General features: G+C 68.9%; 53 protein-coding genes and 1 pseudogene. 20 read left to right on the top strand and 34 right to left on the bottom strand.

What is annotated here, in order from left to right; translation table 11 throughout:
* Positions 1 to 21: 21 nt before the first annotated feature.
* From F7Q96_RS12175 to argS, 5 genes are all read right to left on the bottom strand, one after another.
* Positions 22 to 864 (bottom strand): helical backbone metal receptor, encoded by an 843-nt coding sequence (locus tag F7Q96_RS12175; RefSeq protein WP_151022715.1) that lies wholly within the window; start codon positions 862 to 864, stop codon positions 22 to 24.
* The gene (locus F7Q96_RS12170) at positions 864 to 1775 is read right to left on the bottom strand and encodes an SDR family oxidoreductase (RefSeq protein WP_151022712.1); all 912 of its coding nucleotides are present in this window, start codon (positions 1773 to 1775) and stop codon (positions 864 to 866) included. Before F7Q96_RS12170 ends, F7Q96_RS12175 begins: the two co-directional genes overlap by 1 nt.
* Before the next feature lie 88 nt (positions 1776 to 1863).
* Positions 1864 to 2499 carry a thiol:disulfide interchange protein DsbA/DsbL gene (locus tag F7Q96_RS12165; RefSeq protein ID WP_053820872.1) on the bottom strand — a complete coding sequence of 212 codons (636 nt, stop codon included), beginning with the start codon at positions 2497 to 2499 and terminating at the stop codon, positions 1864 to 1866.
* Between the two features lie 85 nt (positions 2500 to 2584).
* A complete protein-coding gene (locus F7Q96_RS12160; RefSeq protein ID WP_053820871.1) occupies positions 2585 to 3283 on the bottom strand; it encodes an SPOR domain-containing protein in 699 nt (232 codons plus the stop codon).
* Positions 3284 to 3399: 116 nt separating this feature from the next.
* Positions 3400 to 5187 (bottom strand): arginine--tRNA ligase, encoded by a 1788-nt coding sequence (gene argS / locus F7Q96_RS12155; RefSeq protein WP_151022710.1) that lies wholly within the window; start codon positions 5185 to 5187, stop codon positions 3400 to 3402.
* A gap of 226 nt (positions 5188 to 5413) precedes the next feature.
* Between argS and F7Q96_RS12150 the strand changes: the two genes are divergently transcribed.
* Positions 5414 to 5746, top strand: coding sequence for a DUF1840 domain-containing protein (locus F7Q96_RS12150; protein WP_053820870.1), 333 nt, complete (start codon positions 5414 to 5416; stop codon positions 5744 to 5746).
* Positions 5747 to 5971: 225 nt separating this feature from the next.
* On the opposite strand, the gene F7Q96_RS12145 is transcribed toward F7Q96_RS12150, so the two are convergent.
* The 4 genes from F7Q96_RS12145 to F7Q96_RS12130 all read right to left on the bottom strand — a co-directional run bounded on the left by F7Q96_RS12145 (position 5972) and on the right by F7Q96_RS12130 (position 7701).
* The gene (locus F7Q96_RS12145) at positions 5972 to 6565 is read right to left on the bottom strand and encodes a ferritin-like domain-containing protein (protein ID WP_053820869.1); all 594 of its coding nucleotides are present in this window, start codon (positions 6563 to 6565) and stop codon (positions 5972 to 5974) included.
* A gap of 109 nt (positions 6566 to 6674) precedes the next feature.
* Positions 6675 to 7136 carry a glycine zipper domain-containing protein gene (locus tag F7Q96_RS12140; protein WP_053820868.1) on the bottom strand — a complete coding sequence of 154 codons (462 nt, stop codon included), beginning with the start codon at positions 7134 to 7136 and terminating at the stop codon, positions 6675 to 6677.
* Between the two features lie 143 nt (positions 7137 to 7279).
* Positions 7280 to 7447 carry a DUF1328 domain-containing protein gene (locus F7Q96_RS12135; RefSeq protein ID WP_006579618.1) on the bottom strand — a complete coding sequence of 56 codons (168 nt, stop codon included), beginning with the start codon at positions 7445 to 7447 and terminating at the stop codon, positions 7280 to 7282.
* A gap of 80 nt (positions 7448 to 7527) precedes the next feature.
* Positions 7528 to 7701, bottom strand: a complete 174-nt coding sequence (locus tag F7Q96_RS12130; protein WP_006579617.1) for a DUF1328 family protein — start codon at positions 7699 to 7701, stop codon at positions 7528 to 7530.
* A gap of 273 nt (positions 7702 to 7974) precedes the next feature.
* On the opposite strand from F7Q96_RS12130, the pseudogene F7Q96_RS12125 reads away from it, so the two are divergent.
* A pseudogene (locus F7Q96_RS12125) lies at positions 7975 to 9363 on the top strand (CHASE3 domain-containing protein); the annotation flags it as partial.
* A gap of 180 nt (positions 9364 to 9543) precedes the next feature.
* Here the strand turns inward: F7Q96_RS12125 and F7Q96_RS12120 are convergent.
* The 3 genes from F7Q96_RS12120 to F7Q96_RS12110 form a co-directional block, all read right to left on the bottom strand.
* Positions 9544 to 9687, bottom strand: a complete 144-nt coding sequence (locus F7Q96_RS12120) for an entericidin A/B family lipoprotein (protein WP_053820867.1) — start codon at positions 9685 to 9687, stop codon at positions 9544 to 9546.
* A 133-nt stretch (positions 9688 to 9820) separates the two neighbouring features.
* A complete protein-coding gene (locus F7Q96_RS12115) occupies positions 9821 to 10228 on the bottom strand; it encodes a response regulator (RefSeq protein ID WP_053820866.1) in 408 nt (135 codons plus the stop codon).
* Between the two features lie 97 nt (positions 10229 to 10325).
* Entirely contained in the window at positions 10326 to 10958 is a 633-nt protein-coding gene (locus tag F7Q96_RS12110; RefSeq protein WP_006579377.1) for a response regulator, read from the bottom strand.
* A 253-nt stretch (positions 10959 to 11211) separates the two neighbouring features.
* Between F7Q96_RS12110 and F7Q96_RS12105 the strand changes: the two genes are divergently transcribed.
* Entirely contained in the window at positions 11212 to 14151 is a 2940-nt protein-coding gene (locus F7Q96_RS12105; RefSeq protein WP_151022707.1) for a pentapeptide repeat-containing protein, read from the top strand.
* A 112-nt stretch (positions 14152 to 14263) separates the two neighbouring features.
* Here F7Q96_RS12105 and F7Q96_RS12100 read toward each other — a convergent pair whose 3' ends face one another.
* The 3 genes from F7Q96_RS12100 to F7Q96_RS12090 form a co-directional block, all read right to left on the bottom strand.
* Positions 14264 to 14767, bottom strand: coding sequence for a hypothetical protein (locus F7Q96_RS12100; protein ID WP_023263509.1), 504 nt, complete (start codon positions 14765 to 14767; stop codon positions 14264 to 14266).
* 251 nt (positions 14768 to 15018) lie between these two features.
* Entirely contained in the window at positions 15019 to 17766 is a 2748-nt protein-coding gene (gene metH, locus F7Q96_RS12095) for a methionine synthase (RefSeq protein WP_082371361.1), read from the bottom strand.
* Positions 17767 to 17866: 100 nt separating this feature from the next.
* Positions 17867 to 18973 (bottom strand): homocysteine S-methyltransferase family protein, encoded by a 1107-nt coding sequence (locus F7Q96_RS12090; protein ID WP_082371589.1) that lies wholly within the window; start codon positions 18971 to 18973, stop codon positions 17867 to 17869.
* 202 nt (positions 18974 to 19175) lie between these two features.
* Between F7Q96_RS12090 and F7Q96_RS12085 the strand changes: the two genes are divergently transcribed.
* Complete coding sequence (locus F7Q96_RS12085) at positions 19176 to 19568, top strand: rhodanese-like domain-containing protein (RefSeq protein WP_053820864.1); 393 nt, start codon at positions 19176 to 19178, stop codon at positions 19566 to 19568.
* Positions 19569 to 19667: 99 nt separating this feature from the next.
* On the opposite strand, the gene F7Q96_RS12080 is transcribed toward F7Q96_RS12085, so the two are convergent.
* The 4 genes from F7Q96_RS12080 to F7Q96_RS12065 form a co-directional block, all read right to left on the bottom strand.
* On the bottom strand, positions 19668 to 19925 hold the full coding sequence (locus tag F7Q96_RS12080) for a BTH_I0359 family protein (protein WP_006579976.1): 258 nt from the start codon (positions 19923 to 19925) through the stop codon (positions 19668 to 19670).
* Positions 19926 to 20225: 300 nt separating this feature from the next.
* Positions 20226 to 21032: a 3-oxoadipate enol-lactonase gene (pcaD, locus tag F7Q96_RS12075; protein WP_053820863.1), complete on the bottom strand. Its 807-nt coding sequence runs from the start codon at positions 21030 to 21032 to the stop codon at positions 20226 to 20228.
* Between the two features lie 203 nt (positions 21033 to 21235).
* Positions 21236 to 22324 (bottom strand): DUF3108 domain-containing protein, encoded by a 1089-nt coding sequence (locus F7Q96_RS12070; protein WP_249041673.1) that lies wholly within the window; start codon positions 22322 to 22324, stop codon positions 21236 to 21238.
* Positions 22281 to 23114 (bottom strand): IclR family transcriptional regulator, encoded by an 834-nt coding sequence (locus F7Q96_RS12065; protein WP_151022703.1) that lies wholly within the window; start codon positions 23112 to 23114, stop codon positions 22281 to 22283. Before F7Q96_RS12065 ends, F7Q96_RS12070 begins: the two co-directional genes overlap by 44 nt.
* A gap of 297 nt (positions 23115 to 23411) precedes the next feature.
* Here F7Q96_RS12065 and F7Q96_RS12060 point away from each other — a divergent pair, with 297 nt between their 5' ends.
* From F7Q96_RS12060 to rfaE2, 7 genes are all read left to right on the top strand, one after another.
* Positions 23412 to 24410 carry a Bug family tripartite tricarboxylate transporter substrate binding protein gene (locus tag F7Q96_RS12060; protein ID WP_053820862.1) on the top strand — a complete coding sequence of 333 codons (999 nt, stop codon included), beginning with the start codon at positions 23412 to 23414 and terminating at the stop codon, positions 24408 to 24410.
* An 89-nt stretch (positions 24411 to 24499) separates the two neighbouring features.
* Entirely contained in the window at positions 24500 to 25483 is a 984-nt protein-coding gene (locus F7Q96_RS12055) for a fumarylacetoacetate hydrolase family protein (protein ID WP_151022701.1), read from the top strand.
* Between the two features lie 158 nt (positions 25484 to 25641).
* On the top strand, positions 25642 to 26565 hold the full coding sequence (locus tag F7Q96_RS12050; protein ID WP_151022699.1) for an enoyl-CoA hydratase/isomerase family protein: 924 nt from the start codon (positions 25642 to 25644) through the stop codon (positions 26563 to 26565).
* Between the two features lie 52 nt (positions 26566 to 26617).
* Entirely contained in the window at positions 26618 to 27664 is a 1047-nt protein-coding gene (locus F7Q96_RS12045) for a PhaM family polyhydroxyalkanoate granule multifunctional regulatory protein (protein ID WP_249041671.1), read from the top strand.
* Positions 27665 to 27711: 47 nt separating this feature from the next.
* Positions 27712 to 28914, top strand: coding sequence for a patatin-like phospholipase family protein (locus tag F7Q96_RS12040; RefSeq protein ID WP_053822937.1), 1203 nt, complete (start codon positions 27712 to 27714; stop codon positions 28912 to 28914).
* Between the two features lie 174 nt (positions 28915 to 29088).
* Positions 29089 to 29952 carry a ferritin family protein gene (locus F7Q96_RS12035; RefSeq protein ID WP_053820860.1) on the top strand — a complete coding sequence of 288 codons (864 nt, stop codon included), beginning with the start codon at positions 29089 to 29091 and terminating at the stop codon, positions 29950 to 29952.
* A 25-nt stretch (positions 29953 to 29977) separates the two neighbouring features.
* A complete protein-coding gene (gene rfaE2 / locus F7Q96_RS12030) occupies positions 29978 to 30472 on the top strand; it encodes a D-glycero-beta-D-manno-heptose 1-phosphate adenylyltransferase (protein WP_151022784.1) in 495 nt (164 codons plus the stop codon).
* A 44-nt stretch (positions 30473 to 30516) separates the two neighbouring features.
* On the opposite strand, the gene F7Q96_RS12025 is transcribed toward rfaE2, so the two are convergent.
* Together F7Q96_RS12025 and F7Q96_RS12020 are read right to left on the bottom strand one after the other, a co-directional pair.
* The gene (locus tag F7Q96_RS12025; protein WP_082371360.1) at positions 30517 to 31410 is read right to left on the bottom strand and encodes a type III pantothenate kinase; all 894 of its coding nucleotides are present in this window, start codon (positions 31408 to 31410) and stop codon (positions 30517 to 30519) included.
* The gene (locus F7Q96_RS12020) at positions 31407 to 32321 is read right to left on the bottom strand and encodes a biotin--[acetyl-CoA-carboxylase] ligase (RefSeq protein ID WP_053820859.1); all 915 of its coding nucleotides are present in this window, start codon (positions 32319 to 32321) and stop codon (positions 31407 to 31409) included. Before F7Q96_RS12020 ends, F7Q96_RS12025 begins: the two co-directional genes overlap by 4 nt.
* Positions 32322 to 32450: 129 nt before the next feature.
* On the opposite strand from F7Q96_RS12020, the gene F7Q96_RS12015 reads away from it, so the two are divergent.
* The 5 genes from F7Q96_RS12015 to F7Q96_RS11995 all read left to right on the top strand — a co-directional run bounded on the left by F7Q96_RS12015 (position 32451) and on the right by F7Q96_RS11995 (position 37406).
* The gene (locus tag F7Q96_RS12015) at positions 32451 to 33575 is read left to right on the top strand and encodes an MlaE family ABC transporter permease (RefSeq protein ID WP_053820858.1); all 1125 of its coding nucleotides are present in this window, start codon (positions 32451 to 32453) and stop codon (positions 33573 to 33575) included.
* Positions 33572 to 34438 (top strand): ABC transporter ATP-binding protein, encoded by an 867-nt coding sequence (locus tag F7Q96_RS12010; protein ID WP_053820857.1) that lies wholly within the window; start codon positions 33572 to 33574, stop codon positions 34436 to 34438. Before F7Q96_RS12015 ends, F7Q96_RS12010 begins: the two co-directional genes overlap by 4 nt.
* The gene (locus F7Q96_RS12005; protein ID WP_170265965.1) at positions 34438 to 35397 is read left to right on the top strand and encodes an MlaD family protein; all 960 of its coding nucleotides are present in this window, start codon (positions 34438 to 34440) and stop codon (positions 35395 to 35397) included. Before F7Q96_RS12010 ends, F7Q96_RS12005 begins: the two co-directional genes overlap by 1 nt.
* Before the next feature lie 28 nt (positions 35398 to 35425).
* Positions 35426 to 36079, top strand: a complete 654-nt coding sequence (locus tag F7Q96_RS12000) for an ABC-type transport auxiliary lipoprotein family protein (RefSeq protein ID WP_390885718.1) — start codon at positions 35426 to 35428, stop codon at positions 36077 to 36079.
* A gap of 139 nt (positions 36080 to 36218) precedes the next feature.
* A complete protein-coding gene (locus tag F7Q96_RS11995) occupies positions 36219 to 37406 on the top strand; it encodes a VanZ family protein (protein ID WP_390885721.1) in 1188 nt (395 codons plus the stop codon).
* Here the strand turns inward: F7Q96_RS11995 and pxpA are convergent.
* The 3 genes from pxpA to pxpB form a co-directional block, all read right to left on the bottom strand.
* Entirely contained in the window at positions 37403 to 38137 is a 735-nt protein-coding gene (pxpA, locus tag F7Q96_RS11990; RefSeq protein ID WP_053820854.1) for a 5-oxoprolinase subunit PxpA, read from the bottom strand. The genes F7Q96_RS11995 and pxpA overlap by 4 nt on opposite strands.
* Before the next feature lie 73 nt (positions 38138 to 38210).
* Complete coding sequence (locus F7Q96_RS11985; protein ID WP_151022694.1) at positions 38211 to 39290, bottom strand: 5-oxoprolinase subunit C family protein; 1080 nt, start codon at positions 39288 to 39290, stop codon at positions 38211 to 38213.
* Positions 39287 to 39961, bottom strand: coding sequence for a 5-oxoprolinase subunit PxpB (pxpB, locus tag F7Q96_RS11980; protein WP_151022692.1), 675 nt, complete (start codon positions 39959 to 39961; stop codon positions 39287 to 39289). Before pxpB ends, F7Q96_RS11985 begins: the two co-directional genes overlap by 4 nt.
* A 263-nt stretch (positions 39962 to 40224) precedes the next feature.
* Between pxpB and F7Q96_RS11975 the strand changes: the two genes are divergently transcribed.
* A complete protein-coding gene (locus F7Q96_RS11975) occupies positions 40225 to 41214 on the top strand; it encodes a tripartite tricarboxylate transporter substrate-binding protein (protein WP_082371358.1) in 990 nt (329 codons plus the stop codon).
* A gap of 95 nt (positions 41215 to 41309) precedes the next feature.
* Positions 41310 to 42956 carry an alkaline phosphatase family protein gene (locus F7Q96_RS11970; protein WP_053820852.1) on the top strand — a complete coding sequence of 549 codons (1647 nt, stop codon included), beginning with the start codon at positions 41310 to 41312 and terminating at the stop codon, positions 42954 to 42956.
* On the opposite strand, the gene F7Q96_RS11965 is transcribed toward F7Q96_RS11970, so the two are convergent.
* The 4 genes from F7Q96_RS11965 to F7Q96_RS11950 all read right to left on the bottom strand — a co-directional run bounded on the left by F7Q96_RS11965 (position 42953) and on the right by F7Q96_RS11950 (position 46016).
* The gene (locus F7Q96_RS11965; protein WP_158507234.1) at positions 42953 to 43594 is read right to left on the bottom strand and encodes a MarR family winged helix-turn-helix transcriptional regulator; all 642 of its coding nucleotides are present in this window, start codon (positions 43592 to 43594) and stop codon (positions 42953 to 42955) included. The two genes, F7Q96_RS11970 and F7Q96_RS11965, sit on opposite strands and share 4 nt — an antisense overlap.
* Positions 43595 to 43649: 55 nt before the next feature.
* Positions 43650 to 44648 (bottom strand): lipoyl synthase, encoded by a 999-nt coding sequence (gene lipA, locus F7Q96_RS11960; RefSeq protein WP_006577815.1) that lies wholly within the window; start codon positions 44646 to 44648, stop codon positions 43650 to 43652.
* A gap of 36 nt (positions 44649 to 44684) precedes the next feature.
* Positions 44685 to 45476 carry a lipoyl(octanoyl) transferase LipB gene (gene lipB, locus F7Q96_RS11955; RefSeq protein WP_053820850.1) on the bottom strand — a complete coding sequence of 264 codons (792 nt, stop codon included), beginning with the start codon at positions 45474 to 45476 and terminating at the stop codon, positions 44685 to 44687.
* A gap of 177 nt (positions 45477 to 45653) precedes the next feature.
* Entirely contained in the window at positions 45654 to 46016 is a 363-nt protein-coding gene (locus tag F7Q96_RS11950; RefSeq protein WP_053820849.1) for a DUF2917 domain-containing protein, read from the bottom strand.
* A gap of 207 nt (positions 46017 to 46223) precedes the next feature.
* On the opposite strand from F7Q96_RS11950, the gene F7Q96_RS11945 reads away from it, so the two are divergent.
* Positions 46224 to 47177, top strand: a complete 954-nt coding sequence (locus F7Q96_RS11945) for a transcriptional regulator GcvA (RefSeq protein ID WP_151022690.1) — start codon at positions 46224 to 46226, stop codon at positions 47175 to 47177.
* A 27-nt stretch (positions 47178 to 47204) separates the two neighbouring features.
* Here F7Q96_RS11945 and F7Q96_RS11940 read toward each other — a convergent pair whose 3' ends face one another.
* From F7Q96_RS11940 to gatC, 6 genes are all read right to left on the bottom strand, one after another.
* Positions 47205 to 48266 (bottom strand): tyrosine recombinase XerC, encoded by a 1062-nt coding sequence (locus F7Q96_RS11940; protein WP_053820848.1) that lies wholly within the window; start codon positions 48264 to 48266, stop codon positions 47205 to 47207.
* A 22-nt stretch (positions 48267 to 48288) separates the two neighbouring features.
* A complete protein-coding gene (locus tag F7Q96_RS11935; protein ID WP_053820847.1) occupies positions 48289 to 49047 on the bottom strand; it encodes a DUF484 family protein in 759 nt (252 codons plus the stop codon).
* Between the two features lie 151 nt (positions 49048 to 49198).
* A complete protein-coding gene (gene gatB, locus F7Q96_RS11930) occupies positions 49199 to 50656 on the bottom strand; it encodes an Asp-tRNA(Asn)/Glu-tRNA(Gln) amidotransferase subunit GatB (protein WP_053822933.1) in 1458 nt (485 codons plus the stop codon).
* A 110-nt stretch (positions 50657 to 50766) separates the two neighbouring features.
* Positions 50767 to 51252 carry a hypothetical protein gene (locus F7Q96_RS11925; protein ID WP_053822932.1) on the bottom strand — a complete coding sequence of 162 codons (486 nt, stop codon included), beginning with the start codon at positions 51250 to 51252 and terminating at the stop codon, positions 50767 to 50769.
* Positions 51253 to 51254: 2 nt separating this feature from the next.
* Entirely contained in the window at positions 51255 to 52778 is a 1524-nt protein-coding gene (gene gatA / locus F7Q96_RS11920; RefSeq protein WP_053820846.1) for an Asp-tRNA(Asn)/Glu-tRNA(Gln) amidotransferase subunit GatA, read from the bottom strand.
* 142 nt (positions 52779 to 52920) lie between these two features.
* Positions 52921 to 53220, bottom strand: a complete 300-nt coding sequence (gatC, locus tag F7Q96_RS11915) for an Asp-tRNA(Asn)/Glu-tRNA(Gln) amidotransferase subunit GatC (RefSeq protein ID WP_053820845.1) — start codon at positions 53218 to 53220, stop codon at positions 52921 to 52923.
* A 723-nt stretch (positions 53221 to 53943) separates the two neighbouring features.
* On the opposite strand from gatC, the gene F7Q96_RS11910 reads away from it, so the two are divergent.
* Positions 53944 to 54987 carry a rod shape-determining protein gene (locus tag F7Q96_RS11910; protein WP_023264573.1) on the top strand — a complete coding sequence of 348 codons (1044 nt, stop codon included), beginning with the start codon at positions 53944 to 53946 and terminating at the stop codon, positions 54985 to 54987.
* The last annotated feature ends 151 nt before the right edge of the window (positions 54988 to 55138 follow it).

Here is a 55138-nt window from a genome sequence, read left to right as displayed (position 1 = left end):
CCGCGGATCCTGGCGGGAACCTCAAGCCTGGCGCGCCAGCGTCTCCAGGTACGCCAGCCCGTCGATCGCACGGCTGCCGTACCACGACACCATCTCCCCATCGACCAGCAGCACCGGCAGGCCGAGCTGGCGCTCCAGCGCATCGGCGTGGTCCTCGGTGAAGCGATAGGGCTCGGTCGACAGCAGCACCAGGTCGAGCTCGCGCACCAGCGCCTCGCTCCAGCGAAAGCTCGGATAGCGTTGCCCCGGCGCATTGGGCCGCGCGCAATCGCCGCCGACGCAGGCCTGCAGCGCGGCGCCGGCATCCTGGACATCGGGCCAGGTCCGCCAGCCGATCAGCGCCAGCATGCGGCTGATATAGGTGTCGCGCGACACCGTCATCCATGGGTCTTGCCAGATCGCGTACAGCACGCTGCGAGTCGGCCAGGTCCGCGCCTCGAGCCGCGCCAGCCCCTGCTCCAGCCGTGCGCATAGCGCCTGCGCCTGTGCTTCGCGATCGAAGATGCCGCCCAGCAGCCGGTACAGCTCGAGGTTGTCGCACGGCGCGCACGGATGGGTGACGATCACGTTCGGCACGAAGCCGCGGATCTCGTCGACGGTCTCGCGCCGGTTTTCGTCGATATTGACGACCACGTGGGTCGGGGCCAGCGCGCGCAGCCTGTCCAGCCGGACGTCCTTGGTGCCGCCGACCTTGGCAACGGCGCGCACCTGCGGTTCGGGATGGATGCAGAAGCCGGTGCGCGCCACCATCCGGTCGCCGAGTCCCAGCGCAAACAGCAGTTCGGTGACCGATGGCACCAGCGAGGCGATGCGCGCATCAGGCGCGGCGCGCGGGTGCGGCTGGCCCAGCGCGTCTTGCCACATCACACGCTCCCGCTGCCGTCGCCGGCCGGATCCGCGGGGCGCTGCCGCTGGCCCTGCTGGTTGTGCTGGCCCTGCTGGCCCTGCTGGTTGTGCTGGCCCTGCGGATCCTGCGTGTCGCGATGATCCGGCTGGCGCGGCTTGCGCGGCGCGCGCGTGAACAGCGCGTCGTAGAGCCAGCGCGGCAGCACGTGCAGCACCGAGGCGACCACTCCCATCTGCCACGGCACCACGGCAAAGCGCCGGCCCGCGGCGATCGCCCGCACGGCCTTGCGCGCGAAGGCGTCGGCATCCATCAGGAAGGGCATCGGATACGGATTGCGCGCGGTCATCGGCGTGCGGATATAGCCCGGCGCGATGGTGACCACGCGGATCCGGTGCGGCCGCTGCTCCAGCCGCAGGCTCTCGAGCAGCTTGATCACCGCCGACTTCGAGGCACTGTACGCGCCCGCGCCCGGCAGGCCGCGCACGCCAGCCACGCTGGCAATGCCGACCAGCGTGCCGCGCCACTCGCGCGGCCCCACCTCTCTCGCCTGCATCGGCGCCAGGAACGGCTGGAAGGTGGTCAGCACGCCAAACCAGTTGGTGTCCATCACCGCGCGGAAGGCTTCGAGGTCCTCGCGTTCGCTGGCCACCGTGCCGACCGACACGCCGGCATTGGCGATCACGACATCGGGACAGCCGAAATGGTCGAGGAAGTCCTGCGCGGCGCCGAGCATCGCATCGGCATCGCGCACGTCCGCCGCATAGACGCGGGCGGCATTGGGATTGGGCAGGGTGGCGACGAACGCGCGCAGCGCATCGTCGCGGCGGCCGACCAGGCCGAGAATCGCGCCCTGCCGGGCGTATTCACGCGCCAGGGCCTGGCCGATTCCGCTCGATGCGCCGGTGAGAAAGACTTTGACGGGTCGCATCGGGCGGCGGGGAGGTGAAAGTCGAAGCGGAAGCGCGCTCAGCCGCTGGGCAGCCGTGCCTGGGCGGCAACGGCGGCGCGCAAGGCCATCACAGCTTCTTGTCGCGGACCTGCGTGACCAGGTAGTCCATCGTCTGCAGCGCGGCGCCCTTGCTGCCCGCGATGGACGGCGAGGTCACGTACTTGCCCTGGATCACGATGGTCGGCACGCCGTCGATCTTGTAGGCGTCGGCGATCTTGTTGGCGCGCGTGGTGTTGGTCGACACCGAGAACGAGTTGTAGGCCTCCAGGAAGGCCTTGCGGTCGATGCCGTTCTTGGCCATCAGATCGGCGATCTCGTTCGGGTCCAGCAGGCGCTTGCGCTCGGCGTGGATCGCGCTGAAGACCTTGCCGTGCATGGCCTCGAGCTTGCCCATCGATTCGAGCGCGTAATAGATGCGGGTATGCGGCAGCAGGTCGTCGCGGAAGGCCACCGGCACGCGCTTGAAGACCACGTCCTTGCCCTGCTTCTTGACCCAGCCTTCGATCTCGGGCTCGAAGTCGTAGCAGTGCGGGCAGCCGTACCAGAAGAATTCAGTGACTTCGATCTTGCCCGCGGTGACGGGCTGGGCCGCCTTCAGGACCTGGTATTCCTTGCCTTCGGCCGGCGCGGCCTGGGCGGGCGATGCCATCATCAGTCCCGCGGCGGCGGCGAGCGTGGCGAACAAGGCGGCGATTTTCTTCATGGCGCGAGAGAAAAGTGAAACGGTGTGCGTATGACAGCGATGCGCCGCGCGGGTTCAGCCCGCCCCGGCGCCGCCGCCTCCTGGCTTACTGCTTGGTGAAGCGGATCACCGACGCCTCGAAACCCGCCGATTGCAGGCGGTCGCGCGCGCGGTTCATGTCTTCGATCTTGTTGTATGGGCCGAGCCGTACGCGGTACAGCTTGACGCCATTGACCTCGCGGTCGGTCACCTTGGCCTCGAAACCCTGCATCGCCAGGTTGGCCTTCTGCCGGTTGGCGTCGTCCTGCGAGCGGAAGGCGCCAACCTGCAGCAGATAGCCGACCTTGTTGGCGTCGGCCTGGGCAATCTCGGCGATCGGGTCGGCCACCGGACGCTCGGCGGGCTTTTCGGCCGGCTTCTCCGCGGTCTTCGGCGCGGGCTTGACCGCTTCCTCCGGGGCCGGGGTCGGCTTGGTGGCGGGCGCGGCCGGAGCGGTCGGCTCGCGATGCGCCGGCTCCGCGGGCGGGCCGACCGGCTTGGGCGGGGTCTTGCTCCACAGCGGCTTGTTCGGGTCCGATGGCGGCTCCTGCACCGGCGACGGCAGCGTACCGACCACGTTGCCGGACTCGGCCGGCTTGGGCGTGCCCTTGCGCTGGAACGGCGTCGGCGCCTTGGTGATATACAGCGCCACCACCACCGCGATCGCCAGGCCGATGATCAGGCCGAGCACCAGGCCGAGAAACGTACCCCCGCGCTGCTGGGCGCGGCTGGCCTTGCGCGGGGCACGCTTGCGTTGCTGTTGCATGGAGTCCTCTTGGATATTGCCGGAAGATTATAGAGCCAGTGCCCGGCCGGGCGGCCGGGCGGCGCGGTCACCGCGGACCGCGGACGGCAGGCCGTCGACAGGGCCGCGCTGCCGCCTCACATGCGCTGCGGCGCGGACACGCCGATCACCGCGAGGCCGTTGCGCAGCACCTGGCGGGTCGCCGCCAGCAGCGCGAGCCGCGCCAGCTTGACCGGCTCGTCGTCGACCAGCACGCGGTCGGCGTTGTAGAAGGCGTGGAAATCGCCGGCCAGGTCGCGCAGATAGAAGGCCACCGCATGCGGCGCCAGCTCGTTGGCGGCCTGGGCCAGCATCTCGGGGAATTCGGCCAGGCGCTGCCCCAGCGCCAGCGCCTGCGGGCTCGCCGCGGCGCCGGTCACCGGCTCCAAGTCGGCGCCGGCCAGCTCGGCCAGGCGCTGCTGCCAGCCCTCGCCGCCCCACGACTCGAAGATCGAGCAGATGCGGGCGTGCGCGTACTGGACGTAGTACACCGGGTTCTCGTCGTTCTGCTTGAGCGCCAGGTCGACGTCGAAGACGAACTCGGTATCGGCCTTGCGCGACAGCAGGAAGAAGCGGACGGCGTCGCGGCCGCGCGTGAAATGGGCCGGCCAGTCGGCCACGCCCGCCTCCAGGCAGCCGCGGATGGTCTCGTCGCCGCCATTGCTCCATTCGATCAGGTCGCGCACCGTGACATACGAACCGGCGCGCTTGGAGATCTTGACCTCCTCGCCGTTCTTCATCACGGTGACCATCTTGTGCAGCACGTAGTCGGGATAGCCGGCCGGGATGCCGATTTCCAGCCCTTGCAGGCCGGCCCGCACGCGCGCGATGGTGCCGTGGTGGTCGCTGCCCTGCACGTTGATGACCTTGTGGAAGCCGCGCTCCCACTTGGTCGTGTGATAGGCGACGTCCGGCACGAAGTAGGTGTAGCTGCCATCGCCCTTGCGCATCACCCGGTCCTTGTCGTCGCCGTCGTCGGTGGTGCGCAGCCACAGCGCGCCTTCGCTCTCGTAGGTCTTGCCCTTGGCGATCAGCGTGCGCACGGCCTCCTCGACCTTGCCGTCGGTGTACAGCGACGATTCCAGGTAGTAGCGGTCGAACTTGACGCCGAACGCCTGCAGGTCGATGTCCTGCTCGTTGCGCAGGTAGGTGACGGCGAACTTGCGGATCGAGTCCAGATCCTCGACGTCGCCGGAGGCGGTCACCGGCTCGCCGTCGGAGGCGCGCACGGTCTTGCCGGCGAGGAAATCGGCGGCGATGTCGGCGATGTAGTCGCCGTTGTAGGCGGCCTCGGGCCAGCCGGCCTCGCCGGGCTTCAGGCCGCGGGCGCGCGCCTGCACCGAGATCGCCAGGTTCTGGATCTGCACGCCGGCGTCGTTGTAGTAGAACTCGCGGTGCACGGCATAGCCCTGCCACGACAGCAGGTTGGCCAGCGCGTCGCCCAGCGCGGCCTGGCGGCCGTGGCCGACGTGCAGCGGGCCGGTCGGGTTGGCCGACACGAACTCGACCAGTACCTGGCCGCGCGCGCCCTGCTGCTGGGCGCCATAGCCATCGCCCTGCTGCAGCACCGCGCGCAGCGTCTCGGCCTTGGCCGCCGGGGTCAGCCGCAGGTTGATGAAGCCGGGGCCGGCGATCTCCAGGCTGGCCACCAGCGGGGCGGTACGCGCATCGGCCTTCACCGCGTCGACGATCTGCTGCGCCAGTTCGCGCGGATTGCGCTTGAGCGTGCGGGCCACCTGCATCGCCAGATTGCAGGCGAGATCGCCGTGGGCGGCCACCTTGGGCCGTTCGAAGGCGACAGCGGGCAGCACGGCATCGGCCGGCGCCAGCGCGCGGACCGCATCGGTGAACGCGGCGGCAAGTTTGGAGGTCTGAACAGGCAGCATGAATGTCTGGGCCCGGCGCCACGTCCAGGACCGCGATGGCTTCGGCCATAGTGGCGGTGCCGTCACCGGCAGCGTAGCGATGCCGCAGCGCGGCACGGGCAATCGATTGCAGAACGCGGATTTTATCAGGTGCTATGCTGACATCATCCGCAGGAGCCAGTCGGCCGGCTCCCGGCACGCCGGAGCAGGACGGCTACCATCCCAACATGGCTGACAAGGAACCACCATGCTGATCACCTTCAAATCCCACGCGGCGCAAGACCTGATCATGATGAACGATCTCGCCGTCACGTTGCTCGGCATCATCGGCAAGCACGTCGGCGAACGCGGGGTGATCACCAAGGAAGAGCTGCCGCGCGCGATCCACCGGCTCGAGGCCGCGGTGATGCAGGCAAGGCAGTCCCCGGCGCAGAGCCAGCTGCCCGAGGAACAGCGCGGCAAGGGTGACGACTACGACGACGAAGAGGAGCCGCTGCACCTGGGGCAGCGCGCCTATCCCTTCCTCGACATGCTGCGGGCCTCGCAGCGCGAGGGCTGCGACGTATTGTGGGGCGTCTGACGCAAGTCAGGCGTTCCCCCCTCCAAAAAAACAGCCCGGCCGCTGGGGGCGGACCGGGCACCGGACCAGGGGGATCCGAAGGGGGGTACTGCGATATTGCGGCGTCGGGGGAGGCACCGCAATTCCTTGTCCGGCGCAGCCGATGGCTCGATCGGCAGCGCCGGCGACATTCCTGATCGCCGCGTTCCCGGCGGCGGCAAGCGCCGCCGCCACTGACCGGGTCCGCTACTCCTTGCTCAGCATGTCGGCCAGTTCGTCGGCGTGTTCCTCCTCGACTGCCAGGATCTCTTCGAGGATGCGCCGTGTGGTCGGGTCCCGCTCGCCCATGTACTGGATCATCTCGCGATAGCTCTCGATCGCGATCCGCTCGGCGATCAGGTTCTCGCGGATCATGTCGGTCAGCCCGTTGGGCGCGACATATTCCGAATGGCTGCGCGCCGACAGACCGTCGGGCGAGAAATCCGGCTCCCCGCCCAGCTGCACGATGCGTGCGGCGATGCGGTCGGCGTGCGCCTGCTCTTCATCGGCATGGACCTTGAACTCGGCCGCGATCGGCTCGGCGTGGATGCCCTTGGCCATGAAGTGGTGGCGCCGATAGCGCAGCACGCAGACCAGCTCGGTGGCCAGCGCCTCGTTCAGCAGCTTGAGCACGGTGGCGCGGTCCGCGTCGTAGTTTTCGGTAACCGCGCCGTCCTCGATATGTTTGCGGGCACGTGCGCGGATGGTGGCGACATCCGACAGAAAGCCCTGGGTCGGCCCCTTGCCGGCGGAGGAGGCATCGGTGCGGGAAAAGGCGGCGCCCGTGGTCTGGGTGTCCATGTATGCGGTTCTCCTGTCAGGTTGCTTTGTGGGGTTCGCGGCCGGAGGTGCGTTGCCTCCGTTACCGTCGCTGGTTGCCGTGGCTCGGCTTGCGTCGCCGGCCTGGCCCTCAGTTGCCGTCGTATTGGCCGTCCTCGCTGCGCCGGCGGCTGCTGCCGCCCACCAGCAGCAGCGCGGCGATTGCGCCGACCGCCGCGGCGATCGCGATGGCGCGGAACGGCGACTCGGCGACGCGATGCTGCACGCCGACGACGGCCTGGTCGACACGCTCGCGCGCACGTCCCGCGCTCTGCATCGTGGCCTCGCGCGCCTGGTCCGCCAGCATGCGCGCCCGCGTCTGCAGCCGGCGGCTGGCCTGCGCGGCCTCGGACGAACCTTCGCGCGCCAGCACCTCGATTGTGTGTTCGAGCGCCGAGATCAGTCCCCTCACCTCGTCCACCACCGGCGAGGCGGCCTCGCGCGCGGCACCGCTGGTATCGCGGGCGGCATGGCGCAGCTGGCGCACCGTATCGCTGGCGCAATCGGCAAGATGGCGGACTTCCTTCTTCACCTTCGGATTGTGGGTCAGCATGGGACTCTCCTTAAGACGCGCGTCGGCCAACGCGCGACGCGACGCGCCGCGCTTGGCCGACGCAATGCAGGCGACCTGGCGCAGGGCCGGCCGACGATCAGCCGGCCAGCGCCGGCCCGTTCATCGGCCCATTCGACGACCGTTCATCGGCCTTTGCGGACCAGGCTCATGACGAAGGTCACCAGCGCCACTACCAGGAAGATGAAGAACAGGATCTTCGCGATCTCGACCGCGCCGGCAGCGATGCCGCCAAAGCCGAACACGGCGGCGACCAGGGCGATGATGAAAAAGACCAGTGCGTAGTAAAGCATGGTGAAACTCCCCTAGATGGATCGAACTGCCTCAGCACAACGGCGCGCAACAGCGCGAGCGGTGGATCGTCGGTAGGCCGTCATTTGACCGACTTGAAGATCGTTACCCCAAGCACCAGGAACAGCACGAACAGAATCAGGAACAGGAAGAACAGCACCTTGGCGATGCCCGCCGCGCCCGCCGCGATGCCGGTGAAACCGAGCAGTCCCGCGACGATGGAAATCACGGCAAAGATCAGCGCCCATTTCAGCATGGTGTTTCTCCTGTTCTCGCGGCTCGGGTGCTTCGGTGCGCCAGGCCATGCAAGCATGGTAGGAATCGCCACTTCGGCGAGGCACCGACCTTGCACCGATTCCCCTGTCAGCGGTTTCCTACAGGTCCGGCGCGGCGCCAGGTCTCGTGCGGAGCACCGCCTTCCGATGCCTGCGAGCGGGCCGGCGGATCGGTTGACCGGGCGCAACCGTTGTGATTCCATCGGCGCAGTCACCGCGCGCGACCGCGAGCGCGCAATCCAGGAACTTCCATCATGTTGAAGCTATCGTCGTTGCGGTCCACCGTGCTGCTCGCGGGTGGCATCCTGCTCACGGTGGTCGTGCTGATCGCCTCGGAGGCCGGCAATATCCGGCTGCGCCAGGGGTATTCGCAAGTCATCCGCTCGCAGAACGTGCAGAGCGACATCAGCGCGCTGCTGGCCGAACTGGTCAACGCCGAAGCGGGACAGCGCGGCTACCTGCTGACCGGCAAGGAAAGCTATCTGGAGCCGTACCATCGCGCCATCCCGCGCATCAACACGCTGATGAACGACATCCGCAACCGCTTCGCCGACGACCCGGAGGCGTTGAAGCAGTTCGGCGAGGCATCGCTGCTGATCAGCCGCAAGCTGACGGAAATGGAACTGACGCTGATCTACGGCAAGCGCGATGTCGAAGTGGCGCTGGACCTGATCCGCACCGATTTCGGCAAGCAGACGATGGAGAAGGCGCGGCTCGGCCTGGAGACGCTGCGCGCGCGCTCGGCCGCGTCGGTATCGCGCAATCTCGAGAACGCCGACCGCGACATCAACCTGTCGCGCTACGGCATCGGCCTGCTGACCGCGATCAACATCGTGCTGCTGGTCATCGTCGGCTTCCAGCATTCGCGCCGGCTGGCAGTGTCCGAGGCCGCGCGCAGCGAGCTCGAGGAGGAAAGCGCGCGGCTGGACCGCATGGTGCGCGCGCGCACGCGCCAGCTGTCGGCGCTGGCCTCGCACCTGCAGCGCGTCACCGAGGACGAGAAGACGCGGCTGGCGCGCGAGCTGCACGACGAACTCGGCGCGATCCTGACCGCGACCAAGCTCGACATGCACTGGATCCGCCGGCGCCTGCAGAACGACTATCCCGAGATCCAGGAAAAGATCACGCGCGTGATGCTGCATGTGGACCAGGGCATCCAGATCAAGCGCCGGCTGATCGAGGACCTGCGCCCCACCGTGCTGCTGAACCTCGGCCTGAAGGAGGCCATTGCCCAGCTGGTCGAGGAAGTCGGCACGCGCAACCACTGGCAGACCGAGGTCGAGCTCGACCCGTCGGTGCCGCCGCTGCGCGATGCCGCCGCCATCGCGCTGTACCGCATCGTGCAGGAGTCGCTGACCAACGCGACCAAGTACGCCGAGGCGAGCCGCGTGTCGGTCGCGCTGACGCGCACCGACGATCATCTGCTGCTGAAGGTCAGCGACAACGGGCGCGGCCTGCCGGCCGATATCGAAACGCGCCGCACCTCGGGCCACCATGGGCTGCTCGGCATGGAGCAGCGCGTGATCGCGCTGGGCGGCACGCTGCAGATCGATTCGACGCCCGGGGCGGGGGTCACGATCCGCGTCGAGGTGCCGCTGACCGACGCGGTGGTCGCCCCGCCGCCGTCGCTGGACGAGGGCGACGAGCCGCTGCCGCACGAACTGCCCGCCGCGCCGGCGCAGGTGGAACCGCCGCCGCGGCCGGCCGCGGATGCCGGCACCGGCCCGTCTCCCGCCGGCCCCGCCGGGGCGCCGCAGCACGGCCAAGGGGCATGAAAAAAGGAGCCTGGAAAGGCTCCTTCTCGATGGCCGTGCCGGGACGCATTACATCCTGCGTTTCGTTTCCTCCGCCGAGCCCTGCATCTTCTCGCCGCCCCTTTCGATGTCCTTGCCGGCACCGGCGATGGTGTTGCAACCCGTAATCAGCGTGACACCGGCAAGAGCGAACAGCGCGATCAGCTTTTTCATGACGATCTCCTTTGCTTGGCGAAGGGTGCGGCGCGTTGCCGCGACGGAAAAAATTTGCTGCTCAAGGATCGGTCGATGGAGCTCGGCACGAGTCGTCGTCGCCGGCCGCCAGCCACAAGCCGCTCGGCGGAACTCAGGTCGGTGCCTGCGCGTATTCCTCGATCACGCGGAATACCTGTTCGAGCTCGAGCGACTTGTCGAAAAAATAGTCGGCTCCCGCCTCGGCGCACTGACGCCGGTAGGTGGGCACCTGCGCATGATTGGTGTAGACGATCCGGATGCCCGGCGCCTGCGCCTTCTGGATCGCCCGCAGCACGTTGATGCCGTTGCCCTGACGCAATTGCAGGTCGACGATGACGACCTCATACCTGCCGCTTTCGAACAGGCGGATGGCGGTGCTTTCGGTATCCGCCCAATCGACGGTCTCGACGAAGGAGAATGCGTTCAAGTACTCCAGCAACATGCTCCGCAGGACCGCCGAGTCCTCGATCAGTAAGACCCGCAGCGTACGGTAGGGAGTTGCCGCGGCTTGATCCAACATGGTTCGATGGTAGCAATGGGGCCAGGGGCCAGGTATCCGGGTCCGTCCTACAGCACCGCCGCCGGCCCCATTGACGCCGGGACGCACGGCGTGCCGTCTATTCGACCAGGCCGTTCTTGATCGCGTAATAGGTCAGATCGGCATTGGTCTTCATGCCCATCTTTTCCAGAATGCGCGAGCGGTAGGTGCTGACCGTCTTGACGCTGAGGAACAGCTCGTCGGCGATCACCGAAACGGACTGCCCGCGCGAGAGCTTGCAGAAGATCTGGAATTCGCGCTTCGACAGGGTCTGGTGCAGCGGCTGGTCGGTCGGCTTCTCCAGCCCGCCGATCAGCAGCTCGGCCACGGTCGGGCTGACATAGCGCCGCCCCTGGGCGACGGTGCGGATCGCCTTGACCAGATCGTCGGGCGCGCTTTCCTTGGTCAGATAGCCGGACGCGCCGGCGCGGATCAGATTGATCGCGTACTGGTCCTCGGGATAGGTGGACAGGATCAGCACCGGCAGGTCGGGATGGCGCTGGCGGATCAGCTTGAGCACGTCGATGCCGTTGCGGTCCGGCATCGAGATGTCGAGCACCACCACGTCGAACTCGGTTTCGCGCAGCCGCGCCATCACTTCGTCGCCGCTGGCCGCTTCGCCTTCGACGCGAATATCCGGTTCGTCGGAAATGAACTGGCGCAGACCGGCACGGACGATCTGGTGATCGTCGGCGATCAGGACGCGAATCATGAAGTTTCCCCCCTGCGATGGTATTGCCCGGACGCCGGGGCCAGGCTGTGTTTGGCCTGTTGCATTGTAGTCATTACAAAGCACCGGGAATGTCGGTGTCAGGCTGACAATGTGGCGTGCCAATGGCGCGCGGCACGACGGCGCTTCTTTCCAACGACAACCCGCAGCCAACGGCATGACGGGCCCGGCATATCTCGCGGAACGGAGTCGGCAAGTGTTCAAACCCGGGATTTTTTGATATCGGTGCCGCGTTTTGCGATGGCAATCTCGCAGCCTCCCGGGGGGTGCCCCTCCGCAATCCCTCCTCCCGCAATCCTCCCCGGCAATCCCACTCCATTACGACATGCCAGCCCAGACCGTTTCCATGGCAGTGCCCGCCCACCAGCCGGCACCTGCCGCGCCCTCGCCCCGCCTCGCGCCCACGGCCGCGACCCTGCGCTGCAAGCGTGTGCGCGACGTCAGCCATCTCGATGCGACGACGATGAGTGCGCTGCGCCTCGGTGGAAAGCTGATGATAGGCAAGCAGGCGTTCAGCGTTCGACTGGACAACGCAGCGGACAAGCCGCGCTACGTCGTGCAGGCGCTGGCGCGATCGGGGAGCGGCGAGCGCGCCATGACCCCGGCAGCGGAAGCGAGCCGGCAGGCCCAGGCCGCCATGCTGGCGACGCGGCTGGCCAATCGCCACGTGCAACTGGCGGACCGCGTGCACCGATTCACCAGCGATCGCCATCTGGTCGAACTGTGCCGCGCCTTCGCCATCAGCCGCGATCTGAACGTGCTGCCGTTCCAGGAGTTCCTGGCGAAATGCAAGGACGGCGCGAAGCTGCGCTTTCACGGCCAGGACTACTACGTGCACGTGGAGCCCGGCAAGCGGGGCATGGCCGATGCCGCCGCAAGCCTGGTGCCGGTCGGGCAGCCGACCACGCCGCTGGCGCGGCTGCTGCAGGCGCTGCGCAACCTGCTGCGCTTCCCGTCGTCCCGGCCGCCGCTTCGTACGGTCGAACAGCTGTTGACGCGCGCCGTACGCGCCTACCATGCGGGCGACAGCGTACCGGCCGAATCGCCGTCTCCGGCCGCGGGCCGTGCGCGGGTCGAGGCCGCGCTGCGGGCGACCGAGGTCGCCAGGCGCGTCGCACCGAGCACGGTCCCCGATCTGCGAGGCGCAAGACTGGCCGGCGCCGACCTGAAAAAACTGGATCTGAGCGGCGCGATCCTGGCTGACGCCGACCTGCAGGGCGCGCTGCTATGCGGTGCCACGCTCGTGTCCGCCGACCTGTCCGGCGCCAATCTGGCGAACGCCGATCTGGAGGATGCGCGCATGGCCCGCGCCAACCTGCGCCACGCCAATCTGGCGAAGGCACGCCTGTCCAGGGCCGCGCTGCCCGGGGCGGACCTGTCGCAGGCGAACATGACCGAAGCCAGTCTGATCGGCACGACCCTGCGCGAGGCGCGGCTCGAACACGCCAATCTGTCGAGGGCCATCGTGTCGTTCGCGCTTTTTGCGGGGGCGCAGATGGATGGCGCGGTGCTGACGGCCTGCTACGGCACCGCGCCGATGTTCGTCCGTGCCAGGGTGACCAACGCGGAGTTCGGCTATGCCTATCTGCCGGATGCGCGCTTCGACAATGTCGAGCTCGCGGGCACGACCTTTCACCACGCCACCTTGCACAATGCGCACTTCAATGAAGCCGGTATTGGCGGCGCCGACTTCGGCGAAGCCGCCGTCGAGGGGGCACGATTCAGTCGCGTCGACGTCGGCGATGGCAAGTGTCTCCTGACGCTGTCGCTGCAGGCGGGCAGCGACTTTTCCATCCGGATCCGCGACGTCGACGAAGCGTTGGCGCAATTGACAACGGGCGTGCCGTTGCGGGATCTGCCGCCGTCCCCGCGCGCCCGGCGGACAATTTCGGAGTATCTGTTCCAGCTCGCTTGCGCCTGCCGGGACGACGTGCGGCGTTGCGCCGCGCTGCGCAACTGGCTGCTGGAGCATCCGCAGTACGAAGCCGAGGCGGCGCGGCAGGTCCTGCGGCGCCTCTATTGGGAAGCCGAACGATCGGCCGACTCCCGCCCGCTGGCATGGCCGGAAACCGCCCCATTGCTGCCGGGGTTGATGCACGACGCCATCGCCTCGCTGGGCGAGGGCAACAGGGCTGCCTGGGCGCGCAAGCACGCGGGGCTGGTGATGCAGCTCGCATTTCTCGCCGCGCGGCCCGATGCGCCGGCAGCGGCGGCGCAACGAACGACCGCGCTGATGGACGCGTACCGCTCAACATTGCCGCCCGCCCTCGCCGATACGGTGGCCAGGCTCGAGAACAACGAGGGCGAAACGTTCTTCCCGATCGTCGCCGATGCAGGCCAATATGCACTGCTGGTGGCGCCGGAATACTATGGCTGCCTGATTCGCGGCGAGTCGCTCGAGCAGAGTGGCGTGTCGTCAAGTCACGGGGCGCTGCCGCCGGCCTGGCAGTCGATGCTCCGGCTGACCGCGGTTGCCGATCCGGGGAACACCGGCGCGCAACGCTATGACGTTGGCGGCCTTGCGGACATCGGGAAGGATCTGGCCGCCTGCCCATTGCTGCACAACGCCTATGTCGGAGCGAATCGGTCGCAACAATGGCACGACGGGCTTCTTACCGTCCTGCCGTTTGGCAGTGAATACCTGACCGATTTCCGGTCGGCAATCGCGGACAACCATGCCGTCCGACGGCTTGTCGATCATGAACATCAGCAGGCGTTGGCGTACCGCTCCAACGAGGTGCTGATCGGCGAGGGAAAGGATGTCCAGCCGACCCCCGCCCATCTGGAGGCGCTGCTCGACACCATGCCGTCCCATCGCGAGGACCCGGCATGCCAATCGCATTTCCTGTGGTGTGTTGCCGCCGTGCTGGCCCGGCTGTCTTCCGACGCATTCCTGGGCACCAGCAATGATGGCCCGTTTGCGCTGAGGCGCTATGCGGCGGCGTTGGGCAATGCGGCCATCTGCATCGACGCGTCGATGGCCTCCGTGCGCCGGAACTACATCGAGCGGCTGCTTTCGGACAGATGTACCGACGAGCTGTCCACGCACATGCTGCTCGACTTGTCCTTGAAACGGACCAACAACACGCGCCAGATGGACATCTTCGATACCGTCTGGCCATCGAAATGGCGCCCTCATCTGCGCAACGTGTTGGCACGGGCAAGGCAACAATAAAAAAGGGCGGAGATCCTCGATCCTCCGCCCCTGGCAGCGCGGCGATTCGACGCCGCGCTGGCCCGCTTGCTCGCGGGCGATCCCTCTACCGAATCTACTGGATCCAGCGAACTTACTGAACCTTGGCCGACGCGCCCGCGCCGACCGTGGCCGAGGTGCCGCCAGTCGCGCCACCCACGAGGCCGCCCACCTTGCCGGCGGTGCCGCTGACCGTATCGCCAACGGCGCCGACCGTCTTGTCGGCGGTGCCTTCCACCGCGCCGACCGTGTCCTTGGCCTTGCTCTTTGTCTTGCCGTGCGCGTCGTGGGCCTTCGACTTGGCCTTGCTGCCGGCGGTGGCCGCACGGTCCTTGGCGCTCTTGCGGGTGTCGTCGATTTCGCCGGCCTTGTCGTTCAGGCCCGCCTTGACGCCGGTATCCATGTTCGCGCGGCTTCCTGCGACTTCAGCGCCCGCGTTCACGCCGGCGTTGGCGCCGGCCGACGGAGCCGTTGCCGTCGGCGCGGTCAGCGAGCCGGCGGCGCCGCCGGTCGCACCGGCTTGCGTACCTTGCGCCATGGCCAGCGACGAGGCGGCGGCGATCGACAGGGCGGACAGCGAGATCAGCAGTTTCTTCATGGAGTACTCCTTTCGAATGACTGTGCGGCGAGGCTTTCGCCGCGGGTTGTCGCCTGGAGAGCGAGACCTCAGTCTAGGGAGCACCCCACCGCGATGCTGTGAGGAGATGTAATGCGCTGTAAGGAGTCGTGAGCAGGCACACCGGCCGCGGCAGCACTCGCGATGGCAGCTTTCGCCAGTCCCGTCAACGACTTGCGGCGTGGCGCCGCGCGCCGACCGCGCCTGCCGTGGCCGCGCGGCTTCGCACACCGTTACAGGTTCGGCGCGAGCGCGCGCTCGAGCGCGGTCCGGTCTTCGTGCCGGCGCGCCACCATGTCTTCCAGCTGGTCCTGCCCGATCTTGCCGACCGAGAAGTAGGTCGCTTCGGGATGTGCCAGATAGAAGCCGCTGACCGAGGCCGCCGGCGTCATCGCCAGCGCGTCGGTCAAGCCCATGCCGATCTCGCCGGCATCGAGGACCTGGAACATCGGGCCCTTGACCGTGTGCTCCGGGCAGGCGGGATAACCGGGCGCGGGCCGGATGCCGCGATAGGCTTCCGCGATCAGCTGTTCGTTGTCGAGCGATTCATCGGCGGCGTAGCCCCACAGGTCGCGGCGAACGCGCGCGTGCAGGCATTCGGCGAATGCCTCGGCGAGACGATCGGCCAGCGCCTTCAGCATGATCGCGCTGTAGTCGTCATGGTCGGCCTCGAACTGGGCTTCCTTCTTGTCGACGCCGATGCCGGCGGTCACCGCGAACAGACCGACATAGTCCGCGATGCCGCTGTCCTTCGGCGCGACGAAGTCGGCCAGGCACCGGTTCGGCCGGCGCACGCCGTCGACCACCGGCCGTTCGCTCTGCTGGCGCAGGTTGTGCCAGGTCAGCGCGACCTGGCTGCGGCTCTCGTCGGTGTAGATCTCGATGTCGTCGTCGTTGACGGTATTGGCCGGCAGCAGCGCGATCACGCCGTTGGCGGTCAGCCAGCGGCCCTGGATCAGCCGCGCCAGCATCGCCTTGCCGTCGGAGAACACGCGGCGCGCCGATTCGCCGACGATCTCGTCGTTCAGGATCGCCGGGAATTTGCCCGCGAGATCCCAAGTCTGGAAGAACGGGGCCCAGTCGATGTAGTTGGCCAGCTCCGCCAGGTCGTAGTTGCGGAACACGCGCCGGCCGATGAATTTCGGTTTCGGCGGCACGTAGCCGCTCCAGTCGATCGGCGTCTTGTTCTTGCGCGCCTCGGCCAGCGTCACCATCGGCACGGCCTTCTTGTTCGCGTGCTGCGTGCGGATGCGCTCGTAGTCGGCGCGCAGCTCGTCCAGATAGCGCGTCGCGCCCTCGTCGGACAACAGGCTCGAGGCCACGCTGACCGAGCGCGAGGCATCGGGCACGTAGACCACCGGCCCTTCGTAGTTCGGCGCGATCTTGACGGCGGTGTGCACGCGCGAGGTGGTCGCGCCGCCGATCAGCAGCGGAATCTTCTTGACGCGGAAATAGTCGTCGCGCTGCATCTCGGAGGCGACGTAGGCCATTTCCTCGAGCGACGGCGTGATCAGGCCGGACAGGCCGATGATGTCGGCGCCCTCGACCTTGGCCTTGGCCAGGATCTCGTTGCACGGGACCATCACGCCCATGTTGACGACCTCGAAGTTGTTGCACTGGAGCACCACCGACACGATGTTCTTGCCGATGTCGTGCACGTCGCCCTTGACCGTGGCGATCACGATCTTGCCGCGCGCGCGCACGTCGCCGCCGGCCTCGGCCAGCAGGCGCTTCTCCTCTTCGATGAAGGGCAGCAGATGCGCCACCGCCTGCTTCATCACGCGCGCGCTCTTGACGACCTGCGGCAGGAACATCTTGCCGGCGCCGAACAGGTCGCCGACGATGTTCATGCCGTCCATCAGCGGGCCCTCGATCACCTCGATCGGGCGGCCGCCGCGCGCAGCGATCTGCTGGCGCGCTTCCTCGGTGTCCTCGACGATGAAGGTCGTGATGCCGTGCACCAGCGCATGCGCCAGGCGGTCGGCCACCGGCACCGGCTTCTCCGGCGTGCCGCGCCATTCGAGGTTCTCCTCGCGCTTCGCGCCGCCGCCCTTGTAGCGGTCCGCGATCTCGAGCAGGCGGTCGGTCGCGTCGGCACGGCGGTTCAGCACCACGTCCTCGACGCGCTCGCGCAGTTCGGCATCGAGCTGGTCGTAGACGCCGAGCTGGCCGGCATTGACGATGCCCATGTCCATGCCCGCGGCGATCGCGTGATAGAGGAACACCGTGTGGATGGCCTCGCGCACCACGTCGTTGCCGCGGAACGAGAACGAGACGTTGGACACGCCGCCGCTGACCTTGGCGTACGGCAGGTTCTGCTTGATCCAGCGGGTCGCCTCGATGAAGTCGACCGCGTAGTTGTTGTGTTCCTCGATGCCGGTCGCGACCGCGAAGATGTTCGGGTCGAAGATGATGTCCTCGGGCGGGAAGCCGACTTCGTTGACCAGGATGTCGTAGCTGCGCTTGCAGATCTCGGTCTTGCGCGCGAACGTGTCGGCCTGGCCCTGCTCGTCGAAGGCCATCACCACGGCGGCCGCGCCGTAGCGGCGGATCAGCGCGGCATGGTGGCGGAATTGCTCCTCGCCTTCCTTCAGCGAGATCGAGTTGACCACGGCCTTGCCCTGCACGCATTGCAGGCCGGCCTCGATCACCTCCCACTTGGACGAGTCGATCATGATCGGCACGCGCGCGATATCGGGCTCAGACGCAATCAGATTCAGGAAGCGCACCATCGCGGCCCTGGAGTCGAGCATCGCCTCGTCCATGTTGACGTCGATGATCTGCGCGCCGTTCTCGACCTGCTGGCGCGCGACCGCCAGCGCCTCGTCGAACTGGCCGTTCAGGATCATCCGGGCGAAGGCCTTGGAGCCGGTGACGTTGGTGCGTTCCCCGACGTTGACGAACAGGCTGCCCTCGCCAAGCGTGAACGGCTCCAGGCCGGACAGGCGCATCGGACGAGCGGGACGGGTATCGGTAGACATGGCGGACTCAGGTTCGGGATCGGATGCGCGGCACGCCGGGAACGGATGCGTTCGGCGGCGCGCCGGTAGGGCGTGGGCGGCGGGACGGCGGGGCTGCCGGTCAGGCCGCGGGCGCTTCGTCGCGATACTGGCCGGGCCAGGCGCGCGGCTTGCGGTTGGCGACCCGCTGCGCGATCGCGGCGATATGCTCCGGCGTGGTGCCGCAGCAGCCGCCGACCAGGTTGACGAGCCCCGATGCGGCAAACTCGTCGACCAGCGACGAGGTGACGTCCGGCGTCTCGTCGAAACCGGTATCGCTCATCGGGTTCGGCAGCCCCGCGTTCGGGTAGCACGAGATCGCGGTATCGCACAGCTTGGCCAGCTCGGCGATGTACGGCCGCATCAGCGTCGCGCCCAGCGCGCAGTTCAGGCCGAAGGTGATCGGGCGCGCGTGGCGCAGGCTGTTCCAGAAGGCTTCGACGGTCTGGCCCGACAGGATGCGGCCCGAGGCGTCGGTGACGGTGCCGGAGATCATCACCGGCAGGCGTTCGCCGGTGTCCTCGAACAGCTGATCGATCGCGAACAGCGCGGCCTTGGCGTTCAGCGTGTCGAAGATGGTCTCGACCAGAAACACGTCGGCGCCGCCTTCGAGCAGGCCCTTGCCCTGCTCGTAATACGATTCGCGCAACTCCTCGAAGCTGACGTTGCGCGCGCCCGGATCGTTGACGTCCGGCGAGATGCTGGCGGTCTTCGGCGTCGGGCCGAAGGCGCCGGCGACAAAGCGCGGCTTGTCGGGCGTGCTGTAGCGATCGCAGGCCTCGCGCGCCAGCCTTGCGGCGGCCACGTTCATCTCGTAGGCCAGGTCCGCCATCTTGTAGTCCTCCTGCGCGACACGGGTCGCGCCGAAGGTATTGGTCTCGATGATGTCGGCGCCGGCGGCCAGGTATTGCTCGTGGATTTCGCGGATCACCGCCGGGCGGGTCAGCAGCAGCAGTTCGTTGTTGCCCTTGACGTCGACCGGATGCGAGGCGAAACGCTCGCCGCGGTATTCGGCCTCGCCCAGCTTGTAGCGCTGGATCATCGTGCCCATCGCGCCGTCGAGGATCAGGATGCGCTCGCGCAGCAGCCGCGGCAGCTGCGCGGCGCGGGTGTACGGCCGAGCCCGGGGACCGGCCTGCGGGCCTGCCTGCGGACCTGCCTGCGAGAGCGGCGCATTGGGGGACGCCATGCCGGGCGATTCGATGGTTGCAGCGCTCATGGCTTCACTGGCCTCGGTGATGCTGGAAAAGTGCACGATTTTATCAGTTACGGCCCCTTGCCGCCCCTTGCCGGCCTTCCTTGCCCGCGCCTACACTCGGGCAGACCGACCCGTCGAACCGGCCCACCCCGGGGCCGCCGACGGGCCCATCGACCGACACCGACGACTCCGCATGCAACACCTTGCCCCGCGCGAGGCCCAGACCCTGCTGGCCGAGCATCCCGACGCCCTGTTCATCGACTGCCGCAGCGAGATGGAGTACCTCTTCGTCGGTCATCCGACCGGCGCGCTCAACGTGCCGTGGAACGACGGTCCGGACTGGGAGGTCAATCCGCACTTCGTGCAGGCGGTCAAGAAGCTGGCCGGACAGGCGTCGGCGCGGCCGGTGCTGCTGATCTGCCGCAGCGGCAACCGCTCTACCGCGGCGGCACAGGCGCTCGAAGGCGCCGGCTTCACCACCGTCTATAACGTGCTGCACGGCTTCGAAGGCGATCTGGACGCGCAGCGGCACCGCAATACCGTCAACGGCTGGCGCTTCGAAGGGCTGCCGTGGGAGCAATACTGATGTCGTCGACGCCTTGAGCGCGCACAAAAAAACCCGCGCCGTGGCGCGGGTTCTTGTTGCAGCGGGACGCCGCTGTGTCAGGGCATCGGCGGTGCGTCGTCAGTGCATCGCCAGCGAGTGCGTCATCACCGTATCGAACTTGCCAAGAAATTCGTCCACCTCTTCCACGGACGGTTCGCTCTCGATCAGACGTTGCACATCGGCGCGGAAATGTTCGGCCAGCTGGCCGCCAAGGAAGATCTCGCGCTTCATGTTCTTGTCGACGATCTCGTAACCGCCGGAGGCAAGAGGGGCATGCTCGACGTCGGCACCGAACTCGACGATGCAGTAGTTGTCGCTGTTGTAGATCATTTGCATGGCGCACCTCCGGGCTATGGGACGGGCGGAAGGTTTGTTGATTGTTGCGTCAGCCGGTGGGAGCGCCGGCTTCCTTCCGCGATTTCACCTCCAAGCTGAGGGCATGAAGACGCTTTTCAAGCGCATGCCTCGCTGGGCGCTGGCGTGGTGCCCGTTGCCGTTGCGCCCGCTCGTCAGGTTGGAGCCGCGCCGGAGGCGGCAAGTTCGGTCCGCCAACCGAAAAGAGGGTTTGTCCTACGAAGCGTGTACGCGACGCCTACCATGGCCGCCTGGCGGAATCATGCACACGGCCGGTGAGGCTCACGGCGTGTCGCACTGTGCCCCGCATGCGGCCTTGCACAGAAAAGCGTCGAGAACGGCATGAAACCGCTCCGCCTGCTCGATCGGCGACAGATGAGCCGCGTCAGGGAGCACCTCGAACTGGGCGGCCGGGATGCCGTCGGCAATGGCCCTGGAGTCGGCCACGGGGCAGCCCTGATCCTTGTCGCCAACCACGACGAGCGTGGGGCAATGAATGCGCGCCAGGGCATCGGCCTGGTCGAAGCCGAGAATCGCCAGGCAGGCACCAACATAGCCGCGGACCGGCGTGGCGAGCACCAGCTGCCGGATCCGCTCGACCTGATTGGGGTGCGCGGCCCGGTACGGGGCAGTCAGCCAGCGTTGAAGCGTCGCATCAAGCACTCCAGCCATCCCGTGCGCCTCCACATGGCCGATGCGCTCGTGCCACATCGGATGCGCCTGGCGCGGGGTGCGGCAGACCGTGTCGACCAGCGTCAGCGAGTGCAGCCGCTCCGGATAGCGCACGGCCAGCGTCTGGCCGATCATGCCGCCCAGCGAAATGCCGACGAAATGCGCCTGCGGCACGTCCAGTCCGTCCATCAGCGCGGCCACGTCGTCGGCCATGCGCAGCATCGAATAGGGCCCGACCGGCGCGTCGCTGCGGCCGTGTCCGCGCAGGTCGTAGCGCAACACCCGATAGCGCGGTGCCAGATGGGCCGCGGTGGCGTCCCACAGCGTGTGGTCGCAGGCCAGGCCATGGCACAGCACGACCCACGGGCCTTCGGAGCCGTCGATGCGGGCATGCAATGTCACGTCGCCGACGATCACGCGATGGGTTTCGGAGGCAGGGGGGCGGGCGGCGGGGGTTGAGCCGGCGCTCGATCCCGCGCTTGAGCCCGAGGCGGTGGCGGGCGTGGCGGTGGGCGGCAAGGTGTCGGTCATCGGTGTCCTCCTGTCGGGGTAGGTCGGCGGCGACGCATCGCGCGGGGAGCGTCGCGGCAGGCACGCCGGTCGGCTCCGATCCTTCCAGACTAGGGCCCGGCGCCGCGCAGTACCAGATCGATCTGCGTGCCGTCGGGCTCCGTCTGCCGCAGTTTGACAGGCATCCAGCCGACCGATTCCGCCAGCCAGACCTCGACGCGGCGGCGGTCGTCGGCGCGGCGCGGCAGGCGGATGAAGTGCTTGGCGCGCACGAAGCCCGCCCCCGTCTCGATGTCCTCCTCGCCGACATACTGGACGCGCATCGGCTCGACATCGCTGGTGTCGGCGACCTGGAAGGTCTCGGTTGCGCCCGGCGCGGCATAGCGCTGCGGGTTGCCCCGCACCAGGCCGACCAGCTGCAGGAAGACGCTGAAGCGGTCCTGCGCCCCCTCGGGCAGCGGCGCCTGGCCGCCGCGCGACTCGAACACGATCGCGTTGGCGGCGCGGTCGAAGCGTGTCACCTGGCTGCGCTTGCGGCGCTCCTCGACGTAGCGCTCGGGCGCCAGCCCCTGCTCGCCCAGCGCGCCGGTGCTGTGGAAGGCGAAGCGGAACCACAGCATGCGGGTTTCGACCGACAGCTGATAGCGCCCGCCCGCGTGCTGCCAGCGGATGGTGCCGTCGGGGTTCTCGACGCCGTTGACGAAGCTGGCGTAGCGCAGCGTCGCCGACGGGGGCGCGGCGTAGCGCAGCGCATCGGCCGAGGCCGGGGCCGGCGCCGGGGCCGAACCCGGACCCGTACCGCCCGCCCCGCCTCCGGCGGCGACGGTGCCGGCACCGCCCGGCGAGGTCGCCAGCGGCGGGCCTTCGGCCGGCGCAGGCGGTCCGGGCGCCGGTTCGGGAGCGGGCGCCGGTTCCGGCGTGGCAGCCGGCGCGGGAGCGGGTTTGGGTGGGGGACGGCGGGGACGCGGCGGCGGGGTCGGTGCCACGGCGACGGGCTTGGGCGGAAGCAGGATCGCCTCGAGCGCCGGCGTGTCGACCGCGTCCAGCGGAATCAACGGACCGGGCATGCGCACCAGGCCGATCAGCACCACCGCATGGGCGATCAGCACGACCGCCAGCGCGACCGCCCAGCGCAGGCGGCGCGCGCGTTTTGCATCAGGCGTGACCGGCGGTTCCGGTCGGCGGGGTCCCGCCAAGATATCCAAGCTCCGTCGAGATCCGGTGTGCGATCTCGCGCACCTGGCGGTCGATCGCTCCGCCCCATTCTGCATCGAATACCGTCTGCGCGCCCAGCACGATCAGCGCCATCGAGACATGGCCGCTGGCGTCGAAGACCGGAAACGAGATCGCGTTGATGCCGGGCAGCACGCCGCCCAGCGTGCGCGCCGCGCCGTGCGCGCGCACGTCGGCGCAGACCGCGTCGTAGTCCGCCAGCGAGCGCGGCAAGTCCGGCAGGTTGTCGTCGCGGCGCTCCTTGAGTTCACGCTCGATCAGCGGCAGCGTCTGCTGGCGCGGCAGATAGGCGCCGAACAGCCGTCCGGTGGCCGAATTGAGCATCGGCATCACGTCGCCCAGGCGCAGGCTGACGGTGACCGGATGGCTGGACTCCTCCCAGTGCACCACGGTCGGGCCGTGATTGCCCCAGACCGCGATGCCGACGGTCTGGTCGATGTCGTCGCGCAGTTGCGACAGGATCGGCCGCGCCTTCTTGACCGGATCGAGCCGGTTCAGCCCCGCCAGCCCCAGCTGCAGCGCGAAGGGGCCGAGGTCATAGCGGCCGCTGACCGGGTCCTGCGCGACCATGCCCAGACGCTGGAAGCTGACCAGATAGCGGTGCGCCTTGGCCGGATTCATGTCGGCCGCGGCGGCGAGGTCGCGCAGCATCATCGCGCGCGGCGAGGCGGCCAGCGCCTTGAGCAGCTGGAAGCCCACTTCGATGGACTGGATGCCGGTGCGCAGCTTGGCGTCGTCTTCTTCTGGTTCGGTCATGCGTCGGAACAGGACGGGGCGGTGGATGGCGAGTGGGGCGGTTGGCCGCGCCGCATGCGGCGCCTTGCCGAACAAGCGGCCGGCAAGCGCGGCAATATAGTTCGATTCCGTCACGTCGCGCTACGCCTCGATCCGTAAATTTACTATAGCGAAATCGATTTACCAGTTTTTAATCCGTCGCTAGACTGCGCAAAGGCGTGCCCGGCCACGCTCGAACTGCCACCACGCCCGTACAACAACATCCCGGAGACCCGCATGCCAGCCCCGCTCGCCGCTGCGCCCGCCGCGCCCCTTTCCATGCCGAACCTGCGTCGCCTGCTGAACGCCGCCGTGCTCGGTGCCGGCGCGCTGGCGGCGCTGGCCGCCGCCCTGCCCCGCCCAGCCGCGGCGCAGCCCGCCTGGCCGAGCCAGCCGGTGCGCTGGGTCGTGCCGTATCCGGCCGGCGGCGGCACCGACGTGGTGGCGCGCACGCTGGCCCAGGCGATCTCGCCCGCGCTGGGCAAGCAGGTGGTGATCGACAACCGGCCGGGCGCGGCGACGATCGTGGGCGCCGACACCGTCGCGCACAGCAAGCCGGACGGCCACACGATCCTGACCGCCGACACCGCGACGCTGGCAGCCAACCCCTCGCTGTACCGCAAGCTGCCGTACGACCCGGCCAGGGACTTTGTCCATGTCGGCATGATCGCCCGCTTCCCGCTGATCCTGGTCGCCAACCCGAACTTCCCGGCGCGCACGCTGAAGGAGGCGGTCGACTACGCGCGCAAGAACCCGGACAAGGTCAATTTCGCCTCGCCGGGCGCCGGCAGCCCGCACCATCTGGCGATGGAGCTGTTCATGGAGCAGACCGGCATCCGGATGACCCACGTGCCGTACAAGGGCGCGGCGCCCGCGGTGCAGGATCTGCTGGCGGGCCAGGTGGACCTGATGTTCCTCGATCTGGCGGCCGGCCAGCAGAACGTGCTCGGCGGCAAGCTGCGCGCGCTCGGCAGCGCGACGCCGAAGCGGCTGGCCGCGTTGCCGCAGGTACCGACGGTGGCCGAGGGCGGCGTCGCCGGATTCGAGGCCTATGCCTGGCAAGGCGTGGTCGCGCCGGCCGGCACGCCGCAGCCGGTGGTGGCCCGTCTGAACGCCGAGCTGGTCAAGGCGCTGAAGCAGCCCGAGGTCCAGAAGCGCTTCGAGGGCATCGGCGTCGAGCCGGTCGCCAGCACGCCGGACGAGTTCGCCCAGTACGCGCGCAGCGAGGCCGAGCGCTGGGGCAAATTGATCAGGGCCAAGGGCATCACGGTAGACTGACGCCCTCGCGGCGGCCGGCACAGCCGGCGCCATATCAGCCATCCGGACGCCGGCGCCATGCCGGCGTCGTTCTTGATGCAGGAATCCCGATGAAACTGGCCACCCTGAAGGACGGCTCGCGCGACGGACAGCTCGTGGTCGTGTCGCGCGACCTGAAGACCGCGCACTATGCCACCGACATCGCCGGCAAGCTGCAGACCGCGCTGGACGACTGGCATTTCCTCGCGCCGCAGCTGCAGGATCTGTACGACGCACTGAACGCCGGCCGCGCCCGGCATCCGTTCGCATTCGACCCGCGCCAATGCATGGCGCCGCTGCCGCGCGCCTACCAGTGGGCCGACGGCTCCGCCTACGTCAACCACGTCGAGCTGGTGCGCCGCGCACGCGGCGCCGAGATGCCGCCGGAGTTCTGGACCGACCCGCTGATGTACCAGGGGGGCGCCGACGATCTGCTCGGCCCCTGCGACGACATCGTCTGCGCCAGCGAGGCCTGGGGCATCGACTTCGAGGCCGAAGTCGCGGTGATCACCGGCGACGTGCGCATGGGCGCCACGCCCGAGCAGGCGGCCGAGGGCATCCGGCTGCTGGTGCTGGCCAACGACGTGTCGCTGCGCAACCTGATCCCGGCCGAACTGGCCAAGGGCTTCGGCTTCTTCCAGAGCAAGCCGGCCACGGCGTTCTCGCCGGTCGCGGTGACGCCCGACGAGTTGGGCGACGCCTGGCGCGAACGCAAGGTCCATCTGCCGCTGACGGTCTGGTGGAACAGCAGGAAGGTCGGCTCGCCCGACTGCGGCACCGACATGGTGTTCGACTTCGGCCAGCTGATCGCCCATATCTGCAAGACGCGCAATGTGCGGGCCGGCAGCATCGTCGGCTCCGGCACGATCTCCAACGTCGACCGCAGCAAGGGCTACTGCTGCATCGCCGAGAAGCGCACGCTGGAGACCATCGAGAGCGGCGCGCCGGTGACGCCATTCATGCAGTACGGCGACGCGGTCAAGATCGAGATGTTCGACGCCCAAGGCCGCTCGATCTTCGGCGCGATCGACCAGGTGGTGGCGGCCCCCGCCTGACGCGGCGATCGCGGCGGCGATGCGCCTATAATTCCCCGACCGCCCGGTTGGGGAATGGCCGCGGGGCCCGCCTCCGGTCCCCGTGCTCCCTTTCCTGTCGGGCGCCGCCGCGGCAGCCTGCCGCGCCCTCAACCCGTCCGCCACGAGTCCGCGCCGCCATGAACGCCCCTTCCGCCGCCACTCCCGCCGCCACTCCATCCGCCACTGCTGCCGCCACTGCTGCCACCACTCCAGCCGCTGCCTCGGCCGCCACCGTCGGCACCAACGGCACCGGGCCTTCCGAACGCTACGCCCGCTATCAGGCGCTGACGCTGCGCCAGCACGGCCCCATCCTCGAGATCGTGATGGGCGCCCAACAGTCGGCCAACCGCAAGCTGGCCACCGCCGACGCCAACATGCACCGCGAGCTGGCCGAGATCTGGCGCGATGTGTCGGCCGATCCCGAGATCCGGGTCGCGCTGATCCGCGGCGAGGGCAAGGGCTTCTCGGCCGGCGGCGACCTGGCGCTGGTCGAGGACATGGCCAACGATTTCGAGACCCGTTCGCGCGTCTGGCACGAGGCGCGCGACCTCGTCTACAACGTGATCAACTGCGACAAGCCGGTGGTCTCGGCGATGCACGGTCCCGCGGTCGGCGCCGGACTGGTGGCGGGGCTGCTGGCCGATATCTCGATCGCGGCGCGCACCGCGCGCATCGTCGACGGCCATACACGGCTGGGCGTCGCCGCCGGCGACCACGCCGCGATCGTCTGGCCGTTGCTGTGCGGCATGGCCAAGGCCAAGTACTATCTGATGCTGTGCGAGTCGGTCAGCGGCGAGGAAGCCGAGCGCATCGGCCTGGTCTCGCTGGCGGTCGACGAGAGCGAGCTGGTCGCCAAGGCCTTCGAGATCGCCAACCGGCTCGCCGAAGGGTCGCAGAGCGCGATCCGCTGGACCAAGTACGCGCTGAACAACTGGCTGCGCATGGCCGGGCCCGCCTTCGATACCTCGCTGGCGCTCGAGTTCATGGGCTTCGCCGGACCCGATGTCCGGGAAGGCGTGGCCAGCCTGCGCGAGAAGCGGCCGCCGCGCTTTGGCGACTAAGTCTGCGCGTGCCGCCCACCGATGACGATCGCCCCACCGCGGAGCACAGACCATGTTTGGACAGATACCCGATTTCAACGACGGCTTCGAATTTCTGCGCAAGATGTGGGGCAACGCGGCCGGCATGCCGACCGGGCTGATGCCGGGCCTGCAGGCGATGACGCCGCCGATGGATCTGGACGAGGTCGACAAGCGCATCCACGACCTGAAGGCAGTCGAAAGCTGGCTGCAGCTGAACGCCAATCTGCTGCGAACGACGATCCAGGGCCTCGAGGTCCAGCGCGCGACGCTGGTCGCGCTGAAGACGGTCGGCGAGGCGCTGTCGCCGGAGGCCTTGCAGAGCGCGATGGAAAACGTCGCACGGGCGGCCAACGCCCCCAGCGCGGCACCGCCGCGGCGTCCGGCTTCACCGCCGCCAGCACAGCCCGCCGCCGGCGCCGAAGGCATCGATCCCAGCGATCTGGCCGACATGGCCGAGATGGAGGCCACGCCGGACCAGGATGACGATGATGACGGCGACCAGAGCCCGCCGGACCATGAGGCGCCCCCCGCGGGCGGCGGGCAGCAGGCCGCGCAAGCAGGCCGGACATCGCAGTCGACCGGCGCCGCGCCGCCGCCACAGGCCAATCTGTGGTGGGACATGCTGCAGCAGCAGTTCAATCAGATCGCCAGCAGCGCCGCCGCCGCGAGCCTCGCGTCGCTGAACAATCTGGGCGCCTTCGGCGCCGGCCAGCCGGGCACCGGCGCGGCGGCCCAGGGCAGCGGCCAGGCGGGTACCGCGGGCGCGAGCGAACCGGAACAGCCGGCGCAGTCCGGCAAGGGCTCCGCGAAGCCGACGGCCAAGGGCCGCACCAGGACGGCGGCGAAGGCCGCGGGCAGCAGGGCGACCCGCGCGGCAAACGACGGCACCACGGGCGGGACAGGCCGCGGTGCGAAGGCCGGCGCGAATGCCGGCACGAATGCCGGCACGAATGGCGCCACCAATGCCGCCACCAACGGCGCCACCAATGGCCCCTCGAATGGCCCCTCGAATGGCGCGGCGCCGGCCGGCAAGAGCGCGAAGCCCGCGCGCCGTGGCAAGGCCAACAACGGACACTGACACCCGGAGGCGCCTTGGCAGCGAGCAAGACCACCGCGGTGATCCTGATGGGCGGCGGCGCGCGCGCCGCCTACCAGGCCGGCGTGCTGCGCGGCATCGCACGCATCGCCGCCCGCCATGGCGTGGGGACGCACAATCCCTTCGACGTGGTCTGCGGCACCTCGGCCGGCGCGATCAACGGCGCGGGCCTGGCGATCGATGCCGGCGACTTCGATCGCGCCACCGAAACGCTGGCCGGGCTGTGGTCCAGCATCCATGCCGAGGACGTCTACCGCACCGACGTGCTGCGCGTCGGCATCTCGGGCGCGCGCTGGATGTCGGCGCTGGCGGTCGGCTGGGCGCTGCAGCACGCGCCGCGCGCGCTGTTCGACAACAAGCCGCTGGACAGCCTGCTGAGCGAGCTGTTCGATCCCGAGCGCGTGCAGACCAGCCTCGACGCCGGACACCTGCAGGCGCTGGCGATCACCGCGCTGTCGTATTCGACCGGCCGGCACGTGACCTTCTACCAGTCGCACCGCCGTATCCAGCCCTGGCGCCGCAGCCAGCGCGTCGCCGTGGAGGCGCGCATCGGCGTCGATCATCTGCTGGCCTCGTCGTCGATTCCCTTCCTGTTTCCCGCCACGCCGCTGGAACTCGACGGCCATCACGAGTGGTTCGGCGACGGCACCATGCGGCAGATGTCGCCGCTGTCGCCGGCCATCCATCTCGGCGCCTCGCGCATCCTGGCGATCGGCGCGGCCTCGGCGCCGCGCGCCGGCTGGTACGACACCGTGCCGGCGGGCGGCTATCCGTCGCTGGCGCAGGTCGGCGGCCAGGCACTGGCCAGCATCTTCCTGGACGGGCTGTCGACGGATCTCGAGCGGCTGCAGCACATCAACACGCTGCTCTCGCGGATGCCGGAGATCGCCAACGATCGCGAGGGCTGGCGCCCGGTGCAGGTGATGACGATCGCGCCGAGCGAGCCGATCGAGGCGCTGGCGATCGAGCACGTCAAGCGGCTTCCCCGCACCGTGCGCGCGCTGCTCGCGCCGCTGGGCGGCACCGAGGCGAAAGGCGCGGCATTTGCTAGCTACCTGCTGTTCGAGCCCGAGTTCACGCAGGCGCTGATCGCACTCGGCGAGCGCGATGCGCAGGCGCAGGGCGACGAACTGGCCGCTTTTCTCTATGGCGTGATCCCCGGCACGCCGGCCGCGGGCAGCACGCCGGCGATCAGCGAGGCCGGCTCTCCGCCCGCCTCGGCGCTGGCCTGACGCGTTTTCCGCGGTTTTCACAGTGGCGACAGCTGACTGTGGCAGGCTGCTGCCCGGTCCGCCATTGGCGGGCGGCATCGAACCGTTCGCAGGGCAACTTGCGAACGGGCAGCAAAAGGTCTATAGGAATGATTCGCATCTGGTAGAATCTGCCCGTAATTTCAAAGGCTTACCATGCTCTACCCCGAACTGTTCAAATCGCTGGAAGCGGTCCGCTGGCATATGGACAAGGACATCCCCTGGGATTCCTTCGATGCCAGCCTGCTGACGGACGATCAGGCGAAAACCATCCGCATGAACGCGATCACCGAGTGGTCCGCCCTGCCGGCCACCGAAATGTTCCTGCGCGACAACCGCCACGACTCCGACTTTTCGGCGTTCATGAGCGTGTGGTTCTTTGAGGAGCAGAAGCATTCGCTGGTGCTGATGGAATACCTGCGCCGCTTCCGCCCGGATCTGGTCCCGACCGAGGAAGAACTGCACGCCGTGCGCTTCGAATTCGATCCGGCGCCGCCGCTGGAAACGCTGATGCTGCATTTCTGCGGCGAAATCCGCCTGAACCACTGGTATCGCCGTGCCGCCGAATGGCACACCGAGCCGGTGATCAAGCATATCTACCGCACGCTGTCGCAGGACGAGGCCCGCCATGGCGGCGCCTACCTGCGCTACATGAAGAAATACCTGAACCAGTTCGGCGACAACGCGCGCTCGGCCTTCGCCAAGATCGGCGTGCTGATGGCATCGGCGCGCCGCACCGAGAAGCCGCTGCACCCGACCAATCTGCACGTCAACAAGGCGCTGTTCCCGAACGACACCGTGCAGTCGCGCCTGCCCGATCCGGACTGGCTCGAGCACTGGCTGGACAAGCAGATCCGCTTCGACGAAGGCTGGGAGAAGAAGGTCATCGACCGCATCCTGCACAACATGTCGCTGCTGTTCGAGCGCACCTTCGAGACCGTGCAGGACCTGAACCGCTATCGCAAGGAACTGAACGCGCGGCTGCAGGCCAATGGCGGCACCAAGCCCGCCGAAGCCTGACACCGGCGCCGTCCTTGCGATGACGCTGTCCCCTCCGGCCTTCGAGGCCAAGCTCGCTTCGACCGACGATCCCCAGGCGCTGCAACGGCGCCTGGCGGCCTTGCCGCGCCCGATGGTGTTTACCAACGGCGTGTTCGACATCCTGCATCGCGGCCATGCCACCTATCTGGCCCAGGCACGCGAGCTGGGCGCCTGCCTGGTGGTCGGCGTCAACAGCGACGCCTCGGTGCGGATGCTGGGCAAGGGCGACGACCGCCCGCTCAATGGCGAGGCCGACCGCATGGCGCTGCTGGCCGCGCTCGAGTCGGTCGACCTGGTGCTGATGTTCGGCGAGAAGACACCGGTCGAGCTGATCCGGCTGGTACGCCCCGACATCTACGTCAAGGGCGGCGACTACGACATCGATACGCTCGAAGAGACCCGGCTGGTGCGCAGCTGGGGCGGCCAGGCCCGCGCGATCCCCTTCCTGCACGACCGTTCGACCACCAAGCTGCTGCACAAGGTCAGGCAAGGCGGCTGAAGCCGCCGGCGGTCCGCCACCCGCCCATCGAGCGGCGCGGGTCTTCAGCTCGCGCGCTGCTGCGCGGCCATCACCGACAACCCCAGCAACACCAGGTTCTCGTGCCGCTCGAACGGCAGCGTCAGCGCGCCGGCCAGCGCCTCGCGCGCGCCGCCCGACAGCAGGCAGCGGGCCGGACCGCGCCGCGTCAGCGCGCTCCAGGCCCGTTCGATCGCGCCGGCCTGCGCCGCCAGGCAGCCCGCGGCGATCGCGTCGCGGGTGTTGTCCGCCCACGCCGCCATGGCCTGGGCCTCGGCAATCTCGACCGCCGGCAACTGCGCGGTATTGCGCGCCAGCGATCCCATCATCAACGCCAGCCCCGGCAGGATCATGCCGCCGGCGAAGCGGGAGCGCGCCGGCGTGCCGGCGCCGGCGCTGCCCGGCGCCAGCACCACGTCGATCGTCGTCGCGGTGCCCGCCGTGACGATCAGCAGATGGCCCTCGGGCAGATGGCGGCGCGCGCCAATCGCGCCGACCCAGCGGTCGACGCCCAACTGGCTCGGTTCGCGATAGCCGTTGTCCAGCGTGCCGTGCGACGCGGTGGCGCGGGCCCAGTGCACCGCCGGCGGAGCGCCGAAGGCATCGGCCAGCAAGGCGTCGACCTCGGCCGCGATGACGGGCCCGGCCACGTTGCTGATCCAGACACCGCGCGGTGCGCCTTCGGCATCGGCCAAGGCGCGCCAGTCCGCGGCGAGGGTGGGCAGGGCTTCGTGCCCGCAGGCGCCGGCGGCGCGCCACGGCACCGGCAACGCACCGGAGGGCGCGGCGCCTGGCGAATGCGCGCCGCACCAGGCCCACTTCAAGCGGGTATTGCCGATATCGATCAGCAGCACGGTGCCGCCCGCCTTGGCATCGGCATCGGCATCCGCACTCGCATTCGCATTGGCGAGCGCGCTCATCGCGCCCCCTCGCTGGCGGGCCGCAGCGACAGTTCGCCCGACGCGATCCGCTGCAACCCGCTTGCCGTCTCCAGCAGCAGATGGCCTTCGCCATCGACGCCGCGCGCCATGCCCTCGGCCTGCACCGCGCCGTCGTGCAGCAGCCGCACCGGCTGGTCGCGATAGGCGTCGCGCGCCGACCAGCGCCGCGCCATCGGCGCGAAGCCGTCGGCGAGAAAGGCGTTGCGCATCGCCGCCAGCCGGTTCAGCACCGCCGCCAGCAGATCGGTCGGCCCATGCCGCGGACCGAATCGGTCCGTGCATTCGGTGACGCCGGCCAGAGAGCGGCCGAGCGCGGCCTCCATCGCGGCATCGCGCACCAGGTTCAGGCCGATGCCGACCACCGCCCATACCCGCTGCGGACCCGCGGGCACCGACTCGATCAGGATGCCCGCCAGCTTGCGGCCGTCGATCTGCAGATCGTTCGGCCACTTGAGGCCGACCGCCTTGCCCAGCCGGGCATCGACGTCGTTCAGCGCCTCGGCCAGCGCCAGCCCGACCGCCAAACTGAGACCGGCCAGCCGCGCCGGCGGCAGCGCCAGCGGCAGCGCGACGGAGAACGTCATGCCCGCCTGGCCCTGCCAGGGCCGTCCCTGGCGCCCGCGTCCGGCGGTCTGCCGGTAGGCGAGCCGCAGCATGCCGGCCGGCAGCATGTCTGCCTCGGCCCACGGCGTGCGCCGGCAGGCCTGAACCAGGTCGGCGTTGGTCGAGCCGGTCTCGTCGACGATCTCGAGTTGCCACTGCGCCGCGTCCTCGACCAGTGCCGCCCGCAGGCGTACCGGATCGATGCGCCAGGCAGGCGGCAACGAGAGGGAAGGCGTGGGGAGATCGGCGGAGGAATCGGCCGAAAAATCGGTGGGGGCGGTGGTCATGCGGGCGGAGGAGGCAGGAAATCGGCGGCGGCCGACGATATCGGGCCATGCGCATTGTAGCCGCGTCCACTTTGGCGCCTGCCGGCGCGTGGCTTAAAATCGGCTTTCGCACCTTACATCGGTCAGCCATTGGAACGCTATACGAAGCCGGACATCGCTGTCACGCAACAGGACGGCACTGCCGCCGTGCAGTTGCAGGGAGACTGGACCGCGCTGTCGCTGGCGCAGGAGCGCTGCGCCCATGACCTGCGCCGGCAGCTGCAGGCCCTCGTTCCCGGCACGTCGCGCTGGCAGCTGGGCGGCATCGGCCGGCTCGACCATATCGGCGCGCAGTTGTTGTGGCAGGCCTGGGGCGAAAGGTTTCCGGCCCATCTCGAGGCCACCGACGGCCAGCGCCGCGCGTTCGAGCGGATCGCCGCGGTGCGGCGGCACGGCTGGAAAAAACGGATGGTCGACCGCTTCAACCCGATCACGCTGCTGGGCGCGTCGATGCTGTCGCTGTTCTCGCAGCTCGGCAACGGCGTCGCGATGCTGGGCCAGCTGTCGCTGGACCTGCTGCGCTTCGCCGCCGCGCCGCGGCGCGGCCCGTGGCGCGAGATCTCGGCCAACGTCTACAGCATCGGCTACAAGGCGCTGGGCATCACCGCGCTGGTGGGGTTCCTGATCGGCGTGGTGCTGGCCTATCTGCTGGCCAACCAGCTGCGGACCTACGGCGCCAGCGTCTTCATCGTCAATATCCTCGGCCTGTCGGTGATCCGCGAGCTCGGGCCCGTGCTGGCCGCGATCCTGGTCGCCGGCCGCTCGGGCTCGGCGATCACCGCGCAGATCGGCGTGATGCGCGTCACCGAAGAGCTCGACGCGATGCGGGTGATGGGCATCTCGCACAGTTTCCGGCTGATCATGCCGCGCGCGATCGCGTTGGCCGTGGCGATGCCGCTGCTGGTCGCCTGGACCGCGCTGCTGGCGCTGGTCGGCGGCATGGTGGCCTCGAACATGCAGCTGGGCCTGAGCCCGGTGTTCTTCCTGCGCGAACTGCCCAACGCGGTGCCGGTCGCGAACCTGTGGCTGGGCCTGGGCAAGGGCGTGGCCTTCGGCATGCTGATCGCGCTGACCGCCTGCCATTTCGGCCTGCGCATCAAACCCAATACCCAGAGCCTGGGCGAGGGGACGACCGCGTCGGTGGTTACCGCGATCACCGTGGTGATCGTGGCCGATGCGATCTTCGCGATCCTGTTCAAGGATGTCGGCATATGACGGCGATCGTCGATACCGGCCGGGACACCGCGCAACGCGGACGCACGCCGATCATCGAGGTACGCGGCCTGGTCAAGCGCTTCGGCGATACCGTCGTCCATGATGGCCTGGACCTGGAGGTCTATCGCGACGAGGTGCTGTCGATCGTCGGCGGCTCGGGTACCGGCAAGACCGTGCTGCTGCGCCAGATCGTCGGCCTGGAGCGCCCCACCGCCGGCACCATCCGGCTGTTCGGCGAAGACCTCGCCGGGCTCGATCCGGCGCGGCTGCAATGGATGCGCAACCGCTGGGGCATGCAGTTCCAGCGCGGCGCGCTGTTCTCGTCGCTGTCGGTGATCGACAATATCGCGCTGCCGCTGCGTGAACTTCGCTGCCTTCCCGACAATCTGATCTGCGAGGCGTCGCTGCTCAAGCTCGAACTGGTCGGCCTGTCGGCGCGCGACGCCGACAAGATGCCGGCCGATCTGTCCGGCGGCATGATCAAGCGCGTGGCGCTGGCCCGCGCGCTGGCACTGGAGCCGGAACTGGTGTTCCTGGACGAGCCCACCGCGGGCCTGGACCCGATGGCGTCGGACGACTATGTCGCGCTGATCCGCGAACTGCGGCGCGAACTGAAGCTGACGGTGGTGATGGTCACGCACGATCTGGACACGCTGGTCGCGCTGTCCGACCGCGTCGCGGTGCTGGCCGACCGCAAGGTGCTGGCCGCGCTGCCGATCCCGCAGCTGGTGAAGATCGACCATCCCTTCATCCGCGAATATTTCCTCGGCGAACGCGGCCAGCGTGCGCTGAGCGCGCTGCCTGCCAGCGCCAACCCTGCATCGGACGTGGCGGCGGTGTCCGGCCACGCTGGAGAGTCGTGATGGAAAACAAGTCGAACGCCTTTCTCGCCGGCGTGTTCACCATCGGCCTGGCCGTGCTGGTGCTGTTTGCGCTGTTCTGGTTCGGCACCGACCACACCGAACGCGTGCCCTACGATCTGGTCACGCGCTCGACCGTGACGGGGCTCGGCCCCCAGGCCGACGTCAAGTACCGCGGCCTGACGGTGGGCCGGGTCGAGTCGATCCGCTTCGATGCGTCGGTGCCGGGCCAGATCATCGTGCGCATCAGCGTCGACAAGGAGGCGCCGATCACGCGCACGACCTATGCCACGCTGGGCCTGCAGGGTGTGACCGGCATCGCCTACGTGCAACTGGACGACACCGCCGCGCAGGAAGGCAGCACCGCGCCGTCGCCGCCGCTGGAGACCTCGCCGCGCGCGGTCGCCCGCATCCAGATGCGGCCGGGCTTCTTCGAGGAACTGGAGCGGCGCGGCGACTCGCTGCTGACGCAGGTCGAATCGCTGATGGCCTCGCTCAACGACATGTTCCAGGGCGAAAACCGGCGCGAGCTGATGACGACGATCCGCTCGATCAAGGAAGGCGTCGACGACTATGCGCGCGTGGCCCGTGCGCTCGAACCGGCCGCGCGCCAACTGCCGCAGGTCACCGCGAACCTGAACGCGACGCTGAAGTCCACGCAGCAGCTGACACGCGAGCTCGGCAGCCCCGACGGCACGCTGATGCGCACCGTCGACGGCGTCGGCCAGCAGTTGCGCGCCGCGGCCGGCTCGGTCGAGCACGCGGCAAACAATCTGAACGACCAGACCTTGCCGCAGCTCAATGGCCTCGCGCGCGATGCGCGGCAGACCGTCCGCAGCCTGGACCGCGCTGCCGGCCAGTTCAACGAGCGGCCGCAGAGCGTGCTGTTCGGCGGCTCGGCGACTCCCCCCGGTCCCGGCGAGGACGGCTTCAGCGCGCCCTCTGCGGCGACCGCGCCGTGACCGCAACCCTGCACGAAAACCGATGCCCATGACCGACGCCGTCCTGCCACGCCCTGCCCGCCTCGCCGGCCTGCCCAGCCTCTCCCGCGCTTGCGCCATGCTTCGCATCGGCGCCGGCGCGCTGCTGACCGCCTCGCTGCTGGCCGGCTGTTCGCTGCTGCCTGCCACGCCGCACAGCACCACCTACGATCTGGGCCCGCCCACCGCCGCGCCGGCACAAGGCAAGACGCTGCCGCGGCTGCGCGTGCTGTCCACCGATGGCCCGTCCTGGCTGGACGGCAGTGCGATCCACTACCGGCTGCGCTATGCGCAGGCCGAGCGCCTGCAGCCCTATGCCACGCAGCGCTGGATCATGTCGCCGGTGCGGCTGTTCGACGAACGGCTGCGCGAAGCGGTGTCGGCGCGCGGCGAACTGACCTGGGCCGGCGATACGCAGGCGCCCGCGCTGAAGGTCGATATCGTCGACTTCGAGCAGGTCTTCGACAGCGCCGACAGCAGCCGCGGCGTGGTGCAGGTACGCGCCACCGTGATGCGCAACGGCATCATCGGCCAGAAAACCTTCACCGCCGAGCAGCCCGCCCCCAGCGCCGACGGCGCCGGCGGCGTGCGCGCGCTGGCCGGCAGCACCGATGCCGTGATCGCGGCAATCATCGACTGGGTGGCGACGCTGCCGGTACGATGAGCCGATACATCAGCGGGTACGCCAGCCGGTACGCCGGGCCGGTACGCCGGCAAGCAGCATCATGAAACAGCACGACCTGCCACCGTCTCCCGTCCCTGCGGACCCGCGCCTCGGCGCGGCGCCGCCGGAGAACGCGGCCATGCTGCGCCATTCGCCGCTGGCGCGCTTCGGGCTGCTGTGCGTGACGCTGCTGATGATCTACGCCAGCCTGTATCCGTTCACCGGCTGGACCGACAACGGCATCTCGCCGTGGGCCTTCCTCAATGCGCCCAAGCCGCGCTACATCACCGACTTCGATCTGCTGACCAATGTGCTCGGCTATTGCCCGTTCGGCGCGCTGGTGGTGCTGTCGCTGCATCCGCGCGTGACGGGCGCGCGCGCCGCGCTGCTGGCGTTCGCCGCCGGCATCGTGCTGTCGGGCGCGATGGAGGCGCTGCAGACGTGGCTGCCCAACCGCATTCCATCGAATATCGACCTGATGACCAATGCGCTGGGCGCGCTGCTCGGCGGCACGATGATGGCGCCGTTCGCCAGTGCGATGATCGATCGCGGCACGCTGCGGCGCATGCGCATCGCCTGGTTCGAGTCGCACGCCAGCTTCGCGATCATCCTGATCCTGCTGTGGCCGTTCGCGCAGATCTTTCCGCAGGAGCATCTGTTCGGCATGGGCGGGCTGGTGCGGCAATGGCTGACCAATCCCGAGTCGTGGCCGATGCAGCTGGTGCAGTGGGTGTTTCCGGGCTTCCTGCGGCTGCAGGAGGACATCGGCCTGCGCCCCGACGACATGCAGCAGCACCAGCTGCTCGAATCGCTGGTGACCGGCTGCGCGTGGGTCGGCACCGGGCTGTTCGCCTCGGTGGCGATGCGCCGGCAGGCGCCGACGCTGCGCATCCTCGCCGGCCTGCTGGCCGTCACGCTGCTGCTCAAGGGACTCGCGGCCGAGCTGCAGTTTCCCGCCGACAACGCCTTCAACTGGCTGTCGGAGGGCGGCCGCTACGCGCTGCTGACCGGCACGCTGGCGCTGGTGCTGCTGGTGCGCTTGCCCCGCCCGCTGCGCGGCATCCTGGCGATGAGCGCGCTGCTGACGCTGGTGATCCTGACCAACGTGCTGCCGCCCAATCCCTATGCCTGGGTCTCCGAACAGGGCTGGCGGCTCGGCCGCTTCGTCCATTTCAACGGCCTGGCCCAATGGCTCGGATGGCTGTGGCCGTTTCTGGCCTTCTGCTATCTCGCCTGGCGCGTCGAGCAGTTCGGGCTCACGCGGCGAAGGGAGCGGCGCAGCCGCGGGGCGCGGCGAAAGGCTCCGAACACCGGCGACGTGGGCTAAGCCCGCACCGCAATCCCCTCTTCCCGCAGACGATCGCGGATCCGTTGGGCGAAGGCCAGTGCATGTGGCCCGTCGCCATGCAGGCAGACGGTATCGGCCTGGATCGGTATCCATTTGCCGTCGATCGCGCGGACCTTGTGCTCGCGGACCATCGACAGCGTTTGCGCCAGCACGGCCTCGTCGTCGTCGAGCAGCGCACCGGGCGTGCCGCGGCGGACCAGCGAGCCGTCGGAGTTGTAGCCGCGATCGGCGAAGACCTCCTCCTTGACCGTCAGCCCGGCCTCGCGCGCGACCTCGATCATCACGCTGCCGGCCAGGCCGAAGAAGACCAGTTGCGGGTCGAAGTCGCGTACCGCGTCGACGATTGCCTGCGCCTGCGCGCGGTTGCGCGCGGCCTGGTTGTAGAGCGCGCCATGCGCCTTGACGTGGGCAAGGCGGCCGCCCTGGGCCTTGACGATCGCCGCGAGCGCGCCGATCTGGTACAGCACGTCGGCATAGATGTCGCGCGGGTCGCGCTGCATCTCGGTGCGGCCGAAATTCTCGCGGTCGGGATAGCTCGGATGCGCGCCGATGGCGACGCCTTTCGCCAGCGCCCACTGCACGGTCTGCAGCATGGTGGACGCGTCGCCGGCATGCCAGCCGCAGGCGACATTCGCCGAGCTGATCAACGCCAGCAGCGCTTCGTCGCTGCCGCAACCTTCGCCGAGGTCGGCGTTCAGATCGATCTGCATGACGGGCCTCCAGGATGGGTTCGGTCGTTTCGTTGCGTTCTTCTGGATCGCTGCGTACGTTGGCGCTCTCGCGTCACGGCAGCGTGGCACCGGCCGGTGACAGCCGGCGCGTCATCGCACGCCGCCGCGCGGCCGGCGCCTGCGCCCCGGTCCGCGCCTCGGATTGCCATGCCACCGCCTGCGCGACCTGGCGCAGATAGGTCTGCACCTGCATGCGCGCGGCCTCTGCCTCCTCGAGGCCGACGCGGTGAAAGCGCACCGCCGCGCCGAGCGGCGCCTGCGCCAGGCGCCACAGATCGGCCTCGATGACGACGCCGATCTTCGGATAGCCGCCGGTGGTCTGGGCATCGGCCATCAACACGATCGGCTGGCCGCCCGGCGGCACCTGCATGACGCCCGGCACCACGCCATGGGACAGCAGTTCCGGTGCGCCGCGCCGCCGGGCCAGCGCCGGCCCTTCGAGCCGGAACCCCATGCGGTTGCTGTTCGGCGTGACGGTCCAGTCGGCCTGCCACAGCGCCTGCTGGGCCTCGGTCTCGAACTGATCGTACTCCAGCCCCGCCAGCATGCGGATCGGCAGCGCGCGGCCGTCGGCGGATGCTGCGTTGGATGCTGGTGACGACGGCGAAGGCAACGCCCACGGGGGCGCCAGCACGCCGATCCGCGGCAATGGCGCCGGACCCGGGCCGGGCCGCAGCGCCGCGAGCCGATCGCCCCGCCGCAGCGCTCGGCCCCGGTATCCGCCGAAGCCGGCCTTCAGATCGGTGCTGCGCGAGCCCATCGCCAGCGGCACGTCGATGCCGCCCGCCACGCACAGATAGGTACGGGTGCCGCCGCGGGGCGCCGGCATCGTCAGCGTGCTGCCCGCGTGCACGTCGAACGCATGCCAGCACCAGACCGGCTCGCCGTCGACATCGGCACGGCATTCGGCGCCGGTCAGCGCGATGCGCAGATCGGCATGGAAGCGGACCGTGGCGCGGCCCAGCGTGAATTCGATGGCAGCGGCGCCGGCGTCATTGCCAAGCAGCAGGTTGCCGACCCGCAGCGCGACGCTGTCGAGCGCACCGGCTCCACCGACCCCGAAGCGGCGCATGCCGTCGCGGCCCAGGTCCTGGATGGACGCCAGCGCGCCGGGGCGAAGAATCTCGATCATGCGCGCACCGATTCAACCACGAAGCGCACGGTGTCGCCGGGCGCCAGCAACGAGGGCGGATCGCGCTCGGGCAGGAACAGCGGCAACTCGGTACGTCCGATCAATTGCCAGCCGCCGGGCGCCGCCGCGGGATAGACGCCGGTCTGCTCCCCGCCGATGCCGACCGAACCGGCCGGCACCGCGAGCCGCGGTTCGGTACGCCGCGGCGTCGCCAGCGCCGGGTCGAGCCCGCCCAGATAGGCGAAACCGGGCTGGAAGCCGAGGAAGTAGACGGTATAGGCGCCGGCGCTGTGCCGCCGCACCACCTCCTCGGGCGTCAGGCCGGTATGGGCCGCCACGTCGGCGAGGTCGGGGCCGTCGTCGCCGCCGTAGCGGACCGGGATCTCGACGATGCGGCCGCAGGCATCGCCGCCGGCGTTGCCGCCGTCGTCTTCTCCCTGGCCGCGCTCCCATGCCTGCGCCAGCGCGGCTTCGAGTTGGGCCGGATCGGCGCCGTCATCGAACAGCACGGTCAGGCTGTTCATGCCCGGATAGGCGTCGACCACGCCGGGCCAGGCACCAGCCGCGTCGGCCATCGCCCAGAAGCGGCGCTGGACGTCGAGCGACGCAGGGGGCGGCACGCTGCACAGCAGCGCGCGCTCGGCAAGGCGGTGAATCGTGCAGGTGGCCATGATCGAGGTCGGTCCGGAATCCAGTTGGCGCGCAGGTTCGGGAATGCAGCGCGGGAATGCAGCTCGGAAAAAAATGCGCGGCGGAAAGCGCGATGCGTCTTATCGGCAATTTATCGAGAAAGTGAGTTTTGCGAAACCTGTGCCGTCGTGCCGGCGCCTAGGGTTTTCCATAGCGGCGCGGGACGATAGTTGATTAGATCAATCGTTGATGTCCCGCTTAAATTTGCCCGCATCCTCGTAGAAAGGACCCTCACGGAGACGCCATGACTTTCGCAACCTTGGCCCGCAAGGCCCGCCACGCGGCGTTGGCCGTCGCGCTGCTGACGGCGGCCGCGCCGGCCGCGCTGGCACAGAAAATCGACAAGATCGACGGGCCGCTGCGCTTTGTCGTCGGGTATGCGCCGGGCGGCGCCTCGGACCGCGCCGCGCGCATCGTCGGCCAGGCGCTGCAGGCCAAATACGGCGTCACCGTGGTGGTCGAGAACAAGGCCGGCGCCGGCGGCCGGCTCGCCGCACAGCAGCTCAAGCACGCCGCTCCGGCCGACAACGTGCTGATGCTCGGCAATCCGGCCGTGATGACGGTCGCGCCGCTGGTGTTCAAGGACACCAGCTATGACCCCGACGCCGACTTCGTGCCGGTGTCGCAGGTCTCGTCCTACGACTTCGCCGTGATCACCGGCCCGCAGGTGCCGGTCCGCGAGATGTCGCATCTGGTGGCCTGGCTCAAGGCCAATCCCGGCAAGGCCTTCTTCGGCGTGCCGGCCACCGGCAGCCTGCCCCACTTCTTCGCGCTGATGCTGGCCGAGCGCGCCGGCGTCAAGGGCGACGTGGTCGGCTACAAGGGCTCGGCGCCGCTGGCCACCGACATGCTGGGCGGCCAGGTGCCGGTCGGCGTCGACACGCTGGACGCGGTGCTGTCGCTGCATCAGAGCGGCAAGCTGAAGATCCTCGCGGTGTCGGGCAAGACCCGCTCGTCGTTCGCCAAGGACATCCCCACGCTGAAGGAGACCGGCATCGAGCTGGCGGCCGACGGCTGGAACGCCTTCTTCGCGCCGAAGTCGATGCCGGCCGACAAGGTGAAAGCGCTGTCGGCGGCGATCTACAGCGTGATGTCCGACCCGGCGGTACAGCAGCGTTTCGTCGCCGCCAACATGCAGCCGGTGGCCAGCACGCAACAGCAGACCGCCGACATGCTGAAGGCCTACAAGGCGCAGTGGCAGCCGGTGGTCAAGCGCAGCGGCTTCCAGCAATAAGGGCCGGGCGCCACTGCAGACAGCAAGGCAGACAGCAACTGCAGCCAGCAACAGCAAGCAGCAACCGCAAGCAGCAACCGCAAGGAGCGACGCCGATGGCCCGCAATATCCTCTTCATCATGTGCGACCAGCTGCGGTGGGACTACCTGTCCTGCACCGGGCATCCGACCATCCGCACGCCGAACATCGACGCGCTGGCCGCGCGCGGGGTGCGATTCTCGCGCGCCTATGCGCAGTCGACGATCTGCGGCTCGTCGCGGATGAGCTTCTACACCGGCCGCTATGTCGATTCGCATGGCGCCGCCTGGAACAACTTTCCGCTGAAGGTCGGCGAGATGACGCTGGGCGACTATCTACGCCCGCTCGGCCGGCAGACCGTGCTGGTCGGCAAGACCCATATGGCGGCCGACACCGAGGGCATGGCGCGGCTCGGCATCGATCCGGACTCGCTGATCGGCACGCGCGTGGCCGAGTGCGGCTTCGATCCGTACGAGCGCGACGACGGCCTGCATGGCAGCGGCCCGGCCGGCCGCTACGACCCGAAGCCGGTGCGCTACAACGACTATCTGCGCGAACTTGGCTACGCCGGCGACGACGGCTGGGACGACTGGGCCAACGCCGGCGAGGACGAGAACGGCAATCTGCTGTCGGGCTGGCTGCTGCGCAATTCGACCCGGCCCGCGCGCGTGGCCGAGGAGCATTCGGAAACGCCATACATGACGCGGCGGGCGATGGAATTCATCGAGCAGGCCGGGGATGCGCCGTGGTGCCTGCACCTGTCCTATATCAAGCCGCACTGGCCCTGCATCGCGCCGGCGCCCTATCACGCGATGTACGGGGCCGCCGACGTGCCGCCGCCGGTGCGCAGCGAGGCCGAGCGCGCGCAGCCGCATCCGATCTACCAGGCCTTCCTGAATTCGCGCGTCAGCCGGGCGTTCTCGCGCGACGAGGTGCGCGAGGCGGTGATTCCCGCCTATATGGGCCTGATCACGCAGATCGACGACCAGATCGGCGTGCTGATGCGCTTCCTGGAGAACAGGGGCCTGGCCGGCGACACCATGATCGTGTTCACCTCCGATCATGGCGATTATCTGGGCGACCACTGGATGGGCGAGAAGGACCTGTTCCACGAGCCGTCGGTGCGGCTGCCGCTGATCGTCGTCGACCCCTCGCCGGCGTCCGACGCGACGCGCGGCTCGGTGTGCGATGCGCTGGTCGAGGCGATCGACCTGGTGCCGACCTTCGTCGAGGCCTGCGGTGGCACGCCGCAACCGCACCGGCTCGAAGGACGTGCGCTGCAGCCCTGGCTGCATGGGCAAGCGCCGGCCAGCTGGCGCCGCTACGCGATCAGCGAATACGACTATTCGGCGACCGGGGCCGCGGTAGCGCTGGGCGTGGCGCCGCTCGATGCGCGGCTGTTCATGGTGGTCGATGCGCGCTGGAAGTACATCCACGCGCCGGGCTTCCGGCCGATGCTGTTCGATCTGGCCGAAGACCCGCACGAGCTGCACGACCTCGGCGCCGATCCGGCCCACCGGGCGCAGTGCGAGCGGATGTATCTGGCGCTGGCGCAATGGGGGCTGCGGCAGTCCCAGCGTACCGCGATCAGCGACGAACGCATCGCCGCGATGCGCGGCGCGTCGGTGCGCAAGGGCATCCTGCTGGGATTCTGGGACGAGAGCGAGCTCCCGGAGGAACTGCTGCACGAGAAATGGCGCGGCGCACGGGAGGCGCTGCGCTAGCGCTCCGGGCTGTGCTGGCCGGCGGCGGCGCGCGTCTGCGGTTCGTCCTCCGGCGCAGCGCCGGACGCCTCTTGCGCGGCGTCCTCCGACGCCGGCTCCGGCGCCGACCACTGGCGCCGCGCGCCGCCGCCACGCCAGCGGTTGGTGCTGACCGTGGTCGCAACCTGCCGCTTCACGCGCACCGCCTGCTCTGTCAGCGCCGTCAGCAGCGTGTCCAGGTTCGCCAGTTCCCGATCGGATAGCGTCTCGACCAGGCGCCGATTGATCGCCGCCACCTCGTCGAACAGCTGCCGGTAGAGCGCCTGTCCGGCCGGCGTCAGCGCGACGCTGGCGCGGCGGCGGTCGCCGTCCAGCGTCTGCCGCCGGATCAAACCCTTGGCGGTCAGCCGCGTGATCGCGCGCGACACGCGCGTGCGGTCCAGATGGCATTGATCCGCGATCTCCGACGGCGCCTGCGCGCCGCGCATGGCCAGCAGCCCGAGCAGCGCCCATTCGCGGCGCGACACGCCGTACTGGCCTTCGCACAGGCGGATCACCGCCGCGCCGCTGGCGCCAACCAGCGCCGCGAGACGGAAATTGAGCAGATCGGTGATATCGCGCGGCGCGCGCAGGCGGCTGGCGCCTGCGTCGTCTGCCACGGGGTCGGCAGAATGCAAGGCGAATTCCGGCGCCGCGAACGGGCGCCGGGCGGGATCAGGCGAAGCCGGCCTGGTGCGCCTGCTGGTCGGCATGGTAGGAGCTGCGCACCATGGCACCGACTGCGGCGTGGGTGAAGCCCATCTTGTAGGCCTCTTCCTCGAACATCTTGAAGGTGTCGGGATGGACGTAGCGCAGCACCGGCAGATGGTGATTCGACGGAGCGAGATACTGGCCGATGGTCAGCATGTCGATGTCGTGCGCGCGCATGTCGCGCATGACTTCGAGGATTTCCTCGTCGGTCTCGCCCAAGCCCACCATCAGGCCCGACTTGGTCGGCACGTCCGGATTGCGGCGCTTGAACTCCTGCAGCAGCTTCAGCGAGTGCGCATAGTCGGCGCCTGGACGGGCCTGCTTGTACAGGCGCGGCACCGTTTCCAGGTTGTGGTTCATCACGTCCGGCGGGCAGGCCTGCAGGATGTCCAGCGCCTTGTCGAGACGGCCGCGGAAGTCGGGCACCAGCACCTCGATGCGGGTGATCGGCGACAGCTCGCGGGTCTTGCTGATGCAGTCCACATAGTGCTGGGCGCCGCCGTCGCGCAGGTCGTCGCGGTCGACGCTGGTGATCACCACATAGTTCAGCTTCAGCTGGGCGATGGTCTTGGCCAGGTTCAGCGGCTCGTTGACGTCGAGCGGATCCGGGCGGCCGTGGCCGACGTCGCAGAACGGGCAGCGGCGCGTGCACTTGTCGCCCATGATCATGAACGTCGCGGTGCCCTTGCCGAAGCATTCGCCGATATTCGGGCAGCTCGCTTCCTCGCACACCGTCACCAGATTGTTGGCGCGCAGGATGTCCTTGATCTCGTAGAAACGCGAATTGCCGGTGGCCGCCTTCACCCGGATCCAGTCCGGCTTCTTCAGCTTCTCGGCGGGGACGATCTTGATCGGAATGCGGGCGGTCTTGTCGGCCGACTTCTGCTTGCGGGTCGGGTCGTAGGCCGCGCCTTGGGCGGCATCGCCTTGGGGATTCGAGGTGGCGATCAGGGCGTCGCTCATGGTGTTCTCCGCGCGCTCCCCGCGCGCATAGGTCGGCTAGGCCGTGGTCAGGGGTGTCAATTGGCCGGAGGCCGTGGCGGCTGGTTCGTTCGCTTGCCGGTTCGCTTGCTGGTTCGCTGCCGGCTCGCCGGCCGCCGCGCGCGCCTGCGCTGCAGCCAGCACATCGCACAATGCCGCCGCCAGGCGTCGCGCGATCTCGGGTTGATGCCGGGCATCGACCGGTTCCCGGCGCACGCCGCCGTCGGCATCGCTCGCCGGCACCGTCGCGCCGGCGCGAGCCATGTCGACCGTCTCGAGGCCGGCATAACCGCACGGATTGATACGCAGGAACGGGTCCAGATCCATCCGCACGTTCAGGCTGACGCCGTGGTAGCTGCAGCCGTTGCGGATCTTCAGGCCCAGCGCGGCAATCTTGGCGCCGCGGTGCGGACCGTCGGACAGATAGATGCCGGGCGCGCCAGGCTTGCGTTCGGCGGGCAGATTATACGCCGCGAGCGTGTCCAGCACTGCCTGCTCGATCGCATGGACCAGCTCGCGCACCATCAGGCCGCGGCGTCGCAGGTCCAGCAGCAGGTAGGCGACGACCTGTCCCGGCCCGTGGTAAGTGATCTGTCCGCCACGATCAATGCGGACCAGCGGGATCGCCGGATCGGGCGACAGCAGATGCGATGGATCGCCCGCCTGGCCCAACGTATAGACGGGAGGGTGCTCGACGAGCCAGATCTGGTCGGGAGATTCGGCGGTGCGCGCGGCGGTATAAGCGCGCATCGCGTCGAAACAGGGCGCGTAGTCCTCCCGGCCCCGTTCGATGACTTCGATTGCTTGCATGCCGAGAGTGTAGCGAAAAGGGCCGGTTCGCACCGGCCCCTGCTTCGCTGGCGGCTGTCACCCTGGCGCCCTCAGGGTTGTCCGCCGCCGGGACGTCGTTCGTCCAGGGTCCCGGGCGCCGGCGGCCGGCTGTAGACCAGCCGCAGATGGCGCCGGCCCGCCGCTTCCTCCTTTCCGTCAGGACGCGGCGACGACGTCCTGGTTAGGCGACCATTGCGTCCCTCGAACCAGTCGTCTCACGATGCGGTTCACCAGATGCGGCAGGTTGGTGGCGGCCGGGCGCCGGGCTTCGGCGATCAGGGCCAACCGCACCGCACGTTCGGCGCGCGGATCGACGCTGAGCACCACTTCGTCGCCGCGGTTCAGCTGCAGGCTGGCGCCGCAGCGCAGCCAGTAATCTTCCGAATCGCCGTCGCGGGTGACCCACAGGTTCAGGCCGGCGGCATCTTCCACATAAAGCCGTTGCGCGGTATGGACCGACAGCGGCGCGACCTCGCCCGGGTTCAGGCTGAAGACGGTCGTTGTGAGCAGGGTTTCCATTTTGGACTTCCTTCACTAAGGTGACGGTACCGTCCGGCACGCGCATCTCGCGTGGCTGGCGTCGCGCTTTACCGTATGTGGCCTGGTCTGGCCTGGCGCGCTCGCTGTTGCGGTCCCGATGCACTGCATTCTAGTGATTGCCCGGCCACCTCCAAAACGATATATATTGATTTCCCTTGTTAGCCAATCTCACATAAAAACCCTGCGATGACCCTCAAGCGCAACCCCGTCGAACTGCCGCGCGCGTGGCATCGCGAGCTGCCAAGGCTGCCGGCGCTGACCGCACTGCGCGCATTCGAAGCCGCCGCTCGGCACGAAAGCTTCTCGCGCGCCGCCACGGAGCTGTTCGTCACCCACGGGGCGGTCAGCCATCAGGTCCGGGCATTGGAGGAGGAGTTGGGCCAGCCGTTGTTCGCCCGCAACGGCAAGCGGGTCAGCCTGACGCCGGCCGGACGCGTCTACGCCGAGCGCGTGCGCGACGCGCTGCTGCAGATCGCCGAGGCGACGCGCGCGCTGCAGTCCGGCACGCGCGACAAGCGGCTGACCATCAGCACGATGCCGTCGTTCGCGGCGCGCTGGCTGACGCCGCGCATCGGCAGCTTCATCGAGCGGCATCCCGAGCTGGACGTCGAGCTGATGTCGTCGAACACGCTGGTCGATTTCACGCGCGACGAGGTCGACGTGGCGCTGCGCATGGGCAGCGGCGACTATCCGGGGCTCTATGTCGAGCGGCTGCTCGACGACGTGTTCTTTCCGGTCTGCAGCCCGAACTTCCTGGGCGGCAAGCTGCCGCGGCGCCCCGAGGACATGCAGGGGCTGACGCTGCTGCGCGGCGAGGGCGATCCGTGGCGGCCCTGGTTCGAGGCGGCCGGGCTTGACTGGCCGGAACCACGCAAGGGCCTGATGTTCGAGGACTCGTCGCTGCTGCTGCAGGCCGCGGCGGAAGGCCAGGGCATCGCGCTGATCCGCTCTTCGCTGGCCTACAACGATCTGCTGTCCGGGCGCGTGGTGCGGCTGTTCGACGTCAGCATCCCATGTCCATGGCTGCTGTACTTCGTCTGCACGCCGGCAATGCTGGAGACGCCGAAGGTGCAGGCCTTCCGCAACTGGCTGCTGCCCGAGATCGCGGCGTTCCGGCAGATCCTGTCGCAGTGGGCCTAGGCGCTTCCGGCGCGCTTCCGGCGGGCTTCAGGCCGGTTCGTCGTCCGGCGCCGATGGCGTCGACGGTGCGGCCGGCGTGTCGCGCTCGGCGAGCCGTGCACGCGGATGGGCCTGGTCGTAGACCTTGGCCAGATGCTGGAAGTCGAGCGCGGTGTAGATCTGCGTGGTGGCCACGCTGGCGTGGCCCAGCATCTCCTGCACCGCGCGCAGGTCGCCCGACGATTGCAGCACGTGGCTGGCGAACGAGTGCCGCAGCATGTGCGGATGCACGTCGGCCGGTACGCCGGCGCGGATGGCCTGCTGCTTGATGCGGGCGCGCACGGTGCGGTCCGACAGCCTCTCCCCGCGCCGCGACAGGAACAGCGCGTGCCGGTGGCCGATGTCGGCCGACGGCCGTACCCAGTCGCCCCGCACCGCCAGCCAGGCCTGCAGCGCCTGCACCGCCTTGCTGCCGACCGGCACGCTGCGGCGGCGCGATCCCTTGCCGAGCACCGTGACTTCGCCCGCGGCCAGGTCGATCCAGCCCGACGAGCGGTAGCCGTCCTCTTCCACGTAGCGCAGGTCGAGCTGCACCAGCTCGGACACGCGCAGCCCGCTCGAATAGCCGAGCTCGAACACGGCCTGGTCGCGCAGCCCTTCGGCGCCCTCGCCGGCCGGCTGACCGACCAGCGCCACCGCATGTTCGACCGACAGCGCCTTGGGCAATGGCCGTCCGGCCTTGGGGGCGCGCACGCCGTCCACCGGATTGGCCTCGACGCCGTGGCCGTGCCGCGCGGCCCACAGATAGAAGCCGCGCCAGGCCGACAACGCCCGGGCAATGCTGGTGGAAGCGAGACCGCTGCCGCGCAGCCGCGCGGCGAAGCTGCGGATCTGGTCGGTGCGCAACGCGGTCAGCGCGGTACCGGGCGCGAACCTGGCGGCCTGCGCCTGCAATACCGACAGGTCGCGCCGGTAGCCGACCAGCGTGTGCTTGGCCAGCTTGCGGCTGGTGGCCAGCCAGTCCAGATAGCGGAGCAGCAGCGGATCGAGGGCCGGTGGGGGCGCGTGCGCAGCGTTGTCCACGAACGCCGGTTCGCTGGAGCGGGCCATCCGTTGCCGCCCGAGTCCCTGCTCAGCCGCGCAGGCGCGCCAGCGCCGCGCCGGCCAGTTCGCCGATGCGGCTCAGATAGGCGGTGCCCATGCCTTCGTGGAAGCGGCGCGGATCGGGCGAGCCGAGCACCAGCAGGCCGAAGGTCGGTCCCGCTTCGGCGTCCTCGCCCGCGGGGGCACGCAGCGCCACCATCGCCAGCGAGGCGATGTCGTTGCGCTCGAGCCAGTCGAGCGCCTGCTTGCCGCCTTCGCCCAGCGAGTCGGCCGCTGCAGCGGAAGCGGCCAGCGCCCCCTCTTCGACGGGAGCGGCTTCGGCGGCCCAGGGATTGGCGCCGCAATACGGGGTGTGCAGGCCCTCGGCAAAGCGGCGCGCGGCTTCGCTGGCGGCGGCCTGTTCACCGCGCAGCAGATCGAGCGGGGCATGCGTTTCGGCCAGCTGCCACAGCCGCAGCGCGACCGCCGGCACATCGAAGACCTGCTGCAGGCCCTGGCTGACCGCCATCGGCAGCGCCAGCGCATCGGCCTCGCCGAGCAGCCGCAACTGCCACGCGTGCATGCGGTTCTGCGTGCGGTCGTTGTCGTGGCCGTGGCGCATCAGATTGGCCAGCTTCAGTTCGAGGCCCTTGTTCTTCTCGCGCAGGATTTCCATCTGGCGCTGCTGCAGCGAGACCGCGCGATGGCTGTGCGGGCTCGTCAGCTGCACCGAGGCCAGCAGCTCGGCATGGTCCTCGAAGAACTGGGGATGACTTTGCAGATAGGCGGCGACGTCTTGCGGATTCATTGGCGGGTCATCGAACGATTTGCGCTGGAGTGTAGCAAAGCCTGCCGGGAGGAGACCCCGCGCGAGGGCTCGACGCGCGCGATTCCAACCCGCCGTCCCATGAAAAAACCCGCGCCGGAGCGCGGGTTCACCATCTGCTCGATGCAGCCCGTCAACCGAGCTTCTTGCGCAGCAACTCGTTGACCTGGGCCGGATTGGCCTTGCCCCTGGTCGCCTTCATCGCCTGGCCGACCAGCGCGTTGAACGCCTTCTCCTTGCCGGCGCGGAACTCCTCGACCGACTTGGCGTTGGCGGCCAGCACCTCGTCGATGATGGCCTCGAGCGCGCCGGTGTCCGACATCTGCTTCAGGCCCTTGGCGGCGATGATCGCGTCGGCGTCGCCGTCGCACTCGCCGGCCCACATGGCCGGGAACACGTCCTTCTTGGCGGTGTTGTTCGACACCGTGCCGTCGGCGATGCGCTTGAGCAGCAGCGCGAGCTGCGCGGGGCGGATCGGCGCGCCATCGATCTCGATGCCCTCGCGGTTCAGCTGCGACGCAACGTCGCCCATCAGCCAGTTGGCCGCGGGTTTGGCGTTGGCCGCGCCGGCTTCGGCCACGACCTGCTCGAACCAGTTGGCCAGCGCCTTCGACGAGGTCAGCACGCTGGCATCGTAGGCCGGCAGCCCGTATTGCGAAACGAAGCGCGCCTGCATCGCGGCCGGCAGCTCCGGCATCGCGGCGCGCACGCGCTCGATCCAGGCCGGCTCGATTTCGAGCGGCAGCAGGTCCGGATCGGGGAAGTAGCGATAGTCGTGCGCGTCTTCCTTGGTCCGCATCGCGCGCGTCTCGCCGGTGTCCGGATCGAACAGCACGGTGGCCTGCTGGATTTCGCGGCCATCCTCGATCTCGGCGATCTGCCAGCGCACCTCGTACTCGATCGCCTGCTGCAGGAAGCGGAACGAGTTCAGGTTCTTGATTTCGCGGCGCGTGCCCAGCTTGTCGCTGCCGACCGGCCGCACCGACACGTTGGCATCGCAACGGAAGCTCCCTTCCTGCATGTTGCCGTCGCAGATGCCCAGCCACACCACCAGCGTATGGAGCGCGCGCGCATAGGCCACCGCCTCGGCGGCGCTGCGCATGTCGGGTTCGGTCACGATCTCGAGCAGCGGCGTGCCGGCGCGGTTCAGGTCGATGCCGGTCATGCCGGCGAAGTCCTCGTGCAGCGACTTGCCCGCGTCCTCCTCGAGGTGGGCACGGGTCAGCTGCACGGTCTTCTCGTAGAACTCGCCCTTGCGGCCCTCGACCTGGAAGGTCAGGCTGCCGCCCTGCACCACCGGGATTTCGTACTGGCTGATCTGGTAGCCCTTGGGCAGATCGGGGTAGAAGTAATTCTTGCGCGCGAACACGCTATGCGGCGCGACATGGGCGCCGATCGCCAGGCCGAACTGGATCGCGCGCTCGACCGCGGCCTTGTTCAGCACCGGCAGCGTGCCGGGCAGCGCCAGATCGACCGGACTGGCCTGGGTATTGGGCGCCGCGCCGAACGCGGTGGAGGCGCCGGAAAAAATCTTCGAGGCCGTCGATAGCTGCGTATGCGTTTCGAGGCCGATCACCACTTCCCATTGCATGGCGGTATTCCTGTTGGTTCCTTGCGGCGGCGCCGGCATGGGCCGCGCCGCCGTGTGCTTTCGCGTTCTGCTTACTGCGTTGAGCTTCTGTCGCGCTGCGTACCGCCGCGTTATTGCGTGCGCGCGCAGGTGCCGGTGCCCGGTTCGAACATGACCGGCCACGCCTCTTCATAGATGCCCGGCGTGCAGCGGCTCTGGCAATTGGCGTGCGCCAGCGTGACGCGGCGCGGGTCCTGCCAGACGAGCAGCTTGCACGCGCTGCCGTCGCGCGCGGCCAGCTCGATATGCGGCTTGCGGCGGGTCTGGCGGAATTCGGCCAGGTCGAAGCTGCACGAGCCCCGCTTGCCGACCCACAGCTTCCACGACAGCTGCTGCACGTTGTTGTCCGACACGCGCAATTGCGCGTCCTCGCGGAAGCCGTCTTCCTCGGTGCGGCGGCAGTCGCCGGCCAGGTCGATGTCGCGATCGGCGATCGGCGTCGGGCCGCCGATGCGCGGCAGCGGTATGCAGCCCGCCAGCGCGGCCAGCAATACGGCCGTCAATGCAAGGCGGCCGGCAGAGAGGCGGGACGGGCGGATCGAAAGCAGCGCGTTCATGATCATCCCTGCGAGGGCTGGCGCAGATGCCAGTCGGTGGCCTGCTGGAAGGCGTGCGCGGTCTGCAGCAGCTGCGCTTCGCCGAAGTAGTTGCCGATCATCTGCAGGCCGACCGGCATGCCGCCCTCGCCGAAGCCGCAGGGCACGCTCATGCCGGGCAGCCCGGCCAGGCTGGTCGACAGCGTGAAGATGTCGGCCAGGTACATCTGCACCGGGTCGGCGCTCTTCTCGCCGAGCTTCCACGCCACCGTCGGCGCCACCGGTCCCATGATCACGTCGCACTCGCCGAAGGCGCGCTGGAAGTCGTCGGCGATGATGCGGCGGATCTTCTGCGCCTGAAGGTAGTAGGCGTCGTAGTAGCCGTGCGACAGCACATAGGTGCCGACCAGGATGCGGCGCTTGACCTCCCAGCCGAAGCCCTCGGCACGGGTCTTCTTGTACATGTCGAGCAGGTCGCGGTACTCGGCGGCGCGATGGCCGTAGCGCGCGCCATCGAAGCGCGACAGGTTCGACGAGGCCTCGGCCGGCGCGATCACGTAGTAGACCGGGATCGACAGCTCGGTCTTCGGCAGCGACACCTCGACCAGCGTCGTGCCCAGCTTCTCGTATTCGCGCAGCGCGGCGCGCACCGCGGCCTCGACATCGGCCGACAGGCCCGCGCCGAAGTACTCGCGCGGCAGGCCGATGCGCAGGCCTGCCAGCGGCTGGTTGGCGCTGGCGCCGCCGCGCGGCTGGCCCAGCAGCCGCGTGAAGTCTTCGTCCACGCCGCCCTGGGCCGGCGTCAGCGAGGTCGAATCGCGCTCGTCGAAACCGGCCATCGCATTGAGCAGCAGCGCGCAGTCCTCGGCGCTGCGCGCCATCGGGCCGGCCTGGTCCAGCGACGAGGCGAACGCGATCATGCCGAAGCGCGACACGCGGCCGTAGGTCGGCTTGATGCCGGTGATGCCGGAGAACGCGGCGGGCTGACGGATCGAGCCGCCGGTATCGGTACCGGTCGCGGCCGGTGCCAGCCCCGCGGCCACTGCCGCGGCCGAGCCGCCCGACGAGCCGCCCGGCACGCGCGACGCGTCCCACGGGTTGCGAACGGGGCCGAAGTGCGAGTTCTCGTTGGACGAGCCCATCGCGAATTCGTCCATATTGGTCTTGCCCAGCGTCACCATGCCGGCGGCGGCGAGCCGCTCGACCACGGTGGCATCGAACGGGCTCTCGTAGTTGGCCAGCATGCGCGAGCCGGCGGTCGAGCGCCAGCCGCGCGTGACGAACACATCCTTGTGGGCGATCGGCACGCCGGTCAGCGGACCGGCCTGGCCGCGCGCGCGGCGCGCATCGGCCTCGCGGGCCTGGGCCAGTGTCAGTTCGGCGTCGACATGCACATAGGCGTTCAGCGCGCCGGCCTGCTCGATGCGGGCCAGATAGTCGCGCGCCAGTTCTTCGGCCGACACCGCGCCGGCGGCGAGCGCATCGGCGATCTGGCGCAGCGAGGTCACGGTCGAGCCGACCGGGAAGGAGGAAGCGGAGGAAGACATGGAGTGTCGGAAGAGCTTCGGAGAACGGCCCGCGGTACGTCGCCGCGCGGGCCGGATCGATTCAGGAGACGTCGTCCTGCGTATCGGTACGTCGATACGTGATGAAATGCCGGGCGACGTCGGCGAGCCGGGTGCGGGACCGTTATTCGATCACCTTGGGCACCAGGTACAGGCCGGCCTCGGTGGCCGGGGCCGGACGCTGGTAGTCCTCGCGCCGATTGGGCTCGGTGACGACGTCGTCGCGCAGCCGCTGTTGCATCTCGCGTACCGCCGACAGCGGATGCGCCAGCGGCGCGACGCCGCTGGTGTCGACCGCCTGCATCTGCTCGACCAGCGAAAAGAATTGATTCAATTGCCCGAGCGTCTGGCCGGCTTCGTCATCGCTGATGTCGATGCGGGCAAGATGGGCGATGCGCTTGACGTCGGATAGCTCGAGTGCCATGGCGTGGGTGCGAGGAATTCCAGAGGGCCCGGCGGTCCGGCGCGAGGCCGGGACGAACCGGGAGAATGACGACAGTGCGACGACCGTGCGACGACCGTGCGCGCAGAGTCGGGAGGCGCTGAACCGGGCCGGGCCGGCGCGCCTCGGGCGGCGCCACATCCGGGCCATTGTCGGCCCGGTATCGGCCCGGGGAAAGTGCCGCGCGCGGCGCCCCACAATCGTCAGAATTACAGGTTTTTTCAGGGCAATTTGCCGCCGAAACACGCGGAATTATAAGGTATCATTCCGTTTTGCCGCCGCCCCCGGCGGCGCCTTCGCCGCTTGGGACCCAGGGCCCGGCCGCAGAAGGATGCCGGACCCGACTGCCCGCGGGGCCCGGACCAGGATCCTCCGATTAGACCGACTCGCTGCTGCCCCATCGTGGGTGCCGGGTCTGTGGCGCCCGGACCACCGTCCGGCCATCCGCCAAATGAAGTTTGGCGAACTTTCTGGCGCCGTCTAATCAAAGGTTCCCGTGGGAATGCGTTCCGCCGGCTCGGCGGACCCATTCCCCCAGCACTGTCGCGGTTCGCCTGGCGCACCGCAACGGCATGGGCGGGACCGTGGATGCGCTGAAGGACGCGCGCCGTTTCCATCGACGACATATGAATATCGCGGCCGGCGCCAACGACTGGCGCCGGCCGCTTCGCATACCTGCGAACCCACCAGAAAACAGGACTCCTGATGTTCGGATTTCTCCGCAGCTACTTTTCCAACGATCTCGCGATCGACCTCGGCACCGCCAACACGCTGATCTATATGCGTGACAAGGGCATCGTGCTGGACGAACCTTCGGTGGTCGCGATCCACCTGGGCGGCGGCCCGAACGCCAAGAAGACCATTCAGGCAGTCGGCAAGGAAGCCAAGCAGATGCTGGGCAAGGTGCCGGGCAACATCGAGGCGATCCGCCCGATGAAGGACGGCGTGATCGCCGACTTCACCGTGACCGAGCAGATGCTCAAGCAGTTCATCAAGATGGTGCACGACAGCAAGCTGCTGCGTCCGTCGCCGCGCATCATCATCTGCGTGCCGTGCGGTTCGACCCAGGTCGAGCGCCGCGCGATCCGCGAGTCGGCGCTGGGCGCCGGGGCCTCGCAGGTCTACCTGATCGAGGAACCGATGGCCGCCGCGATCGGCGCCGGCCTGCCGGTGTCCGAGCCGTCGGGCTCGATGGTCGTCGATATCGGCGGCGGCACCACCGAGGTCGGCATCATCTCGCTGGGCGGCATGGTCTACAAGGGCTCGGTGCGCGTCGGCGGCGACAAGTTCGACGAAGCCATCGTCAATTACATCCGCCGCAACTACGGCATGCTGATCGGCGAGCAGACCGCCGAAGCGATCAAGAAGGAAATCGGCTCCGCCTTCCCGGGTTCGGAAGTGCGCGAGATGGAGGTCAAGGGCCGCAACCTGTCCGAGGGCATTCCGCGCGCGTTCACGGTCTCGTCCAACGAGATCCTGGAAGCGCTGACCGACCCGCTGAACCAGATCGTGTCCACCGTCAAGATCGGCCTGGAGCAGACTCCGCCGGAACTGGGCGCCGACATCGCGGAGCGCGGCATCACGTTGACCGGCGGCGGCGCGCTGCTGCGCGACCTGGACCGCCTGCTGGCCGAGGAAACCGGCCTGCCGGTGCTGGTCGCCGAGGATCCGTTGACCTGCGTGGTGCGCGGCTCGGGCATGGCCCTGGAGCGCATGGACAAGCTGGGCAGCATCTTCGCCTACGAGTAAGCCGGTCCGGCAAAGGATCGTTCCCGTGGCGAAGCGCGCCCTGCCCGCACCGCTGGCCGACGCCGGCCACGGGCGGGGCCGCCGCCGCGCCACCCTGGCCACGCCGGCCGCCGCCCACCGGCGGCCCGCGCGACTGAGCCAATTCCGGTCC

Origin of the sequence: Cupriavidus gilardii (assembly GCF_008801915.1) — a bacterium.
Taxonomy (GTDB): domain Bacteria; phylum Pseudomonadota; class Gammaproteobacteria; order Burkholderiales; family Burkholderiaceae; genus Cupriavidus; species Cupriavidus gilardii.
This window is presented reverse-complemented; position numbering and strand designations above follow the sequence as displayed.

Coding starts and splice junctions, on each gene's coding strand:
- F7Q96_RS12175 (WP_151022715.1), bottom strand. CDS start 864: ATGTGGCAAGACGCGCTGGGCCAGCCGCACCCGCGCGCCGCGCCTGAT.
- F7Q96_RS12170 (WP_151022712.1), bottom strand. CDS start 1,775: ATGCGACCCGTCAAAGTCTTTCTCACCGGCGCATCGAGCGGAATCGGC.
- F7Q96_RS12165 (WP_053820872.1), bottom strand. CDS start 2,499: ATGAAGAAAATCGCCGCCTTGTTCGCCACGCTCGCCGCCGCCGCGGGA.
- F7Q96_RS12160 (WP_053820871.1), bottom strand. CDS start 3,283: ATGCAACAGCAACGCAAGCGTGCCCCGCGCAAGGCCAGCCGCGCCCAG.
- argS (WP_151022710.1), bottom strand. CDS start 5,187: ATGCTGCCTGTTCAGACCTCCAAACTTGCCGCCGCGTTCACCGATGCG.
- F7Q96_RS12150 (WP_053820870.1), top strand. CDS start 5,414: ATGCTGATCACCTTCAAATCCCACGCGGCGCAAGACCTGATCATGATG.
- F7Q96_RS12145 (WP_053820869.1), bottom strand. CDS start 6,565: ATGGACACCCAGACCACGGGCGCCGCCTTTTCCCGCACCGATGCCTCC.
- F7Q96_RS12140 (WP_053820868.1), bottom strand. CDS start 7,136: ATGCTGACCCACAATCCGAAGGTGAAGAAGGAAGTCCGCCATCTTGCC.
- F7Q96_RS12135 (WP_006579618.1), bottom strand. CDS start 7,447: ATGCTTTACTACGCACTGGTCTTTTTCATCATCGCCCTGGTCGCCGCC.
- F7Q96_RS12130 (WP_006579617.1), bottom strand. CDS start 7,701: ATGCTGAAATGGGCGCTGATCTTTGCCGTGATTTCCATCGTCGCGGGA.
- F7Q96_RS12120 (WP_053820867.1), bottom strand. CDS start 9,687: ATGAAAAAGCTGATCGCGCTGTTCGCTCTTGCCGGTGTCACGCTGATT.
- F7Q96_RS12115 (WP_053820866.1), bottom strand. CDS start 10,228: ATGTTGGATCAAGCCGCGGCAACTCCCTACCGTACGCTGCGGGTCTTA.
- F7Q96_RS12110 (WP_006579377.1), bottom strand. CDS start 10,958: ATGATTCGCGTCCTGATCGCCGACGATCACCAGATCGTCCGTGCCGGT.
- F7Q96_RS12100 (WP_023263509.1), bottom strand. CDS start 14,767: ATGAAGAAACTGCTGATCTCGCTGTCCGCCCTGTCGATCGCCGCCGCC.
- metH (WP_082371361.1), bottom strand. CDS start 17,766: ATGTCTACCGATACCCGTCCCGCTCGTCCGATGCGCCTGTCCGGCCTG.
- F7Q96_RS12090 (WP_082371589.1), bottom strand. CDS start 18,973: ATGGCGTCCCCCAATGCGCCGCTCTCGCAGGCAGGTCCGCAGGCAGGC.
- F7Q96_RS12085 (WP_053820864.1), top strand. CDS start 19,176: ATGCAACACCTTGCCCCGCGCGAGGCCCAGACCCTGCTGGCCGAGCAT.
- F7Q96_RS12080 (WP_006579976.1), bottom strand. CDS start 19,925: ATGCAAATGATCTACAACAGCGACAACTACTGCATCGTCGAGTTCGGT.
- F7Q96_RS12065 (WP_151022703.1), bottom strand. CDS start 23,114: ATGACCGAACCAGAAGAAGACGACGCCAAGCTGCGCACCGGCATCCAG.
- F7Q96_RS12060 (WP_053820862.1), top strand. CDS start 23,412: ATGCCGAACCTGCGTCGCCTGCTGAACGCCGCCGTGCTCGGTGCCGGC.
- F7Q96_RS12055 (WP_151022701.1), top strand. CDS start 24,500: ATGAAACTGGCCACCCTGAAGGACGGCTCGCGCGACGGACAGCTCGTG.
- F7Q96_RS12050 (WP_151022699.1), top strand. CDS start 25,642: ATGAACGCCCCTTCCGCCGCCACTCCCGCCGCCACTCCATCCGCCACT.
- F7Q96_RS12045 (WP_249041671.1), top strand. CDS start 26,618: ATGTTTGGACAGATACCCGATTTCAACGACGGCTTCGAATTTCTGCGC.
- F7Q96_RS12040 (WP_053822937.1), top strand. CDS start 27,712: ATGGGCGGCGGCGCGCGCGCCGCCTACCAGGCCGGCGTGCTGCGCGGC.
- F7Q96_RS12035 (WP_053820860.1), top strand. CDS start 29,089: ATGCTCTACCCCGAACTGTTCAAATCGCTGGAAGCGGTCCGCTGGCAT.
- F7Q96_RS12025 (WP_082371360.1), bottom strand. CDS start 31,410: ATGAGCGCGCTCGCCAATGCGAATGCGAGTGCGGATGCCGATGCCGAT.
- F7Q96_RS12020 (WP_053820859.1), bottom strand. CDS start 32,321: ATGACCACCGCCCCCACCGATTTTTCGGCCGATTCCTCCGCCGATCTC.
- F7Q96_RS12010 (WP_053820857.1), top strand. CDS start 33,572: ATGACGGCGATCGTCGATACCGGCCGGGACACCGCGCAACGCGGACGC.
- F7Q96_RS12005 (WP_170265965.1), top strand. CDS start 34,438: ATGGAAAACAAGTCGAACGCCTTTCTCGCCGGCGTGTTCACCATCGGC.
- F7Q96_RS12000 (WP_390885718.1), top strand. CDS start 35,426: ATGACCGACGCCGTCCTGCCACGCCCTGCCCGCCTCGCCGGCCTGCCC.
- F7Q96_RS11995 (WP_390885721.1), top strand. CDS start 36,219: ATGCTGCGCCATTCGCCGCTGGCGCGCTTCGGGCTGCTGTGCGTGACG.
- pxpA (WP_053820854.1), bottom strand. CDS start 38,137: ATGCAGATCGATCTGAACGCCGACCTCGGCGAAGGTTGCGGCAGCGAC.
- F7Q96_RS11985 (WP_151022694.1), bottom strand. CDS start 39,290: ATGATCGAGATTCTTCGCCCCGGCGCGCTGGCGTCCATCCAGGACCTG.
- pxpB (WP_151022692.1), bottom strand. CDS start 39,961: ATGGCCACCTGCACGATTCACCGCCTTGCCGAGCGCGCGCTGCTGTGC.
- F7Q96_RS11975 (WP_082371358.1), top strand. CDS start 40,225: ATGACTTTCGCAACCTTGGCCCGCAAGGCCCGCCACGCGGCGTTGGCC.
- F7Q96_RS11970 (WP_053820852.1), top strand. CDS start 41,310: ATGGCCCGCAATATCCTCTTCATCATGTGCGACCAGCTGCGGTGGGAC.
- lipA (WP_006577815.1), bottom strand. CDS start 44,648: ATGAGCGACGCCCTGATCGCCACCTCGAATCCCCAAGGCGATGCCGCC.
- lipB (WP_053820850.1), bottom strand. CDS start 45,476: ATGCAAGCAATCGAAGTCATCGAACGGGGCCGGGAGGACTACGCGCCC.
- F7Q96_RS11950 (WP_053820849.1), bottom strand. CDS start 46,016: ATGGAAACCCTGCTCACAACGACCGTCTTCAGCCTGAACCCGGGCGAG.
- F7Q96_RS11945 (WP_151022690.1), top strand. CDS start 46,224: ATGACCCTCAAGCGCAACCCCGTCGAACTGCCGCGCGCGTGGCATCGC.
- F7Q96_RS11940 (WP_053820848.1), bottom strand. CDS start 48,266: ATGGCCCGCTCCAGCGAACCGGCGTTCGTGGACAACGCTGCGCACGCG.
- F7Q96_RS11935 (WP_053820847.1), bottom strand. CDS start 49,047: ATGAATCCGCAAGACGTCGCCGCCTATCTGCAAAGTCATCCCCAGTTC.
- gatB (WP_053822933.1), bottom strand. CDS start 50,656: ATGCAATGGGAAGTGGTGATCGGCCTCGAAACGCATACGCAGCTATCG.
- F7Q96_RS11925 (WP_053822932.1), bottom strand. CDS start 51,252: ATGAACGCGCTGCTTTCGATCCGCCCGTCCCGCCTCTCTGCCGGCCGC.
- gatA (WP_053820846.1), bottom strand. CDS start 52,778: ATGTCTTCCTCCGCTTCCTCCTTCCCGGTCGGCTCGACCGTGACCTCG.
- gatC (WP_053820845.1), bottom strand. CDS start 53,220: ATGGCACTCGAGCTATCCGACGTCAAGCGCATCGCCCATCTTGCCCGC.
- F7Q96_RS11910 (WP_023264573.1), top strand. CDS start 53,944: ATGTTCGGATTTCTCCGCAGCTACTTTTCCAACGATCTCGCGATCGAC.